A 56,475-nucleotide genomic window follows, 5' to 3' on the forward strand; every position below is an offset into this window, starting at 1 on the left:
GGACGTCACGGTTTCCACCGCCGAAAGGATTGCCACCCGCGGCGTCTTGCCGAATCCGGCCTCATTGTAGAGATCGATGGCGTTCTGGATGATGTCGCGCTTGGCATCGAGATCGGGAAAGATGTTGATCGCGGCATCCGTCACCAACAGGGTTTCGGCATAGACCGGCACGTCCATCACGAACACATGGCTGATGCGCCGGTCGGTGCGCAGACCGCCCACCTTCGCCGTCACCGCGCGCATCAACTCATCGGTGTGAAGGCTACCCTTCATGAGCATTTCGCCCTTGGCTGCGTGGATCAGCTCGACACCTTTGGCGGCGGCCTCCTCGCTATGCGCGGCGTTGACGATCTCGAAGCCGGAGATGTCGAGGCCGGAGCTGCGCGCGATATCGCCGATTCTGTTCGCGGGCCCGACCAGGATCGGCCGGATGATGCCGGCCTGCGCGCTGTCGACCGCGCCGCGCAACGAGGTTTCGTCGCAAGGATGCACCACGATTGTCGGAACCGGCGGCACCGCCTTTGCTGCCGCAATCAACCGGTCATACTTGCTGGGAGACTGCGTTTGCCTTGCTTCGGTTGACATGATGTCGCTCCCAATCCTTGCAGACAGCCTTACGACGCCTTCGCCTTTGGATCGAAAGGGGCGACGTTCGATTCTCCTTCACCTGTATCGACGCCGAACAACGCGGCGACGCGCCGGAGGCGACTTGCGCGCTCGCCCGTGATCTCGCCGCTTGCGGAGAGCACCTCGCGTATCGCCGCGAAGGCCGCACGCCGCTGGTTGACATCCTCGGGCAACAGCTTCTGAACGGCTGCCAAAGCACCTTCCCGATCGATCAGCAGCATGAAGAACTGCTCGCGGACCAGCATCTTGAACTCCGGAAGCGTCATTCGCTGTCCACTGTAGTCGCGACGGATCTGGCGCAACGCCTCAATGCTGCGTTCGTCGACCATTCCCCGCGCCGACCCGATGTAAAGCAGGCTTCGAATGGCCGCCTCGCGCAGGCCGCCCTCGCCGATCCCGGATTTCAGCTGCGCAACCCGCTTGTCCAGCATCGCGCGATGCTCGGCTGACATTTCGCGCCGGCGCGACAGCTCGGATTTCGGATCGATCCCAAGCGCGGCCTGCACCGCCGGCGAGCCGTAGAGGTTGAGAAAGATCGTTTCGCTCAATGCCTCCTGTGCGTCACGCCAGCTGTCGAGTGCGTGAACGATCTGCTTGGACACCTGCTCCTGAAATGCAAGGAACGGATTGTCCTTGGCGACCGGCTTGCGGTTGTCCTCGATCGCGTCAGCGGCCGACTTCACAGCCGTCATCCACGGATTTTGGCTGCTGAGCGCCTCATACTGAAGCCGCAGCGGGTGCAGGTGGCGCATCGTCTCTGCCATTTGCGGTGTGACCAGCTTCTTGATCCAGGGCTGGGCGAACTTCTGGTAGGAGGCGAGGTTGAGTTCCGAGACGCGTTTGGCGGCAGCGAAGCGCCGCTCGTCCTCGGGCGAATTGCCGCCCATGGCGCGGATGTCGTCGAGCGTCCGCGCCTCGCACCGCATCACCCACTGGCCGACCACGAGGTCGGAGCTCGTTGTCTCCTCGCCCTTGGCTTCGAACGTGGCTTCATAGAGACCGGGCGGCAGCACGTCGATCAGATCGATGTTGCTCGAGAACTCCGCGTGTTCTTTCTTGGCGACGCCGCCGGACACGAAGATACCGAGATGCCCAACGCTCTCGTGAACGGTGTAGACGATCGTCTGCCCATAGGCCCTGATCTCGTCGACGTCGGCGTAGCAATCGAGGATCCAGTCCAGCGCCTGTTGCGGCGGCGTGACGTTGTCGCCCTCGGAGCAGAACACCACGATCGGCGACCTGATGTTGCGCAGGTCCACCTTCTGGCCGTCGGACATCTCGATCTTGCCGGCAGCGAGATTGTTGCCGATGAAGAGCTCATCGACGATGAACTGGATTTCCTCGGCATTCAGGTTGACATGGCCGCCCCACCATCGCTCGAATTCGAGATAGCGGTTCGCCTCGGTATCGACCTTGGAATAGACGTTGTACTGCTTGGTCCACAGGGTGTTCGATGGATTCTGGTTCTCGAAGTTCTGCACCAGCCAGGCGCCGTCGAACTTTCCGGCGCCGAGATCGCTGGTCATCGCGGTGAGCCAACTTCCACCCAGAAGGCCGCCGGAATAACGCATCGGATACTTGCCGTGCACGCCGGCCCAATAGGCGAGCGGCGCACCCGCGATGATCAGCGGCCCGAACAGTTCCGGCCGCAGTGACGCCAGGATCATGACGGCCCAGCCGGCCTGGCAATTGCCGATCACGCAAGGCTTTCCGTCGGCGTCCGGATGACGGCTGATGACCTTTTCGATGAAAATGGCTTCGGCGCGCGCGATGCGTTCGATGGTCTGACCGGGCATCGGCTCCGGCAGGAAGCCGATGAAGTAACAGGGATGCCCGGCCTTCATCGCGACGCCGATCTCGCTATCGGCCTTGAAACCGCCGATGCCCGGGCCATGGCCCGCGCGCGGATCGATCACGACAAACGGCCGTCGCTTGAGATCAATCTCCACGTCCTTGGGCGGGATGATACGGACCAGCGCATAGTTGACCGGCTCGTCCAGCTGACGGCCGTCCATAATCAGTTCGGCGGCATACTGCAGGACATGCGGCGCCGTCTGTGCGACGTGCTCCCGGTATTGATCGCCGCGCTGACGCATGATGTCCAGGAACAGCACACTCCGCTGGCTCGCGTCGACCATGTATTCCACGGCCGAAGCGACAAGTCCGGACAAGGGGCCGCCTGGCAGGTTTGGCTTTTCCATCGACATACTCCGCCTCGTCGTCGCGCGACTTCATCCAAGGCGCTCCGAGGCGTCCGACATTGATTTAGGTCAACGGTCGATGGTCGCTTGCGGCGCCGCGCCGGCGCGATCGGTCCTGATCCAGGCCACGGCGAGCTCCCAGGACACCGACAGGATGATGGGTCCGATGAAAAGGCCGAGGATTCCGTGGCCGATCGTGCCGCCGATCACGCCGATCAGGATGACGAGCGTCGGCGTTGTCAGGCCGCGTCCCATCACCATTGGTTTCAGTATATTGTCGAGAATGCTGACGATTCCGAGGAACAACGTCAGCATTAATGCGGTAGTGACGTCCTTGTCGGTCCATATCCAGATGATCACGGGGAGCATGATGATGGCTCCGCCGATCTGCACGATGGAGAGCAACAGCACCAGGAGCGCGAGCAAGCCGGCGATCGGAATGCCCGCCAACTTGAAGCCGATACCGGCCAGCAGCGCCTGAATGACGGCGATGCCGATCACACCCTGGGCTACCGCGCGGATGGTCGCGCCTGCGAGATCCAGGAAGTGCTCGCTCTGCTCGGGCACGACCCGCGACAGGAAGCTCCTGCCCGCCGCCACGAGCTGCGGTCCATAGGGAAACAGGCAGCCGGCGGCGACGACCGACAGCAGGAATTTGACGGTGCCCACGCCGGCATCGCCCACAATGCCGAGGAGCGTACCGGCGAAAGGCTTCAGATACGGCGCAATCCGTTGCAGGACCGCGCGGAGATTGGTCGAGGCCTGATCCCAGAACTCGTAAAGCGGTGCGCCGATCAGCGGCCAGGTCTTGATCGCGGCCGGCGGCGAAGGAATCGCCAGATCGCCTGCGGCCAGCTCGTCGGCAAAGTCCTTGACCCCGTCCACCGCACCCAAGCCGAGCCACGCCGCCGGCCCAATGACAATGGCGAGGTTAACGGCCGTGAGAAGCACCGCGGCAAGCTTCGTCCGGCCACCGAGGATCTTGGCGAGGAGGACGAAAGCCGGATTGAGCGCGACAGCAAGCACGAGGGCCCAGACCAGAATCGTCACAAACGGGCGGATCAGATAGAAGGTCCAGACAATCAACAGAGCCAGCAATCCGAGTCGGATCACGAGCTGGATCACGTCCTCTCCGGTGAGAAGCTGGCGAAGTGTCTTCAAGGCGGCGTCCAGATCTGGTCTAAAGGGAGCGTAGCCGGCGCTTCGACGTTGCGATCTTGATCTGGATCAAGCACCCGAGCGGATACGGCGACCTTATCGGCTGACGTCGGGCATGATCAGAGCCCAACCTGCCTGCACGGGAGGCCGCGATGTCCGAGGTCGCCAGCTGCAGTGCGTCGGCCTGATAGCTCGGCCTGCATTATTGAAGCTTGACGCCAAGTGCGGAAAACCCCTGCCGGGCCTTCCCGGCAGGGGGCTGTCTTGCAGCGCGACCACGGAGGCCTCGGACGCACAACCATGCACCATCCGAGCGCCACCGACCGATACGTCCCCGCGAAAGATGCAGAATGGCTACTGCGACCGATCCGACGTCCACCCCTTGTACTCGGCGACATTGTCCCGGGTCACAAGCTTCGACGGCAGGAGTTCGACGGTCGAGGCCGGCTTCTGGCCACTGAGAATGCCGACTCCGACCTGCACGGCGCGCCGCGCCATGAAGAACGGGTCCTGTGACGCCGAAGCCTGGATCTGCGGCGATCCGGGATCCTTCAGTGCGGCCTCGATGTCGGGCGCACCGTCCACCGCGGTGATGACGATGCCGGTGCGATTTTGCTGGCGCGCCGCGAGGTCGGTGCCGATCGCCTGCGGATCGTTGATGGCGAAGATCGCGTCGATCTTGGGGAAGCGGGTCAGATAGCCTTGCGCGACGGTGAGGCCGCCTTCGCGCGAGCCCTTGCCGTCCTGGTCGCTGGACAACACCTTGATGCCCGGATTCTTCGAGAGGACGTTCTTGCAGCCGACGACGCGGTCGATCACGGCGGAGACCTGCGGCCCGTTCTCGATGACGACGTCCCCCTTGCCGCCCAGCTTGTCCACGATGTACTGGCAGGAAATCTCGCCGGCCTGGACGTTGTTCGTGGTCACGGTGGCATCGGCGCCTTCGGCCGCGGTGTCGACCGCGACGACGACGATACCCGCCGCCTGCGCCTTCTTGATCGCCGGCCCGATCGCCTTGGGGTCGCCGGGGTTCAACAGGATCAGATCGACGCCGGCGGCGATGAAATTGTCGATCTGGGTGACCTGCTTGCCGAGGTCGTATTCGAACCCAACCGTGGTGACCTTCACATTGGGATTGGCCTTCTTGGCCTCGAACTCGGCGCCCTTCGACAGTGCGACGAAGAACGGGTTGCCCAGCGAGCCGAGCGAGACACCGATCGACTTGAGCTCCTTGGCGAAGCACGGCGCGGTGCTTAGGGCAAGCGCCGTCGCGGCGCCGGCGAGCGTGATCGTCTTCAACATTGGCTTCCTCCCTGGTCTGTCTTCATCTCCGGCACGGCTGACCAGTTGCCGTACCGGAATCTCACATCGAAACGCCCGCGCTCAGGTGCGCGCCGAGCCTTTCAAGTCCTTGCGGAGCCTTGCAACCGGTAGCGGTCCAGCGCCACGGCGCCGATGATCACCAGGCCCTTGATCACATATTGCCAAATGTCAGAGACGCCGGTGAGGATGAGGCCGTTCGACAGGACCGCGATGATCAGCGCGCCGACCAGCGTGCCCCAGATCGAGCCGATACCGCCGACGAAGGAGGTGCCCCCGAGGATCACCGCGGTGATGGCGTCGAGTTCATAGGACTGGCCGAGTTGAAGACCGTTGGCCGCATAAAGCCGCGCCGCCTGCATGGCGCCGCCGAGCCCGGCCAGCAGCCCGGACACGCCGTAGACGAAGATCAGCACGGCCCAGACCTTGATGCCGGCAAGCCGCGCCGCGCTCTCATTGCCGCCCACCGCGTAGATGTGCACACCGAGCACGGTCCGGCGCAGCACCAGCCACGAGGCGAGGATGACGAGCAACGCGATCACCGAGAGCCACGGGATCGAAGCAACGCCGGGAACGAGCGTCAGCGAGCCGTTGCCGATGAAGGCGTAGGGAATGGAGGGATTGAACACCGTGGTGTCAGCGCCGAGCAGCCGCGCCAGACCGCGCACGGCGGTGAGCGAGCCCAGCGTGACGATGAACGGCGGCAGGCGCAAGAGCGCGATCAGCGCGCCATTGACGACACCGAAGCCGAGACCGGTGAGAACGGCGGCCGGCAGCCACAGCGCTCCGAGTTCCGGCAGTTTCGACATCGTCAGGCCGGCCATCGCGGACGCCGCCAGGATCGAGCCGACCGAGAGATCGATGCCGCCGGTCAGAATGACGAAGGTCATGCCCGCGGCAAGCACGGTGTTGACGGCGGCCTGCTGCAAGACGATGCCGAGATTCTGTCCGGTGAAGAAACGGCCGTCCGACAGGTAGTGAAAGCCGGCGCATAGCAGCAGCAGCACGGGCAGCATGCCGGCGGCGCGGATCAGCAGCCTGATGCGCTGGCGCCTGGTCTCCTGGGCGGCGGCGAGGCCATTTGCCGTGGCGGCCTTCGCCTGCGTCGATCCGTTATCAGGCATCCAGATGCTCCATCCCCGTGGCAAGTGCCATGATATCCTCCTGATTGAGCGGCGCCGTCTCGGTTCGGTTGACCTCGCCCGCGATGTGTCCCGACCGCATCACGATGACGCGGTCGCAGATGCCGATGATCTCAGGCAGATCGGACGAGATGACCAGGATCGCGGTGCCGGCCTTGGCGAGATTGTCGATGATCGAATAGATCTCCGACTTGGCGCCGACATCGACGCCGCGTGTCGGCTCGTCGAGGATCAGGATCTTTGGCGCGATGGCGAGAAGCCGCGACAAGAGCACCTTCTGCTGGTTGCCGCCGGACAGGCCCCCGGCCGGCACGCCGGCATTGGCGGCGCGGATGCTGAGCCCCGCAAAGGCCCTGTCGGCACGCTCGCGCGCCTTGTCACCATCCAGGAACCAGCCAAGCTTCGCATCGCGCCCGAGCACCGCGAGATTGATGTTGTCCAGGCATGACATGTCGAGAAACAGGCCGAGCGCCTTCCTGTCCTCCGTCAGATAGGCGATGCCGGCCTCGAGGGCCTCGCCGGGCGTGCGGATGTCGATCGGCTGGCCTTCGAGTTCGAGACGGCCCGACGTTTTTGCCGCCGCGCCGATGATGAGATGCGCAAGCTCCGTGCGGCCGGCGCCGATCAGGCCGGCAAGCCCCACCACCTCGCCCGCATGCACGGTGAGCGAGCAACCCTTGACGCGCAGGCCGTCGGACATGTCGATCGCACCGAGCACGGGGTGTCCCCGCCCCGCCTCCGGGTCATGGTCCTTCTTGTAGAAGGAGGAGACGTCGCGCCCCACCATCAGCCGCACGATGGTATCGGCGCGGATCTCCGGCTTGTCGAGCGAGCCGACCAGACGGCCATCGCGCAGGACGGTGACGCGGTCGCCGAGCGCATAGACCTCGTCCATGCGGTGCGAGATGTAGATGATGGCGAGCCCCTCGGCGCGAAGCTGACGGATCAGCATGAACAGCCGCTCGCTCTCGCCGGCCGAGAGCGCGGTGGTCGGTTCGTCCATGATCAGGATTTTCGACCGCGCGTGCAGCGCACGCGCGATCTCGACGAGCTGGCGCTGGCCCATCGACAGATGCGCGACCAATGTCGATGGCTGGAAGTCCGCGCCCAGCCGTTCCAGGATGGGGCCAACGCCCTGGCGCATGGTGCCACGCGCCAGCAAGCCCGAGCGCGAGATCTCGCGGCCGAGATAAATATTCTCCGCGACACTGAGATTGGGAGCCAAAGACAGCTCCTGATAGATGATGGAGATGCCCGCGGCGCGGCCGCCGAGCGGGCCTTCGATCCGCACCGGCTTGCCCTCGATGCGGATCTCTCCGCCCGGATCGGGCCGGTAGGCGCCGGACAATATCTTCATCAGCGTCGATTTGCCGGCGCCATTCTCGCCCATCAGGGCATGGATTTCGCCGGGATAGACGGTGAGATCGACGGCACGCAGCGCCTTGATACCGAAGAAGCTTTTCGAGACCCCGCGCATCTCGAGGATCGGATCGTTCATCGTGCCTCCCGACGCACAATGCGTTTCCCACCCGCGTCTCGTTTCGTCAGCGCGGTTCGCGCATTAAACAAAACGCCGCGGCACAGGGCAATACCGAACAGGCGGGAAAGCGAAATCGAAACGGCGCTATTGGCGTGGCCGATACAGTTCGCGCCAGGCGGGAAGCCGATCGGCATAGGCATCGACCAGCACGCGGTCGGGTTCGAATGTCTCGATGCGTCGCGGCGGCGTGCAGACGGTGTCGATTGCCTCGCCCGTGACAGCAAGACGCCCCAATCTCGCCGCACCGAACGCCGCTCCCGTTTCACCTTCGGCAAAGCGATGGATCGGAACATTCAGAACGCTTGCCAGCACCGCCAGCCAGAACCGGGACCGTGAACCGCCTCCGATGGCATCGGCTTCCGCGATCCCGATGCCGGCATCCGCGAGCACGTCCCGGCAATCTGCGAGCGCGAAGGCGACGCCCTCGAGCACGGCCTGCACGATCGCCTCGCGGTCGGTGCCGTGGCTCAAGCCATCGAGCATGCCACGCACGACGGGGTCGTCATGCGGGGTCCGCTCGCCCGCCAGATAGGGCAAGAAGCTCACCGGCGAGGGCAGCTGCGGGCGCGACCCAAGCGGTGCCAGCAATTCCGCCTCGGCAATGCCGAACAAGCGCGAGATCCAGGCGAGACAGGAGGCCGCGGAAAGGATCGCGCCGGCCTGAATCCACATGGCGGGGATGGCATGGCAGAACGTATGCACCCCGCGATCCGGGTTGGCGGCCATCCTGCTCGTCGGCGCCAGCAAGGCGCCCGAGGTTCCCAGCGAAATGAACGCGGTTCCCGCCCTGATCGCGCCAATGCCGACGGCACCCGCCGGATTGTCACCGGCACCGCCCGCGAAAATCGGCCGTCTGATCATGCCCCAGCGTTGCGCGAGCTCGCTGCGCAACGTTGCCGCGGGCGCGCAGCCCTCGACCAGACGTGGCATGTGATCGCGCGACAGGCCTGTCGCGGCCAGCGCTGCATCCGACCAATCCCTGCGCGCGGCGTCGAGCCACAGCGAGCCCGATGCGTCCGAGACATCCTCGACGGCTTCGCCCGTCAGGACCAGGCGCAAATAAGCCTTCGGAAGCAGGACAAGTTTCGTCGCTGCAAAAACCTCAGGCTCGTGCATCGCAATCCAGAGCAGCTTCGGCGCCGTGAATCCGGGCATCGCCTTGTTGCCCGTCGTCGCACGCAAGGCGGGCCAGCGTTGCTCCAGGATACGGCACTCAGCGACGGACCGTCCGTCGTTCCAGAGGATGCAGGGCCGCAACGGCCTTGCGCTCGCATCAAGCAGCGTGGCGCCATGCATCTGACCGGACAGTCCGATCCCTTCGACCACGGCCAACGCGCTGGCATGCGTCGCTTTCAAGGCATCCAGCGTGGCAAAGGTCGCATCGACCCACTGCGCGGGATCCTGCTCGCAATAGCCTGATAGCGGCGAGGCGGTGGTCAACGGCCGGCTTTCGCTCGCAATCACCCGCTGCGCGGAGTCGACGAGAACGGTCTTGACCGCCGAGGTGCCGAGATCGATGCCGAGATACATGGATACATACAATTGCCGACGTCGGATGGCCGACGGCGTGGCGAGGTCGGATGGCCCAATCAATCCAAGAAGCCTGATCGCGTCAAGGCAAGCCCTGCCATTCGTCGATCCACGGGCGCCCTGCTTACCTGCGAGGTAATCGAATTCGGCATCGCCGCGGCGCATCTTCCCGAGCACAGGAGATGACCATGATCGCGCTGCTGCTCTACCGGACCGTCGCAGACCACCTTCTTCCCTGGGCCATGGCGTTCGCAACCCGCATGCTGGCGCGCAGCCTCAACATGCCCGAGCCGCTGGTGCATTCGACCGGCGACTACGTGGTCGCGCAGGTGCTCGCCTTCGAGCACGGCGTCGGCAGGAGCCTCTGCCCGTTCCGCATCGCCCGCCTGCTCCGCGCCTGGTGGCGCGGAATACGCTGACTTCCACCCCAGGATTTCACCCCAAGTCCAACCCAAGCAAGGAGACCTCCGATGATTGACGCATCCACCTTCCTGCGCCGCGCCCTGCTCGCCGACGCGATCTTCAGCGGCGTGGCCGCCCTCGGCTTCACTTTCGGCGCAGGCGCCTTCGCAACGCTGTTCAACCTGCCCGAAGCGCTGCTGCGCGAAACCGGCCTGTTCCTGATCGCCTACACCGCGCTGGTCGGCTGGCTTGCCGCGCGCACCGCGGTGCCGAAGCCGCTCGTGCTGCTGGTCGTGATCGGCAACGCGGCCTGGACCGTCGGCAGCATCGCGCTGCTGCTCTCGGGCGCGGTCTCGCCGAACATCGCCGGCGAGTTCATGGTCGTGGCCCAGGCGATCGCCACCGGCGTGTTCGCCGAGCTGCAATATATGGGATTGCGGAAGAGCGGGCGTGTTGTGGCGGCGTGAGGCCACATCCGCTGCTGTCGTCGCCCGGTTTAGCCGGGCGACCCAGTATCCGAGACGTCAGCTGAATACGGAGAAGCTGCGGCCTACTGGATGCCCCGGTCAAGCCGGGGCATGACAGCGGGGCTGGAAGAGCGAGAGCTGGCTACGCCCGCGCGCTACCGTTCGCCTTGCCGACGGCGTGACCGTTGAGCTTCTTCTTGGCGCTCTTGGCGCCCGCCTTCTTGGCCTTGGCTTCCGTGCGCGCCTTCACCTTGGTGCGCTCGGCCCGCGCTTCGGCACGCAGCTTCTTGCGCTTCTTCTCGCAGGACTCGCACTTGCAGCCGATCGGCTTCAGATAGGCTTTGAAATAGTCGGTGCCGTAGTCGTAGTTGATCTCGTCGCCCGGCTCGATGTTCCGGATGGCGCGGATAAAGACCTTGCGCTCGCGCGGGCGAACGTCGGACTCGGCGTTGGGCCGGCAGGAATGGTTGATGTAGCGCGCGAGGTTCTTGCGCACCGAGCCGTCGATGGTCCAGCGGCCGTTGAGCTCGAACAGATATTTGTTCTCGATCTCGTCGTGCGCAGGAATCCGGGAGTCCAGGATCGGTCCGAAATAACGGATGATCCGGGTTCCCTTCTTGATCGGTTTGGTGGCGAAGAGGCCAAGCCCGGTCTTGGAGCGGGCGACGCGATAAGGTTTGTTCGACGATGTGGCTGGCATGATCTGAAGAACGAGGACGCGAACGAGGCCGGACGGGCCCAAGCGAAGCCGCTCTTCTAGAACGATTCCGCGCCGCTGTCAGGTCTTCGCTGCGCCTGTTTGAACCTTGCCCACAATCAAGACGTCCGATGGTACGGAGTTCCCGATGCATCAAGGCCTCATGATGACCCGCATCACCACAACGTGCCTCGCCATGTTGCTGATGTGCGCCGTCCTCGGTGGCGCGAACGCCCAATCCGTGGGCAGCACCTACACTTCGACGGCGCCCAAGGACTGCCGCCAGGTCGGAAAGCCCAGCGCGCTCGACGGCAGCACGACGCGCATCTGTCCCGGCAAAGACGGCCTGATGGTGCTGATCGCCGAGGACGATCTTCGCGAGATCGTCTCGGTCGGGCGCAATCGCAAGGAGGCGGCCGAGGAACCGGCGGCAAAGATCTGGTTCGCGCCGTTCAATTCATCCGAGACCACCGTCGAGTGGCGCGCCGCCGGCCCAAAACCGTTTGCGATCATCCAGCGCTGGCACATCGCCGACGGCAGCGATCCCGACAAGCAGGGACGGCCGAACACCAAGGCCATGCTGGTCGTGACGCGGCTGCCGCCGGGCCCGGTCTGCCATGTCGCCTATGTCGACGCGATCGCCAACCCCACCGCCAATGAACTTGCGCGCAAAGGCGCGGATGACTTTGCCCGCAGCTTCACTTGCGGCAAGGACGAGGTGAAGATCATCGGCACGCGCGGCCGCGCCGTCGAACTCGCGACGATGCGCTAGGTGCTGCGCCCGATCGACGGCACTATGCCGGCAGCTTCGCCGTAATCGGCGCCGTCAGCATCGCCTCGAGCAGCCGCTCGGTCGTCGTGCCCTCGGGCAGCCGCTCGAGGATGTCCGAGAGCCGCCCGTCGAGCAGCAGTGTGGTGAAGCCGTGCACCATCGACCAGGCCCGCGCGATCGCGGCGCCCTGGTCGAGCGTCAGGGCGTCGCCGCTGATCTGCTCCTGCCGCATCGCGCCGATGGCATTGGCAAGTCCGGCGAAGGAAGCCTCGGCCGCCTCGTGCAGCGAGGGCCTGGAATAGTCGAGCCGCTCGGTGCGGAACATGATGCCGTACATGCCGGGATGGGCCTGCGCATAGGCGACATAGGCTTTCGGCCGCGCCAATGCCCGCGCGAGCGGCGTGGTGGCGGTGTCGCAGGCCGACGCCATCGCCGCGTTGAACTGGCGGAAGCCGACGGCCGCAAGCTCGCTGAGAAGGCCGGTGAGATCGCCGAAATGATGGGTCGGCGCGGCATGCGAAACGCCCGCCTCGCGCGCCACCGCGCGCAATGTCAGGCCGGCAAGCCCGTCGCGCTCCAGCACCCGTTCGGCGGCCTGGAGCAGCGCTTCGCGCAGCGCGCCGTGATGATACGGCGTCTCCGTCTTCGCACTGGCCGGACGGCGTGCAGGACGCCCGCTCGTCGCCGACGATGCCTTCCTCGGGGCGCGCACGATGCGCGCCGCTTCGGACCTGGTTTCGCTCTTCGGATCGCTCTTGCCCATGAGCCAACCTATATGACGCAATATTGACAGTGTAAAGATTTCGCTTGACCGGCGCGGCGATCGGCCCTATTTGATCTTTACGATGTAAAGATAAGGAGGGATACGCCGTGCAGCAGAACGCCATCACTGAGCGCCACAACAATATCGCGCCGATTCCGTTCGAGGCCGACGCGCCCTTCCTCAAGATCGTCGGCGAATTGCCGCGCGAGCTGAACGGCACGCTCTATCGCAACGGCCCCAATCCGCAGTTCGATGCGCCCGGCGCGCACTGGTTCGTCGGCGACGGCATGCTGCACGCCTTTCACCTCGAGAATGGCCGCGCCAGCTACCGCAACCGCTGGGTCCGCACGCCGAAATGGCTCGCCGAGCACGACGCCGGCCGCGCCTTGTTCGGCGGCTTCGGCCGCAAGCTGCCGGATGCGCCGCAAAACCTCACCGACGGTGGCGTCGCCAATACCAACATCATCTTCCATGCCGGCAAGCTGCTGGCGCTGGAAGAAGCGCATTTGCCGACCGAGATCGAGCCGGGCACGCTGGCCACGCGCGGCTATCACAACTATCAGGGCCGCGTCGCCGGCAGTTTTACCGCGCATCCCAAGGTCGATCCCGTCACCGGCGAGATGCTGTTCTTTGGCTACAACGCCGCGGGGCCGCTGACGCCTGCCCTCTCCTTCGGATCGATCGATGCATCCGGCAAGGCGACGCGCTTCGAGCGTTTCGAGGCGCCCTATGCCAGCATGGTGCATGACTTCATCGTCACCGCGAACCATGTGCTGTTTCCGATCCTTCCCATCACCGGCAGCATGGAGCGCGCGATGAGCGGACGGCCGCCCTATGCCTGGGAGCCCGACAAGGGCGCCTATGTCGGCGTGATGAAGCGCAACGGCACGGCGAAAGACATCGTCTGGTTCCGTGCTGAGGCCTGCTACGTCTTCCACGTCATGAACGCGTGGGAGGACGATAACCGCATCATCGCCGACGTCATGCAGTTCGAGGAGGCGCCGCTGTTTTCGCATCCCGACGGCCGGCCGACCGATCCGGAGAAATCGCGCGCCCGCCATTGCCGCTGGACGTTCGATCTCTCAGGCAACACCGATCGTTTCCAGCAGACGTACCTGGACGATCTCACCGGCGAATTCCCGCGCATCGACGATCGTCGCGCCGGGCTGAAGAGCCGTCACGGCTGGTACGCCTGCGCCAATCCAAGACTGCCGATGTTCGGCGCACTCTCCGGCATCGTCCATGTCGACGGCAACGGCAAACGGCTCGGCCATTATCTGCTGCCCGCCGGCGACACCATCTCCGAGCCGGTGTTCGTCGAGCGATCGAGCGATGCAGCCGAAGGCGACGGCTGGCTGCTCGCGGTGGTCTGGCGCGCACGCGAGAACCGCAGCGACCTCGCCGTCTTCAATGCCACCGACATCGAGGCCGGCCCCGCCGCCTTGGTGCAACTCGGCCACCGCGTGCCGGACGGCTTTCACGGCAACTGGGTGGGAGCGGCGTAGCTCTCACCGCGTCATTCCGGGGCGCGACGACGTCGCGAGCTACGATGCGCAATTGCGCATCTGAGAATCCATTTCACCGTGTGTTCTGAAGCCGATGGGCTCCGGGCTCGACGCTTCGCGTGCTCCGGAATGACGGAAAGAGGAGTTTCCCATGCACATGCCCTCGATCACAGCCGCCTGCCTCGCCGTCCTCGCCCTGACCTGCGCCGCGCTCGCAGTCCAGACGATCCGGCTGCGGCGGAGCCGCCATACCGTCTTCAACGGCGGCATCTTGCTCTGCCTCGGCCTCTTGATCGTCTCCGCGCTGCCGATCCTGTCGCGCCTGCCCTGGGTGGAATTGGCCGAGGAGGCATCTGACCAAGTCGTTGCAGGCCTTCATCTTTTGGAGGTCACCTACGTCATTTTGACACTGTAAAGATTTTACTTGACGAGCACCGCCCCCTAAAGTAGAAATCTTTCCACTGTAAAGATTAGCCCGACCGAGGCGGTCCATGACGATTTTCCTGATCCTCGCGCCCTACGGCGCCTACACGCTCCTGATGCTGGTGACGTCGGCCACGGTCAGTGTGTTCGCGGCTTCCGCGATCTGTCTCGCCACCGTCGCGATCGATGTCGCGCAGGGCCGCTCGGTGAAGATCCTGGCTGTGGGCTCGGCGATCGTGTTCGCCGCAATCGGCCTCTACCTCGCGCTGCGCGACCCCGCGCTGGGCACGCTCGGCGTCAAGCTGTCGGTCGATGTCGGCATCTTCGTCATCTCGCTCGGCTCGATGTTGCTCCGCCGTCCCTTCACGCTGCAATATGCGGTTGAATCGGTCCCGGCCGAAACCGCGGCGATGCCCGGCTTTCTCTATGCCAATTACGTCATCACCGGCGCATGGACCGCGGCCGCGCTGCTGATGGCGGCCGCCAATCTCGTGCTGCTCTACGTCCCCGGCCTTCCCCTCTGGTCGAGCCTTGCGGTCGCCTTCGCCGCCCGCAACAGCGCGATCTACTTCACAAAATGGTATCCCGAGTATCGCCAGATCAAGTACGGTACGCCGGTCGCCGCACTGCCCAACGCTCGCTGAACAGGATCGACGATGAAGGACGTATTCGCCCGCCTCGCCTCCGACTTCCTCTCCGCCATCGTCTTCCTGGTCGTCTACCTCATCACCGACAACGTCGTCCTGGCAACGTCGGTGGCGATTGCCGGTGCGATCGCGCAGGTGATCTACGCCCGCGTCAAGGGGCAGCAGCTCAACTACATGACCTATGCAAGCCTCGCGCTCGTCATCGTGCTGGGGACGGTCACGCTGCTGACCAATGATCCCCGCTTCATGCTGGCAAAGCCCTCGATCGCGCATTTCGCGATCGGCGCCATCATGCTCAAGCGCGGCTGGATGCTGCGCTACATGCCGCCGATCGTCGCCGAGACCGTTCCGGAATATGTCACCGCTGCGGGCTATGCCTGGGCGGTGCTGATGTTCGTGATCGGCGCCGGCATGATCGCGGTCGCCTCCACAGGCGATCTGAAGCTGTGGGCGTTCTACATCACGGTGGTCGCGGGCGGCGCCAAGATCCTCGCCTTTGCCGTGCAGTATGTCGTTCTGCGGCTCATCGTCACCAGCCGCCGGCGCGCCGCCGCCCGCGCCTGAATGCCTCCAATGCAGCGTTAGGCAGGCGCGCCGAGTTGGGTTATAGGCTCGCTCAGGACTGGCCGCGGATCGTCGCGGCCCGCCGGGATTTGTTCGGGAGACGGGAATGGCCGTAGACGGCAACTGGAATCTGACCATGACGACGCCGATGGGCGAGCGCAACGCGACGCTGAGCCTGAAGGCCGCCGGCGGCGCGCTCACGGGCACGCAAGGCGCGGAAGGAAATACCGCCGAGATCTTCGACGGCACCGTCAGCGGCGACGCCGTCAACTGGAAAGTCTCGATCACCAATCCGATGCCGTTGACGCTCGAGTTCATCGGAACGGTGTCCGGCGACAGCATGAGCGGCGAGATGGGCATCGGCCCGATGGGCAGTTTTCCGTTCACGGGCGTGCGGGCGTAAGGCCGCGTTGCGAACCGTGCGCGTGCTCCGTCTCATCGCGGCATCGATCCTGTGCATCGCGACACAAGCGGCGCGCGCGGATGACACCGAACCGGCTTGGCGCGCAAGCGCGCTCGCCATGGTGCCGGCGGGCTATGTCGCCGGCACGGCCTACCGGACCGATGGCTCGACCGGTTATCTCGCCGTTTATCCGGCGACGTCGAATGATCCGAAGACACCCGCAAGCGTGTTCGCCGCGCGCCAGGCGCTCGTGGTCACGCTGACGCCGGATGCGACGCGCGCGGTCTCAGCCGAGTTGAAGCCGCGCACCGGGCCGGATCCTGGCAACGACGACACTGATTTCGCAAAGCTGCACGCCGATCTCGCCGGCAAGCGCGCAACGCTGCCCGACGGCACCGAGCCCTGCGATCTCGGCGCCTGGTCCGTCGACAAGGATCCGAACGGCCTCAATGTGCGCGCCGAGCCGTCAGTGAAGGCACGCGTGCTCGGCACGCTGCCGCCGCCCTACCGTCTGAAGCTTGGCGGCGCCGAGAACACGCCCGAGGGCGGCTGGCTCACCGAATTCCGCATCATCGGCTTCAAGGACGGCTGGTTTCTGATCGAAGGCGCCAAGCCGCCGGGCAAGGACTACGAGGACGACAAGAAATATCCGCGCAGCGCGCCAAAGCCCTATGCCGGACGCGGCTGGGTCGCCTCCAACAAGGTCGGCGCGTCCTACGCCAACGGCGCGACGCGAATGGGCGGCCTGTTTCAGGCCCCCTTCGTCGATGCCAAATGGATGCCGGCGCAGCGCGAGCTCGGCGGCCCCATCGACACAGACGGCGGCCCGAAGCGAATCTTTGCCTGCAGCGGCCTCTGGGGCCTCGTCGAGAGCCAGGACGGCGTCCGCGGCTGGTGGCGCGCGCTCTGCTCCAACCAGGTCACGAATTGCAGTTGAACTCTTCTCCCTCGCCCCGCAAGCGGGGAGAGGTGAAGAGCTAGCCCAAATTCAACTCCTTGAAGAAGTCATTGCCCTTGTCGTCGATGATGATGAAGGCGGGGAAGTCGACGACTTCGATGCGCCAGATCGCTTCCATGCCGAGCTCGGGATATTCGAGCACCTCGACCTTCTTGATGCAGTGCTCGGCGAGGTTCGCCGCCGCGCCGCCGATCGAGCCGAGATAGAAGCCGCCATACTTCTTGCAGGCCTCGCGCACGGCCGGCGCGCGGTTGCCCTTGGCCACCATCACCATCGAGCCGCCCGCGGCCTGGAACTGGTCGACGAAGGAATCCATGCGGCCCGCGGTGGTCGGACCGAACGCACCGGAGGCATAGCCCTCCGGCGTCTTGGCGGGGCCGGCGTAGTAGACCGGGTGGTTCTTGAAATAATCCGGCAGCGGCTCGCCCTTCTCCAGCCGCTCGCGCAGCTTGGCATGGGCGCTATCGCGCGCGACGATCATGGTGCCGGTCATCGAGACCCGGGTCTTGATCGGGTATTTCGAGAACGTCGCCAGAATGTCCTTCATCGGCTGGTTGAGGTCGATCTTGACGACCTCGCCGCCGAGCGACTGCTCGACCTGCGGCAGATACTGCGCCGGGTTGTGCTCGAGCTCCTCGAGATAGATGCCGTCCTTCGTGATCTTGCCGAGCACCTGGCGGTCGGCGGAGCAGGACACGCCAAGGCCGATCGGCAGCGAGGCGCCATGACGCGGCATGCGGATCACGCGCACGTCGTGGCAGAAATACTTGCCACCGAACTGCGCGCCGACGCCGAGCGACTGCGTCATCTTGTGGATTTCCTTCTCCATCTCGACGTCGCGGAAGGCGTTCCCGTCCGGCGAGCCGTGGGTCGGCAGTGCGTCGAGATAGCGGGCCGACGCCAGCTTCACCGTCTTCATGCAGAGCTCGGCCGAGGTGCCGCCGATCACGATGGCGAGGTGATAGGGCGGGCACGCCGCGGTGCCGAGGGTGAGGATCTTCTCCTTCAGGAAGGCGAGCAGCCGGTCCTTGGTCAGCACCGAGGGCGTCGCCTGGAACAGGAAGCTCTTGTTGGCGCTGCCGCCCCCCTTGGCCATGAACATGAACTTGTAGGCGTCGTCGCCCTCGGCGTAGATCTCGCACTGCGCCGGCATGTTGTTGGCGGTGTTCTTCTCCTCGTACATCGACAAGGGCGCGACCTGCGAGTAGCGCAGGTTGCGGCGGAGGTAAGCATCACGCGCGCCTTCCGACAGCGCCGCCTCGTCGTCACCGTCGGTGATGACGTTGCAGCCCTTCTTGCCCATGATGATCGCGGTGCCGGTGTCCTGGCACATCGGCAGCACGCCGCCGGCGGCGATGTTGGCGTTCTTCAGGAAGTCGAGCGCGACGAACTTGTCGTTGGGGCTCGCCTCGCCATCCTCCAGGATCGCACGGAGCTGCTTCAGATGGCCGGGGCGCAAATAATGATTGATGTCGCCGAAAGCCGCCTCCGACAGCGCCCGCAGCGCCTCGCGCGACACCACCAGCATGTCCTTCCCCAGGACCTTCTCGACCCTGATGCCCTCGGACGAAATCTTCTTGTAGGGCGTCTCGTCCTTGCCCAGTGGGAACAGCGGGGTGTGCTTGTAGGGCGGAACGGGCTTTGCGGGGTCAGGGAAGGCGGTGGGAGCGTTCATGGAGCGAATCTCGGGGTTTTGGAGCCCTCGCGCGGGCCCCTGGCATAGAAGCGTTCTAAGCTTTTTTGCCGTAAAGGGAAGGCGTTCCGGCGCGGTCGGGCCATCCCGATTCGACGTCATGACGGCCCTTTTTCGGTCACCGTCGGCCTGACGCAGGTGGTGATGATCGTGCCCGGCAGGCCTTGGGTCCACCCCTTGCGCTCGGCGCGCGACGAAGGTTGAATGCGCGCCCTAAGGGGCTTTTCATCATGATTTTCAAACTGAACTTCCGCGGCGCGATCCTGGTCGCCGCCGCCATCACCGGACTTGTGACCCTCGCCTCGCCTGCCCGCGCGGACCAGTGCGACGACATCGCAAAGCAGCTCGCGAGCGGCGTCGACAGGCTGAAGGTCAACTTCAAGGCCGCCAATATCATCTACCTCACCCACCCGGCGGCGAAGGAGCTGTCGCTCGGCTGCCGCGCGCAGGGACAGAACTATTCCAACGAGCTCTATGCCAAGGGCGACCGCAAGCCGACGCCGCAGTTCTATGACCTCGTCGCGTCCGCGGCCGCGATCATCTTCACGGTGCCGAAGGACGACACCGCGAAAGGCGCGACGCGCTGCCTGAAGCGCATGGGCCTGCTCCGCGGCGACAAGGTGTCGATGCGCTTCAAGCGCCTCAACATGGACTGCTCGCGCACCAAGACGGAAGCGTCGATCGCGATCACGCGGCCGAAGGACGAGTAGAGGCGTCTTACCGCAGGCGCCCTACACGCGTCGTAACATCGCCCGCCACACACACCGTCATTGCGAGCGCAGCGAAGCAATCCAGAGTCCCCCCGCGGAGACCGACTGGATTGCTTCGCTACGCTCGCAATGACGAGGAGAGATCGCGTCGTCTCTCAGACATAGTGCCGTGAAGCACAAGTCAGTGCCTCCACCGCACCAGATCCCTCGCATTTTAACAATTGGCTTGAAGGAAACTTCGCTCCTCGCAGGGCAGACTCAATTGTTTCCATGTGTGAGGATTTGTGGATGAGCGTTTCTACCGTTGCGCCGCCGCCGATCGCGATCGTGGTCCCGAGCTACGACACGACCAAGCAGCAGGACGCCCAGGCCAAGACAGAGGATACCGACCCGACCCACAAGCCGCAGCCGCCCGTGCCGCTGCCGCCGGGCCAGGGCACGCGGATCGATCAGCTCGCCTGATCGGCCTTTATCCCAGTGAAGCGCCCGATCCGGTTGATCGGGCTTTTCGCGTGTCCGGCGTGTGGTGAGCGCGCATCGCCCGAAACGGCCGGTCCGGAACGGGAGCTGCCGCCAGCCTCCGTCCGGGCCGGCTAATGATCGAGCTCCTTGTAGCGGCGGAAGATGCCCTGCTCGTTGAAGGCAATGCGGCGCTCGCTCGCAAGATAGGCCTTGATGTTCGGCCGCGCGGCAACGCGGTCGTGCAGGCCGACGAGGCCCGGGATGTCTGCCTCGTACGCCTTCATGCGCCTGGGGAACGCGTAGCGCAGCCCGGCGACGATCTGGAACAGCGAGAGGTCGACATAGGTCAGCCGGCGGCCGGTGACGTAGGTGCCGCCATTGCCGGCGAGCAGCTGTTCGAAATAGCCGAGATATTTCGGCACGCGCTCGCTCCAGAACTCGGCCGTGCGCTTCTTCGCCGCGGGCCGCGCGTCCTCGTAATAGAGCGAGGGCCCAAGTGGATGATGGGTGTCGTGGACCTCGACCACGAAGTCGGTGATGGTGAGCTGGAGCTGGTGCACCCAGAGTTTGCCTGCTTCCGTCTTCGGCGCAAGGGCGTGGCGGGCGCCGAGATAGAGCAGGATGTTGGCGGTCTGGCCGATGACGAGCTTGCCCGCTTTCAGGAACGGCGGCGCGAAGGGCGGCGTGCCCTCATGCGCATCCATCATCTTCATCATCGCACTGGTGCCGCGCGGTCCCCGGGCCACGTCGACATAAGCTGCGCCCGCCTCCTCCAGCGCCAGCCGCACATATTCGCCGCGGCCCTGGATCTCGGGCCAGTAGTAGAGCTCGTATTTCATGGAAACAGTCCGTGATTGCGTTGCGGCAAGTGTAGCACGCAACCACGAACTCGATGACGGTGAACGGTGTTCCGCGCCTCAATTCGCCGCGAAGCAATACAGCAGCCCGTCGCCACCCGTGCTCTTCAAGTCGGCCTGCGAGCAGCCGCCATCGGGACCGCGCGAGGGATGCGAGCTGTTCCACGATTTCGACGGCTCGTCGTCGCGCAGGCCCCGCCGGTCGGCATGGCCGACCACCGCAACACCTTGCGTGCTCGACGACCAGTTCTTGCAGGTCTTGTCGTCGCCGGCGGCGAATGCTGTGCCGTCGGGCTGCGATCCCGTGAGGATGTCGTGGCGGTTCGGCGTATCGCCGGCTCCGTTGTTGACCTCACCCTTCTCGCTGAGCGCCGTCTGCTTTGTCAGATTGTTGGCGGGGCCATGCAGGTCGGCAACGTCCTTGGCGATGACCGCGCCCTTCGCATTCTGCCACGGCCCCTTGCCGATGCGGTCGCGCGCGTTGATGGCCGGCTTGCCGTCGGCGGCCTGGGTCGAGAGATAGGCGCGCCAGGTTTTGGCGCCGGCGCCGGCCGATTGCGCGAGCTTCTGGCAGTGGGCGTCGGCACCGTCGAGACCGCCAAGATCGGCACCCTTGCCCGGCCCGCTCGAGGTCACGAAGAAGGTCATGTCGGCTGACTGCGCCCGCACCGATGGACTTGCGAAGACCGCGAGTGCAACGCCTGCTGGCGCGATGACCCTGGCTATAATGCTCATCCTATCCTCCCGATTGGTCCTGCGATTGCGCCTGGCAGGCCCGTTTTTGATCCTCTGACATGAACCCGTCACGACGGACATTATTCCGGCATTCCAGCGGCCATCCGCCGCACGCGCGTCACCTCGAGCGACGGCGCCCGACCGGTCGCCCCGAGGGCCGTGTCGATTAATTGCTTCCCGGGACCGTAGCGCCGGGTGAGCATGCCAGCACGGGCCGATCCTCAAGCGATCGCCCAGGGGAGGACGCGGGAGGCCGTTGCGGAGCCGTTCAGGGCGGCATCCGCGATCACATCGGGGCTGCCGCCGGGCGCGGCGCGAGGGGAGATCGTCATGCACTGGAACACCGTCCGCCCAATTGCGGCAATTGCCGGCTATGCCGCGCTTTGCTGCCTTGCCATCGGTCCGGGCTGCGCCTCGGCCGCGGAATTGCTCAAGGCCCGGCTTGCGCAAAACCTCGGACCGATCTCCGGCCTTGCGATCGTCGCCAAATCGAAGGGGATTTTCGAAAAGAACGGACTGGACATCACGGTCTCGAACTTCACGTCCGGCAAGCAGTGCCTGGACACCGTGATCGGGGGCGGCGCCGACATCGCGACGACGGCGGAGGCGCCGGTCACAGCTTCAGCGATGGCAAACCAGCCCATCGCCTTCGTCGCCGGCATGGAATATTCCGACCTCAAGACGGTCGTCGCGGCCAAGGCGGGCATCAAGACCAAGGCAGACCTGCGCGGCAAGCGAATCGGATTCACGGCCGGCACCGGCAGCGAGGTCTATACGGCGACGTTGCTGAAGTCGGCAGGATTGACTCCCAAGGATGTCACCCTCGTCAACCTGCGGCCGCAGGAGATGCTGCCCGCACTTGCAGCCGGCAGCATCGACGCGATCGACACTTGGGAACCCCACATCGCCAACGCGAAGAAGGCCCTGGGCGAAGCCGTCGCTGAGCTCGATACAACGGGCACTTACTCGGAAACGTTCAACATCGTCGTCATGAGGACCTATCTGGATGCCAACCCGGCGGTGGTCGAGAAGTTCATCGCCGCACTGATCGACGCCGAGGTCTGGATGAAGGCACACCAGGATGAAGCGATCACGGTCGTGGCGGACGCGGTCGGCATGAAGCGGGACGACCTCGCTCCCATCTGGGCCGACTATGTCTACCGGGTGCGTCTCGACGACCGGCTGATCGAGATTCTCAAGACCCATTCCGCATGGCGCCTCGAGAGCGGCAACCATCCTCCGGGAGCGGCGATGCCCGACTTCAGCAAGGTCGTCGTCGCCGAGCCGCTGAAGAAGGTCGACCCCGCACGCGTCACCCTCTCGTGGAAATAGGCACCCGCACAGCCATGCAGGATGGCACTTCAGCACGACAGGAGATCGCTCTCCGCACCGGCGGTCGCGGTCGGCGGCCGGATTCAGCCCGTCTTCGTCGTCTCAATATTCTGGTCGGGGCGCTTTCGCTTCCCCTGTTCGTCGGCCTCTGGGAACTGGTCTCTCGTTCCGGGGCCGTCAACATGGTGCTGTTTCCGCCGCCGACGGTGGTTGCCGCGGCGGTCCTTGAGTGGATACGAAGCGGACAGTTCCTGGGCGATCTGCTGGCCAGCCTCTTTCGCGTCACCACGGGATTCATCGTAGGCGGCGTGCTCGGCATCCTGCTCGGTATCCTCACCGGCCAATTCCCTGTTATGTCGAGCCTGCTGTCCCCGCTATTCCATATCCTCCGGCCAATTCCGCCGATTGCTTTCGTGCCGATCGTCATCCTCTGGTTCGGCCTGTCGGAGGCGGGAAAACTGTTCCTCGTCGTATGGGGCGTGTTCTTCACGGTTTGGCTGTCGACCCACATCGGCGTGCAGAAGGTCGACCGCGGCCTGATTCGGGCGGCGTTGATGCTCGGCACGCCCCGGCGGCAGATGCTCCAGGAGATCGTGCTGCTCGGCGCACTTCCCTACATCGTGGTCGGGTTGCGCACCGCCGTCAGCATCTCCTTTTACACGCTTGTCGCGGCCGAACTTGCAGGCACTTTCGCCGGCATCGTCTACAGGATCGAGATTGCGCAGCAGAATTTGCAAACCGGCCAGGTCATGGGCGGGCTCGCAGCGCTCGGGTTGGTTTCGTTCATCGCAGACCGGCTGTTTTCGGCTCTTGCGGAACGTACTGTCTGGTGGCGTTGATGTCGGGAGCTCGATCGATCATGAAACTCGCTCTGGCAAGTTCGCCCGCCTCGGTCGAATCGGCGCCGAAACAACCGGCCATTCAAGTCTCGAACCTGAGCATCGTTTTTGACTCCAACCGCGGGCAGACCATCGCGGTGGATCGCGTTTCCTTTGACGTGGCGCCTGGCGAGTTCGTTTGCATCGCCGGGCCGTCCGGCTGCGGCAAGTCGACGTTGCTCAACACGATCGCCGGACTGGAAGTGCCGTTTGAAGGCGACATCCTGGTCGAGGGCTCGCGTGTCTACAGCCCGCGACCCGATGTCGGCATGGTGTTCCAGCAGCCGCATCTTTTCCCCTGGAAGTCTGTCCGCAGGAACATCGCCCACGGCCCCAGAATGCTCGGGAAGTCCAGGACGGAAGCGAATGCCATCGCCGACGACCTGATCGCGATGGTCGGTCTCAAGCGTTTCGCCGACGCCTATCCGAACACGCTGTCGGGCGGCATGCAACAGCGCGTGGCGATCGCGCGAGCGTTGGCCAATCAGCCCCGCGTGCTGCTGATGGACGAGCCCTTCGGGGCCCTCGACGCGCAGACCCGGGCGGTGATGCAAGACAATCTGCTGGAGCTGCGCGACCGGATCAAGGCGACGATCGTGTTCGTCACGCACGACATCGATGAAGCCATCGTGCTGGCCGACCGCGTTCTCATCATGAGCGCGGGACCCGGCCGCATCCTGCGCGAAGTCGCGGTCAAGCTGCCGCGCCCGCGGTCGAGTTATGTCATGGTCGAGCCAACCTATCTCTCCCTCAAGAAGGATTGTCTCGACGTGATCCGCGCCGAAGGGCTGCGGGCGTTCAATCAGTCGGACGCGAGCTGATCGCCCGGAACTCGGACATCGCCCGCAGCGCGCTGGCATGGTTCTTGAATAATCGTTGCCGGGTCTCACCGTGGAGCCGGCGATGCACAGGGCGAATAGCGCGATAGCGGCAGGCGTGATGCTGGCCGAGTCGGACAATCTCGTCAGGCCGCTGCCCGGCTTGCTGGATGGTCTCAACCGGGCTGATTGCAATCGGTTGCGTGCGATCGGACGCGAGAAGGCCCTGGAAGCCGGCCAACTGGTTTGGTCTCAGGGCGACACACAGGCCGGGATCTACCTGATCAGCGAGGGACGCATCCGCAGCTACTATGCGGCGCCGTCGGGGCGCGAGGTCACGCTCGCCTACTGGTTTCCCGGCAACTTCGTCGGCGGCCCCGACATATTCGGAACGGGCCCGCACATGTGGACATCGGTTGCGGCCGAACGCAGCCGGTTGACGTTCATGCCCGGACCGGCGCTGCGGCGGCTTGCGCTGGAATCGCCGGCGATCGCCGTCGCCCTGCTGGATGCCCTGGCATTCAAGGCGCGATGCTATTCGGCGATGGCCCAGATGCTCGGGACGCGCTCGGTGACCGAGCGGCTGCATAGCCTGTTGATCTTCCTGTCGCACGTCTACGGCGTGAAGCGCGGCGATGAGATCGTCGTCGGAATGCCGTTTACCCACGGCGATCTCGCCAATCTCATCGGATCCACCCGCCAATGGGTGACGGTACAACTCGCGCGGCTTCAGGAGGAAGGCGTGATCAGGTACGACAGATCCGTGATTTCGATCCTGGATCTTTCGACGCTCGCACAGCAGGCGGAATAATTCAGCCGCCAGACTTCAATTCGAACGCCGCATTGCCTGCGTTGGCCTCGAACCGCCGCGCCAGTCCGATGAGCCCGCGATCATGCCACGCCGGCGCCAGCAGGGTCACGCCCATGGGCATGCCGTTCGGCAATGTCGCGTTCGGAACCGCCACGCCGCAGAGATCGAGAAGATTGGCAAAGTACGAGTAGTAGCCGAGGCGATTGTTGAGGGTGATCGGATCGCGATCCATCTCCTCCAGTGTGAACGGCCGCGGTGCGGTCGGGACCACCAGCGCATCGATACCAGCAAAGATCGCCTCGGCGTCGCGGCGAAGTCGGTGCAACCGGTGAATGGCACCAAACGTGTCGATCGCTGAATAGCCGGCGGCTGAGCCCAGCACGGTCCTCGTGACATCAAGCAGGGAGCCGGAATCGATGTCCATGAGCGAAGCGATGGCCGAGTGCCGCTCCGCGACCCAGGGTCCGCTGAACATCAACTCCCCGGCCTGGCGGAACGGGGCGAAGTCCACCTCGATCGCGGTCCCTCCGATCCGCGTGAAACGCTCGCAGGCGCGCTCATAGAGCTCGCCGCATTCCGGCATGCCGAAGCATTCGAGATCGGCGGACGCGATGCGGCCGAACCGGAACGATGGCGCCGTCCCTGTGGCGAAAGAAGCGGCCCTGGGCAAGCGGCTGTAGGGGTCTTCGAAATCGAACCCTTCGATGATGTCGATGATCGCCTCGCCGTCGCTGACGGTATTGCAGAACACCGAAACGCAATCGATCGTCGGGCAATTCGGCACCAGCCCGCGCGATGACACCAGCCCAACGGTCGGCTTGATTCCGACGATGTTGTTGAAGCCGGCAGGTATGCGGCCGGACCCGCCGGTATCGGTGCCGAGCGCGAACGCGACGTGCCCGGCCGCCACGGCGACCGCGGACCCGGAACTGGAGCCGCCCGAAACATAGCGCGCATCGGCAACCGACGCGCAGGGGCCATAGGGCGAACGCGCGCCGGACAGGCCCGTGGCGAACTGATCGAGATTGGTCTTTCCGAGGCAAATTGCGCCGGCCGCGGTGAGGCGTTCGACGCTGTGCGCGGAATGCCAGGGCGCGTAGCTGAACGCCGGGCATGCGGCCGTGGTCGGCATTCCCTCGACATCGATATTGTCCTTCACACCGAAGGGAATGCCGAGCAGCGGAAGATTTTCGCCCGTCCGCGCGCGTGCCACCAGCTTGCGGCATTCTTCGAGCGCCTCCTCCCGCGGGCGGAGATAGATCCAGCAATTGCGGTCGCGCTCGGCCTCGATCCGGTCGTACGCCGCTTCGATCGCCTCCAGCACCGAGGACGAATTCCTGGCGATGGTTTCGTGATTTGTCCTGGAGCGCGCGACAGACTGACTCACCGAATATCTCCTTCGCTAACCGGCAGGCGCGAAATTGCGGGAGCTCTGCATGGGCAACAAGCAATTAAGTGCTTCGCCCAAATGGTCGGCCGTATCAGGATATAGGCGGCTCAAAGAAAAAGGCGCCGTGCCAGAGGCACGACGCCCTTGTTGTTCAATTCGCTCGAGATCAGTTGGTCTGCTGGATCGCCGACAATTCCCACTGGCCGCCGGTGCGACGGGCGAACGTCCAGACCTCGGTCGCCTCACCCGGCTGCTCGCTGCCGGCAACCACCGCGCCGGTGTTGCGGTCGAGCGTCTTGTCGGTGAGCGCGAAGCGCAGCGCCACCGTGGCGTAGTCGGTCTCGCCCTCGCGCCAGGCTTCCGCGAGGTCGCCCTGCAACAGCTTCACGTTGGTGACCTTGTTGACGACGTTGCGGGCGCGGTTCTGGCCGAGGTCCTGCTCGAAATAGGAGACCATTTCCGGCGTCGCGAGCGTGTGCAGCTTGGCCACGTCCTCGTTCGACCATGCGGTCTGGACATCGCCGAGCAGGCGCTCGAACGCTTCATAGTCATCAGGCTTGATCTCGAGCGGCGCGTTGTTGGCGCCGAAACCGAAGCCGCCAAGTCCGCCGCCAAGACCACCACCAAGGCCGCTGCGATAGGTCGGCTGCGGTCCGGGACCGGCACCCGCATCAGCGTTGGCATAGGCCGCCTGCGGCGTGTGGCGGCGCTGCCACCACGACATCGCCAGCCGCACCACGAACACCACGAGCACGATCTGGATGATCAGGCCCAGGATGGACGACAGGCCGCCAAGGCCACCGAACAGGCCGCCGCCGAACAGCATGCCGAGCAGGCCGGCGCCGAGGAAGCCGGCCGCGAGGCCGCCCATGAAGCCGCCGGCACGGCCGAACAGGCCGCCACGCGCGGGCGCGGCCGCGGCCGAATTCATGCCTGCGCCCGGCTGGGTGTAGGTGCGGTTGAACTGCGAGGTCGAGCCCGGCGCGGTCGTGGTCGACGGCGGCGCCGAATAGGTGCGCGAGCCGCGCGAACCCGACGACATGCCGCCACCGACGCGCGCGTCGGCGGACGAGATCGCCAGCGCTGTCGGCAGCGCAAGCGCCAGCACGACGGCGATTGTCTTGAAGAAACTGCGGGAGCGTTGCGAGAAATTCATGTTCGTTTCCCAAATCCCCGGCATGGGGACGTGTCCCTAAGATGGGCAGCCAGCGCGAAAAGTGAAGCCGGTTTCGGAACTTGTAGCTGCGGCCCTCAGTCGCGGGGATGTGGCAAAAGCCCATATTTGGCGGGGGTTTGGCCGGGCGCGCGCGCGCGGGGGGCCATGGTCGCCGGGTACCGGTGGCTTTAGGGCCAGAATTCCGCTTTTTCCTCGTCATTGAGCCCTTGGGTCAAAGCAATCCAGTCTGGTTCCGCGAGACAGTCTGGATTGCTTCGCGGAGCCTGTCATCGGGCCGCGCTTTGCGCGGACCCGTTGGCTCGCAATGACGGTGTTGGGACAATTGCGCGCTGCCTCCTCGATGTCGTCCTGGCGAACGCCACCCATTACCCCAAGAGGCGGTTTGGCGAAGACTGGTCGTTCGGGATTGGCAGCGCGCGCAATCGATGGATCACGCGGTATGGGTCCTGGCGTTCGCCAGGACGACGGCGGAGATTGCCGCGCGGTGTGTGCATCCACGCGCAGCCCTCACCCCTGCTTCGTCATCGTCTCCTTCACCGCCGCCACGAGCTGGCTGAGCGTGAACGGCTTTGGCAGGAAGTCGAACTGTTGGCCTTCGGGCAGGCTCTTCTCGAACGCGTCCTCGGCGTAGCCGGAGACGAAGATGAACTTGATGTCGGGGTTCTTCTCGCGCATCGCCTTCAGCAGCGTCGGGCCGTCCATCTCCGGCATCACCACGTCGGAGACGACGAGATCGATCGCGCCGCTCTGCTCCTCCAGCATCTCCATGGCCTCGACGCCGTTCTCGGCCTCGACCACGGTGTAGCCGCGCGAGCGCAGGCCACGTGCGTTGAGCGCGCGCAGGCCCTCCTCGTCCTCGACCAGCAGGATGGTGCCCTGTCCCGTCAGATCGGTGCGCGGCTTCGCTTCGGCCGCCGCGGGCGCGGCTTCCTTCGCAGCGCCATTGGCCGCGCTGACCACTGCCGCGGGCTGCTCGACCTGCACCTCCGGCTCGGCGTGATGGCGCGGCAGGAAGATGTGGAACGAGGTGCCCTGCCCCGGCTCGGAATCGACGTAGATGAAGCCGCCGGTCTGCTTGACGATGCCGTAGACGGTGGAGAGGCCGAGGCCGGTGCCCTTGCCGACGTCCTTGGTCGAGAAGAACGGCTCGAAAATCTTGTCGCGGATGTCGGCGGGGATGCCGGTGCCGGTGTCGGCGACCTCGATGCGCACATAGTCCGCTGCCGGCATGCCCTTGTAGGCGAGCTTGCCCGCATCCTCGGTGGCGACATTGGCGGTGCGGATGATCAGCTTGCCGCCATCGGGCATGGCGTCGCGCGCGTTCACCGCGAGATTGACGATCACCTGCTCGAACTGGGAGACGTCGACCTTCACCGGCCAGAGGTCGCGGCCGTGGATCAGGTCGAGCTTGACCTTCTCGCCGATCAGGCGGCGCAGCAGCATGGTGAGGTCGGAAAGCGCATCGCCGAGATCGAGCACCTGCGGCCGCAGCGTCTGCCGCCGCGAGAACGCCAGCAACTGCCGCACCAGCGTCGCGGCGCGCGTCGCGTTCTGCTTGATCTGCATGATGTCCTGGAACGACGGGTCGGTCGGCTTGTGCGCGTTCAGCAGGAAGTCGTTCGCCATCATGATGGCGGAGAGCACGTTGTTGAAGTCGTGGGCGATGCCGCCGGCGAGCTGGCCGACCGTCTCCATCTTCTGCGACTGGTTGATCTGGTTCTCCAGCGCGCGCCGCTCGGTGGTCTCGAGCATGTGCACGATGGCGGCTTCCGCGTCGTTCTCGGCCGCGTCGACCGGCGTGACGAAGAACTGGCCCCAGCGCTCCTTGGTCCCTTCCAGTGCAACCTCGACCGGTGCGATGTCGGCCTTGCCTTCGGCGGCCTGGTTGATGGCCGTGATCACCAGGTGGCGGTCACGTGAATTGATGGCGCGGAAGATCGACTTGCCGGCGCTGTCGAGACCAAGGCCCTGCGCGAGCTTGGCGTAGCGCGCGTTTGCGCGCACGACGTTGCCGCCGCGGTCGACGGTCGCGATCGCCATCGGCGTGTGGTCGAAGAAGCGCATGAAACGCACTTCGGCGGCGCGGTCCGGATCGCTGCGCTCGTCGCGGGCGCGGCTGATCACGAGCGTGCGCGACGGCCCCGGCGCGCCGTCGGCGCCGAAGGCGAGCTTGTGATAGAGCCGCACCGGCATGGTCTTGCCGGTGCGCATGCGCAGGTCGATGTCGAAAACCTCGGTCTTCACCTCGCCCGGCACCGCCACGATCGAGCTGAGCAGCGAAGCGCCGTCGCCGGAGACGATGTCGGCGAGCTTCAGCCCGCCCGAGCCGATCTCGGCGAGGTCGTAGTCGAGCCAGTTCGCCAGCGTCGCGTTGACGTAGGCGAGCTCGCCGGCCGGATTGACCGAGAAGAAGCCGCAAGGCGCGTGATCGAGATATTCGATCGCGTGCTGGAGTTCCTGGAACACGTCCTCCTGGCGCTCGCGGTCGCGGGTGATGTCGGCGATCGACCACACCGCGTATTTCGCCTCGCGCTTGCCGGTGCCGAGCGGGCGCACCCGCATGCGCAGCCAGCGGCCCTGGCTGCCGTCATGGCCGGAGATGCGCACCTCTTCCTGCTGCCGCTTGCCTTCGCGGGCGGCTTTCAGCAGCCGGAACACGGCTTCGGAGACGTCGGGATTGCCGATGAAGACGCGCTCGACGGGGCGCACGTCCTGCGGGCCGGTGGCACCGGTCAGGGTCAGATAGGCCGCATTGGAATAGACCACATGGCCGCGCGGATCGGTGACCGCCAGGCCGTCGAAGGCGTGATCGGCGATCCGCCCCATCACGGGGTCGTCGAGACTACGGTCGACGAAGCGGATGATGCCGGCGGCGAAGGCGAACAGGTTGAACAGGCCGACCATCGCCAGCACGGCGAGGATGCCGAGGATATAGGGCTGCGCCTGCGCGCGGCCGAGCGTCATCAGCCCGACGGCGACAGCGACGAGGCCGGCGGCCACCAGCAGCACCAGCGCAATGCTGCCCGAGCGCGGCGACGGCTCGTGCGCCGCAACGGGCTCGCGTGTGAGGTCGTGGTCGGTCTCGGCGGTCATTTCAAGCTGGCACAGCCTGTCGGCAGAGAATCAACGCGCTATGGGGCGCGTGGGGTCCTCCCTGCCTGAATCGGACCCGCAGGCGCAAGGGCAGCAAGGGCGAAAGGTACGCTGATTCCCAGATTACGGCCATTTCCGGTACTTTTCGGGCATTTTATCCCCGCCCGGCGCCGAATCCGTGCTTCAGGCGCATGACGTAGCCGATGACCTCGGCGACCGCATGGTAGTGCTCGGTCGGGATTTCCTGGTCGATGTCGACGGTGGCGTAGAGCGCGCGGGCCAGCGGCACGTTCTCGACGATGGGGATGGCGTGCTCGCGCGCGATCTCCCTGATCTTGAAGGCGAGATTGTCGACGCCCTTGGCGACGCAGATCGGCGCCTGCATGCCGCGCTCGTAGGACAGCGCCACCGAATAGTGGGTCGGGTTGGTGATGATCACGGAGGCCTTGGGAACCGCCGCCATCATGCGCTTCTTGGCGCGCTGCTGCCGCAGCTGCCTGATCTTGCCCTTGATGTGCGGGTCGCCTTCGGACTGCTTGAACTCTTCCTTGATCTCCTGGAGCGACATCTTCTGCCGCTGGAACCAGCTTCGGTACTGGAAGAAGTAGTCGCCTATGGCGATGATCGCGAGCGCCGCGACCACCGCGCCGAGCAGATGAATGGTCAAGCTGGTGGTGGCGCCGAGCATGGCGGCCGGATCGAGCCTGACCATCGCCTCCATGCGATGCCGCTCCGGCCACAGGATCGTGGCCATGACCGCGCCGAGCACGATCAGCTTGCCGAGGCCCTTCAGGAAGTTCGCGGCCGCCTGCTTGCCGAAGATGCGCTTGAAACCGGCCGCGGGCGAGAGCTTGCTGAACTTGGGCTTGAGGGATTCGGCCGACCAGACCAGGCGGTGTTGGAGCATGTTGCCGGCGATGGCCGCCAGCACCAGCATCAGCAGGGGCACGCCGACCGCCGCGAGCACGGCGAGTTCGATCTGCTGCACCAGCGCGAGCAGGGCCCTGCCGTCGGTCTTGATCATCCAGGAATTGGCGAGCAGGTTGCGCATCGGCGTCACCAGCCCGCTGCCCACCGAGCCCGAGAAGGTCGAGACCACGAGCGTGCCGCCCGCGATCATGAACCAGGTGTTGATCTCCTGGCTCTTGGCGACGTCGCCGCGTTCGAGCGCCTCGTCGAGGCGTTTTTGCGTCGGGTCTTCTGTTTGACTGTCTGGATCGTTGTCTTCCGCCATCGATCCCCCGTTACCTGAGCGGCATCATCTGGTGCATGACACCGATGAAGTAATCCAGAAATGTGCCCATCATCGCCGTGAGCACCACGGCGAGCACCAGGAAGCCCACGAAGATCGACAGCGGCACGCCGACGAAATAGACCTGCATCTGCGGCATCAGCCGCGCCAGCACGCCGAGCCCGATGTTGAAGACGAGGCCGAACACCAGGAACGGCCCGGAGAGCTGCAAGCCGAGGCGGAACGCGGCGGCGAAGGCGCGCGTCGCCAGCGAGGCGACATCGCCGCTCGACACGGTCTCGCCGGGCGAGAAGATCGCATAGCTGTCGTTCAGCGCCGCGATCACCAAATGATGGCTGTCGGTGGCGAACAGCAGCGTCACCCCGAGCATGGTCAGGAAGTTGCCGACCAGCACGCCCTGCTGTCCCTGCGTCGGATCGACCGAGGTGACGAAGCCGAGCCCCATCTGCTGCGCGATCACGGAACCCGCGACCTGGAGCGCCGACAGCGTCACGCGCGCCGTTGCCCCCAGCACGATGCCGATCGCGATTTCATGCAGCATCAGCACCAGAAGCGGCGCTAGCGAGCCCATGTCGACCTGATAGGCGCTGCGATGCAGCGGCAGGATGATCAGCGTGAGCATGAGCGCGATCGACAGCTTCACCCGCGTCGGGATGTTGGTCTCGCCCAGGCCCGGCAGCAGCATCACCATCGCGCCGACCCGGGCGAAGACGAGCATGAAGGCCGCCGCAAGCGCCGGCAGCAGCGAGACGTCGATGCGCATAATCCACGCATCTTGCCTCAGCCGCCGATGATTCGCGACGAGATCCGCAGCATGTGGGCGTGGAGCGCGTCGGCCATGAACGGCAGCGCCAACAGCATTGTGGCGAAGATGGCCAGAATCTTCGGCACGTAGATCAGCGTCTGCTCCTGGATCTGCGTCAGCGCCTGGAGCAGCGACACGATCACGCCGACCACGAGGCCGACCACCATCAGGGGCGACGACACGATCACGATCGTCCAGATCGCATCGCGCGCGACGTCGAGGGTCTCGGGTCCGGTCATTGCAGAATTCCTTGTTCAAGCTTCATCCCCGCCACCGCGACGAGGAACCGATGCCCTCTTCCCCGTCATTGCGAGCGAAGCGACGCAATCCAGACTGCCGCTTGCGGAAAGATTCTGGATTGCTTCGCTACGCTCGCAATGACGATCGGGAGCGAGCAGGGCCGAAAATCAGATCGGCATCTTCATGATGTCTTCATACGCCGAGATCACGCGGTCGCGGACCGAGACCAGCGTGGAGACGGCAACGTCGGTGTCGGCGACCGCCGTCACCACGTCCATCACGTTGGCCTTGCCGGCGGCCATCGCCACCGTCTGCGCGTCGGACTTGCGGCCGGACTCCATGACGCTGCCGACGGCGTCTTTCAGGAGCGAGGCAAAGGACTGCCCGCTCGCTTCGCCGCCCTTGCCGGCGCCGCTGTTTTCCAGCACGCGGGCGAGATTGGCATAGGCGTTGGCTGCGATTGTCGGTGATGCCATGGCTCAAATGTCCTGTTCAGCTCTTGAGGATGTCGAGCGTGCGCTGGATCATCCGGCGCGTCGCACTGATGATGTTGAGATTGGCCTCGTACGACCGCTGCGCATCGCGCATGTCGGTCATCTCGACCACCGAGTTCACGTTGGGATATTTGACGTTGCCGGTCGCATCGGCGGCCGGATTGTTCGGTTCGTATTTGGTGCGGAAGTTCGACTGGTCGGGCTTGATCCTGCCGAGGGTGACGACCTGCGCATCGAGCGTGCGGTCGAGCGCGGAGGAGAAGGTCGGCACCTTGCGCCGGTAGGGCTCGCCGCCTGATGTCTGCGACGTCGAATCCGCGTTCGCGATGTTCTCCGAGATCACCCGCATGCGCCCGGCCTGCGCGCGCAGGCCGGAGGTCGCGATCGCCATCGAGCGGGCAAAGTCGCTGCTGTCATTCGCCATGATGCGCCTCCTCTAGCTCTTCCGTTCCAGGATCATGCTCTAGCCCTTGCCGATCGCGGTCTTGAGCAGATGCAGGCTCTTCGAATAGAGCGAGGTCGCCGCCGCGTAGTCCATCTGGTTGCTGGCGGCCTTCATCATCTCCTCTTCGAGATTGACGGCGTTGCCCGCAGGGCGTGTCTCGAAGCCCGCATTCTTGTTCTGGTCGAAACCCGAGGCCGCACCCGATGGCGTCATGTGAGACGCGCTGGTGACGGTCATTGCCAGCGGGCCCATCGACCCCGTGACCGCGCCAGCCTTGTCGAGCTTCGGCTCGACAAGGTCGCGCGGCCGGAATTTGGGCGTGTCGGAATTGGAGACGTTCTCGGACAGGACGCGCTGGCGTTCCTGATGCCACTGCATCTTGGTGCGAAGCGCCGACAGCACCGGGAGGTCGTTGATGGACATCGTCGCGGCTCCTTCCGCCTCCTCCGGATCCAGGGTCCGAAGCTAGGCAGAATTTGCCGCCTGTATGGTTAACAGGTGGTTAAGGATGCCACAGATGCATGTCCCGCGCCGGGACAGGAATTCGTTCCCCCGTGATTCTACGCCTCCAAAAATGGCATTAACCCAATCGCTTGGCGGCACATGCACAGCCCAAGAAGTCATTTTGGATCGAGCGATTCATAGGTTATTAAGAGTTGGGGACGGCAAAACTTGCCGTGGGACGTTAGGAAATCGCAGTTTGGGGCATCGTAGGCCGGTGGTTGGCGCGTCTGACCATGGGCACGAGAAGAGCGCCATTTCTCGGGGACAAGTATGCAAGGCAGCCCTATCACCTTCATCGTCGCGTTCATCGTCGTTCTGGCGTTGATCGGCGTCGCTGCATGGCTGGTTCGCCGATTCGCCAGCAGCCGGCTCGGCGCCAACACCCAGCGCGGCCGGATGCCCCGGCTCGCCGTGATCGATGCCGCCGCCGTCGACGGCCGGCGCCGCCTGGTGCTGGTCCGACGCGACAATGTCGAACATCTCCTGATGATCGGTGGCCCGACCGACATCGTCGTCGAGCCCAACATCGTGCGCGCCGCGCCCGGCCGCGACCAGCTTCCGCAGCGTCCCAACTCCGCCGAACCGCCGCGCCTCGCCCCGATGCCGGATGCCGGCGGCTGGGCCGACGAGACGCCGCGGCCCGAAATGCTCGATCATCCCGAGCCGCAAATGCCCGAGCCGCCGCCGCGGCCCGCACGCCCGTCCTTCGCCGACGAAGTACGCCGGCCCGCGCCCGCACTGGCCGAACGCCGCAGCGAGCCGCCACTGGCCGGCTTCCCGCCCGAGCCGATCGCGCGCCCCGAGCGCGAGCCGCGGCCTGAGCCGCTGCCGCTACCGCCGCGCGTTGCCCGCAACGAGCCGCCGCTGATGCCGCGTCCGCCGCGCCAGAGCGAGCCGGCGAAGGTGCCGCCGGTGCGCGCCGAGCGCGCGGTTGCGCCGCCTCCGCCGCCTCCGCCGGTGCCGCAGGCGCCGCCCGTTGCGCCGCCGGCCCCCACTCCTGCCGCGCCCTCGAGCGCCGAGCAGAATCTGGCCGAAATGGCGCAGCGGTTAGAGGCTGCGCTGCGCCGTCCGGCCGGCGAGACGGTCGCGCCGCCGGTTGCGCCGGAGCCGCCGGCCGCTCCTCCGCGTGCGGCGCGCAGCGAGCCGCCGGCACCACCGGCCCCGCCGCCGAAGCCTGCCCCGGAAAAGACCAGCTTTGAGAATCTCGAAGACGAGATGGCCTCCCTGCTCGGCCGTCCGAAGCCGTCTTCGTGAGGCTGCCGGCCCTCCCGCGTAGAGTTCTTTTTCTTTCTGTCCTGTTCAGTGCGGCTTCGCTCGCAAGCCTCGCGCATGCGCAGGACATCAGCATCAATCTCGGCGGTCAGGGTGGCGGCGGCGTCACCGAGCGCGCGATCCAGCTCATCGCGCTGCTCACGGTGCTGTCGATCGCGCCGTCGATCCTGATCATGATGACGTCGTTCACGCGCATCGTGGTCGTGCTGTCGCTCCTGCGCACCGCGATGGGCACGGCGACCGCGCCGCCGAACTCGGTGATCATCGCGCTCGCGATGTTCCTCACCTTCTTCGTGATGGGGCCGGTGCTGCAAAAATCCTACGACGAAGGCATCCGCCCGCTCGTCGCCAACCAGATCGGCGTCGAGGATGCGCTCCAGCGCGCCTCGGTCCCGTTGCGCGGCTTCATGCAGAAGAACGTGCGCGAGAAGGACCTCAAGCTGTTCCTGGATCTCTCCGGCGAACCGGCGCCGGCCACCCCCGACGAGCTCGCGCTCCGTATCCTCGTCCCCGCCTTCATGATCTCCGAGCTGAAGCGCGCCTTCGAGATCGGCTTTCTGCTGTTCCTGCCCTTCCTGATCATCGACCTCGTCGTCGCCTCCGTGCTGATGTCGATGGGCATGATGATGCTGCCGCCGGCAACCATATCGCTGCCGTTCAAGCTGATCTTCTTCGTCCTCGTCGACGGCTGGTCGCTGGTGGCGGGAAGCCTTGTGCAGAGCTACGGGGGATGAGGCGGACGTGGGTGATGCCAGCGACGCATCCCCACCGCCCCCAATGATAGCCTCCGGCCCCTCCCCGTCATTGCGAGGAGCCCTTGCGACGAAGCAATCCAGACTGTCCCCGCGGAAAGATTCTGGATTGCTTCGCTGCGTTCGCAATGACGGAGGATGCGGCGCCGTTCCCGGCCGCGCTCCACGCGGCGGCAGGGTCCCTACCGCGTCATCTTGATCTGCCGCACGGCGGGGATCTTCGGCAGCGAGCCGGTGTGGTCGGTCTCTTCCTTGGCCTGCGGCCCGGATGGCGCGCGGGCGGTGGCGTCGGGGAAGCGCTGCTTCATCTCGCGCAGGAAGCCGTCGAGCGTGTCGACGCTCGCAGCCAGCTTCGCGATCTCGGCGAATTCGGCACTGGAAGCCGCGGCCGGCTTGCTGGCGATGTTGAAGGCGAGACGGTCGGCGCTCTCGCTCATCAGCGGCGCGTACTTCTCGCGGAAGCGCGACAGGCCGATCGAATCGTCGGCGAGCGCGTAGCCGACGGCGGCGCGGATGATGTCGCTCTTCTCCACCGCATTGAGCGGCTTGAAGTCGCGGAAGCGCTCGCCGTAATAGAGCTCGATCTGCTCGGCGGACTCGCGCCAGCGCCGCGCCGCCCAGAAGATGTCGGAACGCAGGCGGAGCACCTCGCGCCCGGAGACGTTGGAGACGATGTCGAGCGCGAGATCGTGCCGGCCGACGTCGCTCTGCGCCCGGGCCTCGAGCAGCAGACGCTGCTGCCTGAGCTCGCCGGAGAGATCGCTGATGCGGCTCGCGCGCAGCGCCGAGATCGCCATGTCCGGCCTGCGGTTGGCGAGATAGATCATGGAAAGACGCGCGGCGACCTGGGCACGCGCGGCGCCTTCGAGGCGGTGGTCGACCTGGTACTGCAGGAGCTCGGCGGCCTGGTCGAGCAGGTCGATCGAGGCGAGACGGTCGGCAAGACGCCGGATCAGCTCGTCGCCGCGGCGGCCGATCGGCGTCAGCTCGCGGAACTCGTAGAACATCCCGAGCGCCTCGACCGGCGGCAGTTCGTCACCCTTGGGCCCCAGGAAGATCTGCGTGAACAGGTCGGAGGCGAGATCCTGCGCCTGGCGCGAGGGCTCGGCATTCGGCTGCAGCTTCGTCGCGGTGCGCGCCGCTGTGAGCGCGTCCCGGTAGCGCCCGTTCTCGGCATAGATCTGCGACAGCATCTGCAGCGTCTTGACCTCGATCGCGTCGCCGCGCCAGGTCATCGACAGCGTCTCGAGCTCGCGAAGCGCGTCTTCCTTGCTGATCTCGTCGCGCTTCTGCCGCAACGCGACCTCGAGCTGCTTGGCCTCGGCCGCGGCCGGCCGGTCGCTCGAGCCGACCGCGAACCTGTAGTCGTCGAGCGCATCCCTGTCGTGGCCGAGCGCCTCGGCGAGCCGGCCGCGCAGCACGGCGAAGCCGGGCGCAGCCTCGGGCGATACGCCGACGATCTCGAGCTCGCTGCGCCGCTTGGAGGCGCCGGCATAGTCCTTCACTTCGAGCGAGGCGCGCATCGCGTCCATCGTCACGATGCGCTGGATGTCGAGCGGCAGCGAGGCGATGGCGAATTCGACGTTCTTGAACTTCTCGCGCGCGTCCGCCCATTTGCCCTGGCGCGCGTAGGCGAGCGCCTTCCAGAGCTGGGAGTCGTGGCTGTTGCCGATCACGGGATTGGCGAGGTCCTTCAGGCCCTGCGCCGGCCGGCCGATCAGGATGCTCGCGATCGCATGCATGATCAGCGTGCCGCTCTCCTCCTTGTTGAGCGGATCGCTCAGCATCAATTCGGTCACGGCCTTGGCCTCGTGATACATCGCGCGCGACATGTAGAACTGCGCGAGGTCGAGCCGCGGCAGCGAGCGCAGCGCCGGCTCGACGGCCGAGATCGCCGTGATGAGGTCGCTCTGGCGCGTCATGAAGTTTTCCGACTGTCCCTTGCGCCAGCCTTCGGGGCTGAAGATCGGGCGCACCGCGGTCGGGGCGCGCTCGGCAGAGATGTCGACCGGCGACAGCGTCAGTCCGCCCTTCTTGCCGAGAATGACCTTGTCGGATCCGACCTCGACGCCGACCTCGTCGGAGTTCGGCCGGATCGCGATGCCGTGGGCGGATTCCAGCAGCGAGAGATCGACGAGGTCCTGACGCTTGATGAAGCCGCGCACCGGCCGCTGCGCGGTGACGACATAGAGCATGTCGCCGGCATCGGGATCGGTGAACTTGTGCAGCACGCCCGGATTGGCGAAGGGAATAGCGATGTTGGCGAGCGCGGGGTCGGTGATGTTGCGCGACATCATCAGCGGCAGCGGCGTCGCCTGGATCTTGTCGGCAAGCGTCAGCAGCCAGTTGGTCTCCTTGCCGACCTCCTCGCTCGTCAGCGAATAGACCAGCGGCCGGGTGAGACGGATGCGCACCGCCTGTCCCTTGTCGAGGGGGATGCGGCCGACCTCGCCGATCATCGCGCCGCCCTTGGCGCGGATCGCCTCGACGTCGATCGGCTTCGGCGTGTCGAACACCAGCCAGATGGTGTCGCCGCGGCGGAACGCCGCCGCGGGCGTTGCGACCTGAAGCGGGAACGTCACCCGCAAGCCGTCGCTGTCGCGGCGCGCATCAACGCTCGGTGCGGCCGGCTGCGGCGCGGCCGGCGCCTCGGCGGGCGCAGCTTTGGCTGCTTCCTTGACCGGATCCCTCGCCGCTTCCTTCACGACCTCCTTGGGCGCCTCGGCCATTGCGGGCTTGGCAGGCGCGGCCGGAGCTTCGGCAACAGGCGGGGTGGGCCTCGAGGCTTCCTTGGACGTTTCTTTGGGCGCTTCCGCAGCTTCGGCCGCAGGAGGCTGCGCCGGTTTCGGCGCTTCGGCGGCGGGCATCGCGGCAGGCGCGTCCGGCTTCGCCTCGGGCTTGATATCGATCCTGGCGTCGCGCGCGATCGTCTCGGAGGTCGGCGGCACGACCTCGCGATGGGCGTCATTCTTCTCGGCCGCCGGCTTTTCCGCGGCCGGTGCCGGTCCATGGCCCTGGCTGGCAGGCTTGGCCTGCGCAATCGCAGCCTCGGGCGTCGCGGCCGCCTTACCCTTGTCCGGCTGGAAGGAGACGTCGACGACGTAGTTCTTCTCGTCGCGGAAGGAGTGCACGTCGGAATCGCCGATCAGCGCGATCTCGACATTGGTCTGGTCGATGTCGGCCTTCTGCTTGATCGAGGCGACGTTCGGCGGCGCCGCGACGACCGCGTCCGCGAGGTCGAAACTGAGGTTGGCGTTGAAGGCCAGCGTGAGCTTCTGCTCGTTGAGCACGGAGGACACGCCGACGCCGTCGGGCATCTCGAACACGAAGCGCACGAAGGTCGGCTGCACCGAGGCGCGCACACGGATCTGCGGACGCTTCTTGGTCTCGGCTGCGGCGCGCTGCGCACGCAGCGCCCGTTCGGCGACGCGCGCGCGCTCGGCGAGTTCCTTGACCACATCCATGGGCAGGCTCGGCGGCGGTCCCTTCCAGCCTTCCGGCAACAGGTCGATGAAGGTGCGCTCGCCGGCATTCATGGTGTTGACGGTGACGCGCCGCGCCAGCGACAGGCGGATGGCGCCGCCGTCGGGATCGCGGCGGGCGGAGTTGACGTAGTCGGGCGCGCCCTCCGGAACCCGGTCGACGGGAACGTCGACCGGCCGGTCGAAGCGGATGATGAGAATGGAGCCGGCCGTCGTCACCTCGGAGGGAACATCCTCGCCGAGCTTGATCACCAGACGGGCAAAGCCGCCACCAGCCGAAAAACTGGCCTCGCCCCGGATCGGGTCCGCCCGCGCCGGGCTTGTGGCGATCAGGCCGACCAGGAGGATGGTTGCCAGCGCAGGTGCCTTACGGACATGACGCGACAGCCCCCACGCCAGGGCGCGGGCTCGCGACACAAATCCAGCGGCAGCCTTCTGCGCCATTGGCGGCACTTCTTCCGGTTCGACGACCCATACCGGCACATGGCGCCGGCCCATGGCGTCGAATGTAGGTTTTGCCAATTAAGGACTTGTTAATGCTGTATTGGCGAATTGATCCCGCGCAGTGCGTCGCGACGCCTTGCGTGCGGGCTGAGGCGTTCGCGCTCCGAATTTGGAGAGCAAGTGGTTAAGGAGATGTTAACGCCCCGACGTCACCGGCGCCGGGCGGGACCGGCGCGGCGTGCACCGCGGCCGCCGTCTCAGCAAATTCCTCTGCGATGATCGACGAGCCAGAGCCGGTCGTGAACTCAGTCGTGACCGACGCCATAATGCGCGAACTCGTCGCCGATATTGCCCTGAATTGTCTTTGCAGCCGAAATGTCAGCATCTCCGCCAATCGCGTCGCCCTGCTTCAGCTTGGCAAGCCCGCGGCCAAAAAGCGCGCTCGCCAATTCCGGGGCGGCTCGCAAGGCAGAATTGTAGTCGGCGATCGCCGCACCGAACTCGCCCATCCTCAGGTGAATCAGCCCGCGCGTGTCGTACACGGCAGCGCTGGTCGATCCGGATTGAAGCGCTCTGTCACAGTCCTCCAGCGCGGCCTGCCAAGCACCGAGTAGCGCCCGGGTCCAGCATCGTCCGCTCCATGCGGCCTGCGAATCGGGCTGGAGACGAACGGCCTCGTCGTAGTCATGCGCCGCGCGCCGGTGGTCATTTTTCTTCAGGTAGGCTCCGGCGCGGTTGACGAAGGCGGCGCCATAGTCGGGATCGAGCTTGATCGCATCGTCAAAGGCCTCGATCGCGAGCTGATATTCGCCTTTCCTCAAGTAAGCCACACCGCGGTTGTTGAAGGCCTTTGTGTACGTCGGCTTGAGCGCGATCGACTGATCAAAATCGCGGATGGCTTTGTCGAAGTCGCCCTTTGCGGTGTAGGCATTGCCGCGATTGTTATAGGCGATAGCCAGAGCTGCCGTCGTCCCCTGACGCGCCTCGATGAAAGCCGTGCAGGCAGCGATCCGGGCATCAAGCGAGATGGTACCTACCCCGTTGCAGGGTTCAATATGACTGAGATAGCTGCTGTTCACCTTGGAATTCTGGGCTGCGACTGGCAAGCCAACCAACAGCAGGACGCCAATCGCCACTCCGCTTTTGACGACGGACGATCTTGATTCCATGTCAGGCCCCGTCCTCTGAGATCTGGCGATTGCGCGGAGGCTAGAACCAGCGTCAGCACCCGCGGCAGATGTTCAGATTGAGCTTGTGCTCCGCCCTTTGCTCGGGTCGCGGTGCCCCCGTTACGCCGGACTTCTTCGAATATTTGTTCTTGCCCTCTTCGATAAGAGTGGAGAACCTGGTGGTTCCGTCATCCGAGATTTCGACGTGAGGTGTGGTGCCTCGAACGCCCATCGTCGCGACCGGCGTTTCGATCTTCATGTCACCGGTCTTCGCAACCTGGCCGGCAACAAAAACGAACGTCCCCTTGGTCAGGCTGAAGATCGTCGAATTGGACTTCCCGGCTGGTTCGTAGACATATTCGTCCAACGTCATGCGGGTGTTGCTCGACAAGTTGAACGACGTCCCATCCACGAAGTTGATGCCGACCCGACTGTCGGCACCGGTTCGAACCACATCGCCCAAATAGACCGGATCGCCAATCTTCGTCGGGATGGATTCGCCCGGGACGTTGGCCTGGACAATGACGGCTCCCACATGCTCGATGATGACCGAGCCATCGGCTGCCACAACTTTCCCGATTGGCTTCGACGACGAGTCCAGAACGGCTCGCCGCGGAGAATCGTTCTGCGCCTGGACTGGGTTGAGTGACAAGCCGGCCAGCGCAAGGACGATACCTGCCACGAGAACAGTCGCTGCGTGAGTGCCCATGGCTCAACCCTTTTTTGAAGACGTTGTTTTGAGCATCGGAACGGCTCCGACGGCGTCGGCGAGACCATCGCGCATTATGGCAGAGCAGCGGCAACAAGCCACGACGGCCAAACCGACTATTCCGGAGTAATCCGAATGGCTGATCGCCGTGCCCGAAAGAGCCACTATCCCTGCCAGGTAATTTCAACCAGCTTTTCGCCCGTGCCGTCGGGTGAAACGACAGCAATTCTGCCGTGACATGCCTGGGCGGAATTCTCGGAAAACCACGACCTTCAGCGGGCCTGACTGAGGTTGCCGGCGCAAAATTGCTCCCGATCACGTGACGCGGCAAGCCAGCAAAGATACGGCGACGTCTGAGGTCGACCGCTTGTCAATCGAGGTCGAACAATGTCCGTCACGCCCGCTGGAAGGCCCGGGGACGAGTCTGAAACCGCTGCGGTCAGGCATCACCGCGTGAAGGCGGCCACAAGCGGCTCTCTCGATGGACCCGTCGCGCAGACTCGCGAGCGGGCCTCTGCCGGCCGCTTCGGGATGCTGTCGCTCACGGCATTGTTCTTCTCGATGATCAAACAGGCCCAGGCCGCAGACCCGAACGTGACGTTCCTGGATGACGACGCCATCACTTACAAGGATCTCGCGCACGGTGCATTCGAGCTTGTGACCAAGGAGCCGATCCCGCGGCACATCATCGTCGAGGATCCCGGCGAGACAATCGTCCTCAAAAAGGTAGGATCCACGATCAGTGTGAACCAGGTCACGAACTCTCTCGCCCGAATGGAGGAGTTGCAGACCGCACAACAGGACGCGCTCGCCAATCTTCAAGGGCCCCACGGCTCGGGCACGCCTCCCTTCGTCAAATCCCTGCCGCTGCAGCCGATCAATTTCATTCCGCCCGACGCACCCGCGCCGCAAGATTTGCTGAAGCCTTTGGTTTTCACCCCTGAGCCTCTCATCGTACTACCACCGCCGACGCTGAACACCGGAGCCGGGCCGGCCGAACTCGATACCGTGGTGTTTGACTCATTCACTGCGACGAGCGGAACGTTCGCCGCAAGCAGCACCAACAGCGGCAAGCTGACCTTCGGCGTCGTCGGGGCGAGCGCCGGCAACACGGTCCTGGACGGAGTGACATACGATCTGTCGAAGACGAGCCCCTACGGGACGCTCTACGTCAACAGCACGAGCGGCGCCTATACGTTCGTGCCCGACAGCGCCGCAATCAACGCGCTGACAGCGCCTACGACCGACGGCTTCGTTGTGACTGTTTCCGACGGTTCCACCTCTGCCAGTCAGACCTTCACAATCACCCTTAACGGCGTCAACGACGCTGCATTCATCTCCGGAACCACGACCGGCTCGGTTGTCGAGGCTGGCGGCACCGCCAACGGAACACCCGGCACGCCGAATGCGACCGGCACGCTCACCGACACCGACGTCGACAATCCGCCCAACACCTTCACGGCAGTGAGCTCGCCAAGAGCGAGCGCCGGCGGCTACGGCGCCTTCACGATGACGGCGGCCGGCGTGTGGACCTACATCCTGGATGACACCAACGCCGCGGTGCAGGCGCTCAATGCGGGCGATACGCTGATCGACAACTTTACGGTGACCGCCATAGACGGCACCCCCCAAGTGGTGACGATCACCATCCATGGGGCCAGCGACGCGGCCATTATCTCCGGCTCGTCGGCCGGCTCGGTGATCGAGGCCGGCGGCGTTGCCAATGCAAGCCCCGGAACACCCACTGCAAGCGGCACGCTCACCGACGCCGACGTCGACACGACCTCAAATGCCTTCACGGCGGTCGGCCCAACGGCAAGCGCGGGCGGCTACGGCACCTTCACAATGACGGCAGCCGGCGTGTGGACCTACACGCTCGACAATACCAACGGTGCGGTGCAGGCGCTCAATGCCGGCGAGGCGCTGACCGACACGTTCACAGTGACCACTCTGGACGGCACCCCCCAAGTGGTCACCATCACCATCCACGGCACCAACGACGCCGCCATTGTTTCCGGCACCACGACCGGTTCAGTGACCGAGGCGGGCGGCGTCGCCAACGGGACGCCCGGCACGCCGGCTGCGACGGGCACACTCGTCGCCGTTGACGTCGACAATACGTCCAACATCTTCACGGCGGTAAGTTCGCCAAAGACAAGCGCGAACGGCTACGGCACCTTCACGATGACCGCCGCCGGCGTGTGGGCCTACACCCTCGACAACGCCAACGCCGCGGTGCAGGCGCTCAATGTCGGCGACACGCTCGCCGACAGTTTCACTGTGACTGCCATCGACGGCACCCCGCAACTGGTGACGATCGCCATCCACGGCACCAACGACGCCGCCATCATTTCCGGCACCACGACCGGCTCAGTGATCGAGGCAGGCACCGCTGCGTCCGGCATTCCCGTCGCGACCGGCACGCTCACCGACACAGACGTCGACAATACGCCGAACACTTTCACGGCAGTCGCCTCACCAACTGCGAGCGACGGCGGGTACGGCACCTTCACCATGACGGCAGCCGGCGTATGGACCTACACACTCGACAACAACAACAGCGTGGTTCAGGCGCTGGACCCGGGCGATGCGTTAACCGACACTTTCACGGTGACTGCGATCGACGGCACGACGCAATCCGTGACCGTCACCATCCATGGTGCCAGCGACGCAGACCCCAACGATTTTGACAACCTCGCCACGGGGTCCGTCGTGATATCCGATCCCCCCAACGTGTTTGGAACGCCGGGGAGCGAAACTATCGCGGGAGGCGGCAACGAAGGTCAGATTATCTACGCGGGAGCCGGCAGTGATACCGTCAACGGTACGGGCAAAGCCGACATTCTCTATGGCGGCTCCGGCAATGACACGATCAAGGGCAACGACGGGGATGACACGATTTACGGTGGTTCGGGCAACGACACCATCAATGGCAACAACGGCAGCGACACCATAACCGGTGGATTTGGTGCCGACCACCTCACGGGTAGCAATGGGAGCGACCGTTTCGTCTATCTATCCGTGGCCGATTCCAACGCCGGCCAGTTCGACACCATTACCGATTTCGCGTCGGGGTCCGACAAGATCGACTTGACGGCTCTCGGCGGGCTTGGCTTCGTTCTCCTGGCCTTGAGCTCATCAAGCACGACTGTGCCGGCTCATACGATCGCCTGGCTCTACGACAGCGCGGCCAATGAGACGATCGTGTATGTCAACCCGAGCGACCAGACCCTGCACATTGGCGATTCCAGCCTGATCGAAATCCATTTGCAGGGAATTGCGACCATCGACGCGTCGGATTTCATCGTGACGCCGGCGGCGGCCGCTGTGCTGGCGGCCGACAGTGGGCCGCTCGATCTCAGCGCAACGACACAAAGCGACGCCACCGCCGTGACGATCACCGATTCGTCCGACACCGCTCTCAGCGACGGCACGCTCCTCGCTGACTGGAACGCGACGGACAGATCAACCGCCCAGGCCTCCGGCGTTTTTGCCAGTTCGGACCAGTTTGGATGGACCGAATATCCGAGGTTCGCCAGCTCGGACGGCGTGCAGCTGCGCACGACCGAGATCACCGACAGTGCCGCGGTAACGACCTCACCGACCGGGCTGTCCGCGATCTTGCACGATGTGGCCGCACCGACGGCGACCAGCTTCGTCTTCGATCATCTAACGGTGCCCGACAGCACCGATACGACGATCGGAAAAAATGACGTGATCGCCGGAAGTGCCCCCACGCCTGACGTTGCTTTCGCGGCGCTCCACGATGCGGCCGAACAGCTCGCCCGGCGCGGGCATACGCTGGAGAGCGGCGACAAGGACCATGGTGCGTCGGCTCCCGAAAGCGCCCACAATGCTGCTCATGCCCACGGCGGCCCCAATCATTCGCTTTCAAGCGAGGCAGCCGGACAGCACGACGTGCCCGGACACGGCCCGGCGGGTGTCGATCCGCCCTCTACTGCTCATGCGGCGCCCGCCGGTCCGCACCAGTTCGGCGACTCCTTTGACTTCAAGGATGGCGCTTCGCATGGCCAGGGTTCAGAGCACAGCGTAGAATTGGATGATCCCCCGGACCCGTCCGGTCATCACGAACACGCCGGGAAAGTCCACGGATCCGCGGCGGCGTCAATGCCTGAACTGCCCCCGCCGCACATTGACCAGGCTCACGGGGCAGGCGCAGCTGGCGTTCTTGTGCTGCACGATCTGATCGTGTGACGTCCGCACGGCGACCGTATCTTCAGTGTTGTTTTCCCGCGCAATCCGGCGCGGAGGAATCCTCTCGCTCGAGACCCGCGTCATCATCAGCGTCGCCGTCTTCCCCTTGCGGCGGCAACACATGTTGATGGCTAAGTGCGGATGTCCAGGCGAGCGTCATCGCCGCGATGAGTAGCCGATTGACGGCTTCGATTGCGCGTTCTGCTGCGGACGAGTAGTTCATGGCTTCTCTCCCCGCTGCGGATCTACGGATGGCAGAAGCCTAGGACGAATGCTTCGGCGCCACTGTACTCCACTTCACATTCGTACGCGTCAACTCATCGCATCCTCAGAAGATGCCGCTTGCTCCGGCTGCATCCGCAACGCGAGTCGGACTTGGTTGCCGGACACGCGCGCACAACCTTAGGGGTGTTGCGGTCCATCGACGACTCTGAATCAGATGCGATCATGGCGATGCGAATTCGATTGGTCAGCCTTTGGGGGGCAATCAATGAGCGGAGAAGCCAACTGCATTGTATGTAGCCGGGCAAGAGCAGTCGTAGCCGTCTTTCCAATCGCGCGGGGCTATGCACTGAAGGTGTACGAGTGCTCCTGCTGCCACAGCACCCTGCATCTCGTGACTCGAATGACGAAGGCTGCGCTGATCAGGCAGCACTGCGAGACCCTCCTTCCCGTCGAGAAACAGCTGAGCTCGACCGGTCGCGGGGTTCAGCAGCGGATCGCAAATTAGGCACGCAAGGCATCTGGCCGCGTGCCGGCCGAGGGGCCGCGCAACTGCGCGCAAGCTGCCGCAGCGCGCCACGGCTCTCGCGCGCTCAATTCGGCTTTTGCGTCGGCTTGCCGTCGATCTTGGGCAGGTCGCCGGCGGAAGCCGATTGATCGCCGCCGCCATTGGCGCGACGGGCCATCTCGACGGTCAGCCGCTCGGCGGCCTCCGGCGACATCAGTCCCAGGATGTCCGACATCTTTCGCGGCGCGATGGCGGAGGCGATCTCGATCAGCACGCCCATCTCGAGCCGGTCGAACACCCGCGCGGCGTCCTTCGGCTTCATGCCCTCATACATGGTGACGAGGCCCTTCATGCGTTGGGCTTCGGCGGCCTTCTGCTCGGCCTGGGTCGTGGAGATGCGGGATTCCACCGCCTTCATCTCCTCGACCTTGTTCTCGATGCGCTTTTCGGCCGATTTCAGCAGGCTCTCGCGGATGTCGATCTCGCGCTGGCGGGCCTCGATCTCCTGGCGGCGCGACTGCAACCGCTCCAGGATCGCGCGCTCGGAGGCCGAGACCTGCGGCTGGGCTTCCTCCACCTTGACCACGGTGCCCTCGGGCTTGGTCTCGGGCGCGGCCGGCTTCGGCGCCTCCTTCGGCGCGCCATGGGTCGAGCCGGTGATGTCGGGGTCTTCCCGTCCGGTCGGAAAGTTCAGATTCTCCTGCGCCCAGGACTTCTTGGCTTGTTTCGGCTGGTAGTCGAAGACATAGCCGCCATTGATCGCGAGGCCCGCGACCTTGAGCGTGGCGAGACCTGCGACGGCAACCAGGACGACCGGAATGACGCGGATGTTACGAAAGGATTTCATACCCTGACTTCATGCGGCAAGGCCGTTGGACCGTCTTCGCTCGGAGAAGGCTTCGGCCGCAGCCGCCACCGCCTTGGCCGACGAGGGCTTGGCCGCGGGCGCGGCAACCGTTTCCGGATTGGTCACGGGGCGCGCGGCGATCGCGATCTTGGACAGGCGCCGCACCACGTTGTCGGCTTCGCCCAGCTGCTTGTAGAGCTGGTCCGACATCTGGGTCGCCGCCGCGAGCTGGCTGCCGAGGTTCTCGTTGACGTCGCGCACGGCGAGCTTCAGCCCGCCGATCGCGCGCTCGGCGATCTCGGTCGCGGTGATCAGCTCGGCGATGACCGCCTTCAGCGAATGCTCGTCCGCCTTCAGCCGCGTCAGCCGCTTGTTCAGCAGGATGCAGTAGCCGATCGTGAGCATCAGCAAGATAGCCACCAGCGTCTCGATCGCCATTCCAAGGGAGTGGTTCATGGGGCCTCCATCATCTTGTTCTGCTCGTCCACCTTCTCGAACATCGCAAGTGTCGTATTTGGCTTGCGCAAGGGTTTCGTCACCCTGATAGCGACGCGGTCGCCGACCCGTCCCATGCGTCCTTCGGTGATTGTGACGTCGCCGCAGCGCACGGTGACGTTGGCATCCGCGCGCATGTCCAGCGGCAGCGTGTCGCCGACCTTCAGCCGCATCAGCTGCTTGAGCGGGATGTCGGCCTCGTAGAGCACGGCGTCGACGGCGATCTCGGCCTGGCCGATCTCGGTCGCGAAATGGCCTTCCCAGACCGGATCGCGGCCGAACTTTTCGCCCATGAACATCTGGAGCAGGACGCCCCGGATCGGTTCGATGGTCGCGTAAGGCAGCAGGAGCTCGATATTGCCGCCGCGGTCTTCCATGTCGATGCGCAGGCGCACCAGGATCGCGGCGTTGGCGGGACGGCTGATCGCGGCGAAACGCGGGTTGGTCTCGAGCCGGTCGATCGTGAAGGTCACCGGCGACAGCGGCCGGAACGCCTGCTCGGCGTCGGTCAGCACCACCTCGACCAGCCGCTTGACCAGCTCGGTCTCGATCGTGGTGTAGGGCCGGCCCTCGATGCGGAGCTGGCTGGTGCCGCGGCGGCCGCCGAGCAGCACGTCGATCATCGAGTAGATCAGGTTGGAATCGACCGTCGCCATGCCGAAATTGTCCCACTCCTCGGCCTTGAACACCGAGAGCACGGCCGGCAGCGGGATCGAGTTCATGTAGTCGCCGAAGCGCACCGAGGTGATGCGGTCGAGCGAGACTTCGACGTTGTCCGAGGTGAAATTGCGTAGGGAAGTCGTCAGGAGCCGCACCAGGCGGTCGAAGACGATTTCGAGCATCGGCAGACGCTCGTAGGAGACCATCGCCGAATCGATGATCGCGCGAATGCCGGAATGGTCGTCGAGCGTGACGTCGCCGACGGCGAAGCCGAGGAGGTTGTCGATCTCCTCCTGCGACAGCACCCGCTCGCCGGAGTTCTTGCCGGTGCCGAGGTCGCGGCTGCCGTCCTCGACCATGGCCGCCCATTGCAGGGCCATGGTCTCGGAGAGTTCGTTTTCGGCAGCGGCCTTCGCGGCCTCCGCGGGATCCTCGGAATCGAGCGAAGCCTCCCATTGGGCGGCAATCGCATCCTGGTCCATCTGCTCGTTGCCGGCCATGGCGCTAGCCCGTTACCTTCCCTGTGCCGTCACTGGATCACGACTTCCTTGAACAGCACCGCGCTGACCTGGACCGGCGCGACCGCCGCATTGACGCGCTTGGTCAGCTCTTCCTTGAGGCGGAAGATGCCGGCGGAGCCGTTGAGGTCGGAGGAGCGCAGCTCGCGCACGTAGGTCTGGAAGATGTCAGTGACGCGCGGCATCGCCGGCTTGATCGCCTCGATCTGCTTCTCTTCCTTCAGCTCCAGCACGATCTTCAGCTTCAGATATTGCACGCGCTCGCCCGGAGCACCGGCGAGGTTGACCATCATGTCGGGCACCTCGACGAAGGCCGGCGGCTTCGGCGGGGGCGCCGCCTCGGCATGATGCTCGTCGTCGCCGTGACGGAAGAAGAAGAACCAGGTCGCCGCACCGCCGCCGAGGACGGCGAGCAGGCCGACGGCCATGATGATGAGCTTGAGCTTGTTCTTCGGGGGAGCGGCTTCCGCGCCTTCGGCGGCTGTGCCGCCTTCCGCTTCGTTTTCTGCCATGGTCGCCCGGCTCGCTCATCTCTTATAGGAATCGAAAGAGCGAAGCCCCCTGGCAGACAATGACGCGATACAAATGCCCCAGCGCAATGCGCTCCCTTGCACGCAAACGCTACGGTAATAATGGTTAACGGAATCTTTCGATTGAGCCTCCACTAGGAAAAATCTGCCGGGCAAACATGGCTAACAGAACCTTTCTGCCGCCCTTCCGCGCCCTCGAAAAACAATCAAGATATTGATGTTAAACAATTTTCTGCGTTGGCACGGCTTTCGCTGAGAGAGGACCGAGACCGACGGGTTTGGGAGAACCTGACGGTCTCGTTCACGGGGTCCGCCAAGGCGCTTGGGAGAGCGAGGTGGCAGATCTCACTCAGGGGAGATCTTCCGATGCAGAACGCGCTTCTGATCGGCTTGTCACGGCAGATGACGTTGGAACGGCAGATGGATGTCATCGCCAACAACGTCGCCAATGCCAACACCAACGGCTTCAAGGCCGACCATTCGCTGTTCGAGGAGTATCTCAACTCGAACGCGCGGGAGGACAATTTCGTCGGTTCCGACCGCCGGGTCTCCTATGTGCAGGACCGCGGCACCTTCCGCGACGTCGGCCAGGGGCCGATGGAGGCGACCAACAACCCGCTCGACATGGCGATCGACGGCAACGCCTTCTTCGCGGTGCAGGCCAACGGCGCCGAGCGCTACACCCGCGACGGCAAATTCTCGCTCAGCAGCACCGGCCAGCTCGTCACCTCCGAGGGCAACCTCGTGCTCGGCACCGGCGGCCCGATCACCTTCCAGCCGACCGACCACGACATCAATATCGCCCCCGACGGCACCGTCACGGTGCTCGAGGGCACGGCCAAGACCGACTCGATCCGCGGCAAGATCCGCATGGCCTCGTTCGACGATCCGGCCCGGCTGACCAAGTTCGGCGCCAACCTCTACAGCGCCGGCTCCGCGACCCAGCAGGCCGACACCAAGTCCACCGTGCGCCAGGGCTACATCGAGAAGTCGAACGTGAACTCGGTCGGCGAGATGAGCCGCATGGTCGAAGTCATGCGCAGCTACACCGCCATCGCCAATCTGCTCCAGCAGCAGAGCGACCTCCACAAATCGGCGATCGAGAAGCTCGCCGACGTTCCGGCCTGATTAGGGGACCTCTGACATGCAAGCGCTCCACACCGCTGCGACCGGAATGGCGGCCCAGGAACTCAACGTCCAGGTCATCTCCAACAACATCGCGAACCTGCGCACCACCGGCTTCAAGAAGCAGACCGCGGCGTTCCAGGACCTGATCTACGAGCACGTCCGCCGCGTCGGCGCGCAGGCCTCGGACCAGGGCACCATCCTGCCCGTCGGTGTCGACATCGGCGGCGGCGTCAAGACCGTCGGCACGCCGCGCAGCATGACGCAGGGCACGCTGTCGCAGACCGGCAACGATCTCGACCTCGCGATGTCGGGTGAAGGCTTCTTCAAGATCCTGATGCCCGACGGGACCTACCAGTACACCCGCGACGGCACCTTCCAGATGGACAATCAGGGTCGCGTCGTCACCGCGCAGGGCAACCCGGTGCAGCCGACCATCACCATCCCGAACAACGCCTCCGGCATCTCCGTCAGCGAGCAGGGCCAGGTCTCGGTGACGCTGCCGGGCTCGTCGACCTCCTCGATCATCGGCCAGATCGGCGTGACCCGGTTCATCAACAAGGCGGGTTTGCAGCCCGTCGGAAGCAACCAGTTCACCGAAACGCCCTCCTCCGGCCCGCCGCAGGACGGCACCGCGAATGCCGAAGGCTACGGCAAGATCACGCAGGGCAGCCTGGAACAGGCCAATGTCGACGTCGTCTCGGAAATGAGCGACCTGATCGCCGCCCAGCGCGCCTACGAGATGAACGCCAAGGTCATCAGCGCCGCCGACCAGATGATGCAATCGACCACGGCGCTGTTCCGCTGAGGCAATGACGATGATTCGCACCACCCTCGCCACGATCTCCGCTCTCCTGCTGCTGGCGCTGCCGGCGCAGGCCGCCGACGACGTCATCGCGGCGCCGACGCTGCGCGCGAGCGTCACCGTGACCTCCGACGTGGTGCGGGTCGGCGATCTCATCGACAATGCCGGCTCGGCCGCGCTGATCCCGGTCTACCGCTCGCCCGATCTCGGCACCACCGGCGCGCTGCCGGTCGCGCAAGTCCTGTCGGTGTTGCGCGCAAAGCAGGTGATCGGCGTGATGACCGGCGACGTCAGGGAAGTCCAGGTCACCCGCCTCGCCCGCACCCTCGCCAACAAGGACCTCGAAAACGCGGTCGCCTCGGCGCTCGAGCGCCGCTTCGGCCTTGGCGATGTCGCCAACATCACCGTCACCTTCGACCGCGGCGTCGCCGACATGCGGCTGGACGCCTCCAACACCGGCGCGCTCCAGCCGGTGGCAACCCGTTACGACGCCCGCAGCGGCCGTTTCGACATCGCCTTCGAGATCAACAACGACAACAATCCGGCGCCGACCAAGCTGCGCTTCACCGGCTCCGCGATCGAGACCGTGGAAGTGGCCGTGCTGACGCGCGACATCGACCGCGCCGACCTCCTGAAATCCTCCGACGTCACGCTGGAGCGCCGGCCCAAGGCCGAGGTCACCGGCGAGGCCGCCTCGCGCGACCGCACCATCGGCATGCAGCTGCGCCGGCCGATGCGGGCGGGCACGCCGATCCGGGTCGCCGACATCGTCAAGCCCGACTTCGTGCAGCGCGACCAGAACGTCACCATCATCTACCAGGTGCCCGGCCTCTACCTCACCACGCGCGGCAAGGCGATCGAGAGCGGCGCCGAGGGCGACACCGTCAGCGTGCTCAACCTGCAATCCAAGCGCACGCTGACCGGCGTCGTCACCGGCCGCGGCCAGATCACGGTCCAAGGCGCGAGCCAGTCCGCGCCGATGCCGCCCGCGGTCGAGCAGACCTCCTCGCTCAAGCGCGACGAAACGCCCGCCCCCGCGGCCGCTGCTGCTGCTGCGCTCGCCCAAAGCCTGGTCCAGGCCCCCGCGTCTCCGGCCCAGATCGCCCAAGCCCAGATCCCGCAAGCCCGCATCTCGCAAGCTCCAGCCAAGTCAGAGTAAGTCATGTCCAGTTTCAGTTCGGCTTCCCGTCTTCGTCGCATCGCGATCTCTGCCCTGCTGCTGGCCTCTTGCGCGCTGGGCGGCTGTTCCTCGATCGACCGCCTGTCGCAGATCGGCGAGCAACCGAAATTGTCGGCGATCGACAATCCGACGACGCAGCCCGGCTACAAGCCGGTGCAGATGCCGATGCCGAAGCCGGAAGTCGCCTCCTACAATCCGAACTCGCTGTGGCGGAACGGCAGCCGCGCCTTCTTCAAGGACCAGCGCGCTCACCAGATCGGCGACCTCCTCACCGTGACCGTGAACATCACCGACAAGGCGAACCTCTCCAACGAAACCCAGCGCAGCCGCACCGCCAAGGAAGACTCGGGAATTACCGATTTTATCGGCAGCCAAACGGTCACGCAGCCACTCAAGGTCCTGCCCGGCCGCCTTCTCACCACCGACTCGACATCCTCCGCCGATGGCAAGGGCTCGGTCAATCGCACGGAAGCCTTGCAGACCAACGTCGCCGCGGTGGTGACGCAAGTGCTGCCGAACGGCAACCTCGTGGTCGAAGGCAAGCAGGAGATCCGCGTCAACTACGAAATCCGCGAGCTCGTGGTCGCCGGCATCGTCCGCCCCGAGGACATCCAGAGCGACAACACCATCGATTCCAGCAAGATCGCGCAGGCCCGCATCGCCTATGGCGGCCGCGGCCAGATCACGGACGTGCAGCAGCCGCGCTACGGCCAGCAGGTCATGGACGTGCTGCTGCCCTTCTAAGCCTCTCCCGAGCTCCCACATCGTGTTCGCGAACCTAGGCGCGAACGACGATGTACTACGCGGCCTCCGGTAGCTCCCCTGCCGGAGGCCGCATGTATTTTGGCGCGCGGTTGCGAGCCGCCGCCTACGCGGTCGGTTGGCGCAATCAAACGCCGCCCCAGCTTCCGTCATTGCGAGCGCAGCGAAGCAATCCAGAAATGCGACCACGGAAAGATTCTGGATTGCTTCGTCGCATCAGCGCAAAATTGCTTCGCAATTTTGTCGCGGGCTCCTCGCAATGACGGAGAATGTTGGGGCGCTATGCGCCCCTCACGTAAACTTCGCCTCCACCACGCCCAGCCCGTCCAGCTCCATCCGCACCTTGTCGCCGGCCTTCAGCCATAGCGTCTTGACAAGGCTTCCCGTCAGCACGAGCTGTCCCGCATGCAAACTCTTGCCGTCGGCGGCGAGATGATTGGCGAGCCAGGCGAGCGCGTTGTGGGGGTGGCCGAGCACGTCGGCACCGGTGCCGTGGCTGACCTCCTCGCCGTTGACGATGGCGCGGCCCTTGACCGCCGCCAGGTCCGGCACCGACGAGCGCGGCACGGACGGCCCCAGCACGCAGCCGGCGGCGAAGAAATCGTCGGCGATCAGCGTCGGCGCGCCCATCGTCTCCCACTTCACATAGCGGTCGTCGACGATCTCGATCGCGGGATGATAGGCCTCGACGGCCTCGCCGACCCATTCGGCCGTGAACGGCGCCTCGCCGGCGGCAAGGTCACGCTGCAGCCGCACCGCGATCTCGCATTCGACGCCGACACGGACATATTTGGAGGTCGCGAGCTTCACCCCGCTGTCGTGCACGCCTTTCTGGAACACGCCGCCGCCGCAGGGATGCGGGATGCCGATATAGTCCTGCATCACCTGGCTGGTGCAGCCGATCTTGTAGCCGACGAGCGGCCCGGCATGCGGCAGCAGGAGGTCGTGCAGCGCGCGCTGGACCTGGTAACCCTCGGCCTCGTCGGCAGGTGGAACCTCGAGCGCTGCAAGCGGCGCATGGTTGCGGCGCGCCAGTGCGATCGCCTTTGCGGCTTCGAGAATGTTGTCCATCGGCGCCGCCTCCCACGCTACGCAATCGAGGGCGGCACTTCAGCACCCCCGCTCCGGCCTGACAAGCGCGGTCCAAAGGACGATCCAAGGGCGGCTTCACGCCTTGACGAGGGCAAGCCGGATCAGGCTCTCGGCCGTCGCGAGGATCGCCTCATCGTTGGAACGCGCCTGCCAGCCGAGCAGCGACTGCGCCTTGGCGCTGGTGGAATGCCGCACCCTTCCGAGCATCGGCACGACCGCACGCAGAAGCGGAATCCGGTTTGCGGCCAGGCGCACCAGCCAGTCGGGCGCCTGAAGCCGCGGAACCCGGCGCGCCCTCGGTCCGAGTTCCCGCCGCAGCACCCTGGCGATGTCCAGGATCGACATCGTCTCGCCGGAGACCGCGATGAAACGCTCGCCTTTCGCCTCAGGCGCCGTCATCGCCCGCAAATGCAGGTCGGCCACATCGCGCACGTCGACCACGCCGAAATAGACCCGCGGTACCGCCGGCATGGCGCCGTCGAGCAGCGATTTGACGATCTCGATCGACCCGGAGAAGTCCGGCCCGAGCACGGGACCGAAAATGGCGGCGGGGTTCACGACCGAGAGTTCGAGCCCGCCGCCTTCGCGCGCGACGAAATCCCAGGCCGCCCGTTCGGCCAGCGTCTTGGATTTGATGTAGGGCTGCACGTCGGCGCCTTCGAGATTGGTCCAGTCGGTCTCGTCGAACGGCTTTTCCCGCGGCTTGTGGCCATACCCGATCGCACCCAGCGACGAGGTGATCACCACGCGCCTCACGCCGGCCTCGCGGGCGGCCCGGAGCACTCGCAGCGTGCCGTCGCGGGCCGGGATGATCATCTCGTTCTCATCCTTGGGAACACTGGTCGAGAGCGGCGAGGCAACATGGAGAACGTA

General features: G+C 65.1%; 53 protein-coding genes (2 of these 53 only partly in view). 22 read left to right on the forward strand and 31 right to left on the reverse strand.

All coding sequences use genetic code 11. The annotated features are described in order from the left end of the window. From E4K65_RS37635 to xylB, 7 genes are all read right to left on the reverse strand, one after another. On the reverse strand, positions 1–585 hold the 5' portion of the coding sequence (locus E4K65_RS37635) for a phosphate acetyltransferase (RefSeq protein WP_135178392.1). Its footprint begins 378 nt before the window's first position; the window shows 585 of its 963 coding nt (coding positions 1–585); the start codon lies at positions 583–585; its stop codon lies beyond the left edge, outside the window. 29 nt (positions 586–614) lie between these two features. After that, on the reverse strand, positions 615–2,834 hold the full coding sequence (locus E4K65_RS37640) for a TerB family tellurite resistance protein (RefSeq protein WP_135178393.1): 2,220 nt from the start codon (positions 2,832–2,834) through the stop codon (positions 615–617). Positions 2,835–2,897: 63 nt separating this feature from the next. Further along, on the reverse strand, positions 2,898–3,989 hold the full coding sequence (locus tag E4K65_RS37645) for an AI-2E family transporter (protein ID WP_167771467.1): 1,092 nt from the start codon (positions 3,987–3,989) through the stop codon (positions 2,898–2,900). A 351-nt stretch (positions 3,990–4,340) separates the two neighbouring features. Further along, on the reverse strand, positions 4,341–5,288 hold the full coding sequence (locus E4K65_RS37650; protein WP_135178394.1) for an ABC transporter substrate-binding protein: 948 nt from the start codon (positions 5,286–5,288) through the stop codon (positions 4,341–4,343). 101 nt (positions 5,289–5,389) lie between these two features. Next, entirely contained in the window at positions 5,390–6,430 is a 1,041-nt protein-coding gene (locus E4K65_RS37655) for an ABC transporter permease subunit (protein ID WP_027548554.1), read from the reverse strand. Next, positions 6,423–7,946, reverse strand: coding sequence for a sugar ABC transporter ATP-binding protein (locus tag E4K65_RS37660; RefSeq protein ID WP_135178395.1), 1,524 nt, complete (start codon positions 7,944–7,946; stop codon positions 6,423–6,425). The genes E4K65_RS37655 and E4K65_RS37660 overlap by 8 nt, the downstream gene beginning before the upstream one ends. 126 nt (positions 7,947–8,072) lie before the next feature. Continuing rightward, positions 8,073–9,518, reverse strand: a complete 1,446-nt coding sequence (xylB, locus tag E4K65_RS37665) for a xylulokinase (protein WP_135178443.1) — start codon at positions 9,516–9,518, stop codon at positions 8,073–8,075. A gap of 188 nt (positions 9,519–9,706) precedes the next feature. Between xylB and E4K65_RS37670 the strand changes: the two genes are divergently transcribed. Together E4K65_RS37670 and E4K65_RS37675 are read left to right on the forward strand one after the other, a co-directional pair. After that, complete coding sequence (locus tag E4K65_RS37670; protein WP_135178396.1) at positions 9,707–9,937, forward strand: hypothetical protein; 231 nt, start codon at positions 9,707–9,709, stop codon at positions 9,935–9,937. A 51-nt stretch (positions 9,938–9,988) separates the two neighbouring features. Continuing rightward, positions 9,989–10,387, forward strand: coding sequence for a hypothetical protein (locus tag E4K65_RS37675; RefSeq protein WP_135178397.1), 399 nt, complete (start codon positions 9,989–9,991; stop codon positions 10,385–10,387). Positions 10,388–10,529: 142 nt separating this feature from the next. On the opposite strand, the gene E4K65_RS37680 is transcribed toward E4K65_RS37675, so the two are convergent. Then, on the reverse strand, positions 10,530–11,087 hold the full coding sequence (locus tag E4K65_RS37680) for an SET domain-containing protein (RefSeq protein ID WP_135178398.1): 558 nt from the start codon (positions 11,085–11,087) through the stop codon (positions 10,530–10,532). A 163-nt stretch (positions 11,088–11,250) separates the two neighbouring features. On the opposite strand from E4K65_RS37680, the gene E4K65_RS37685 reads away from it, so the two are divergent. Then, entirely contained in the window at positions 11,251–11,856 is a 606-nt protein-coding gene (locus E4K65_RS37685; protein WP_167771476.1) for a hypothetical protein, read from the forward strand. Between the two features lie 22 nt (positions 11,857–11,878). Here the strand turns inward: E4K65_RS37685 and E4K65_RS37690 are convergent, their stop codons facing one another. Next, positions 11,879–12,619 (reverse strand): TetR/AcrR family transcriptional regulator, encoded by a 741-nt coding sequence (locus tag E4K65_RS37690; RefSeq protein WP_135178400.1) that lies wholly within the window; start codon positions 12,617–12,619, stop codon positions 11,879–11,881. A 107-nt stretch (positions 12,620–12,726) separates the two neighbouring features. Here E4K65_RS37690 and E4K65_RS37695 point away from each other — a divergent pair, with 107 nt between their 5' ends. The 6 genes from E4K65_RS37695 to E4K65_RS37720 all read left to right on the forward strand — a co-directional run bounded on the left by E4K65_RS37695 (position 12,727) and on the right by E4K65_RS37720 (position 17,098). Continuing rightward, complete coding sequence (locus E4K65_RS37695) at positions 12,727–14,124, forward strand: carotenoid oxygenase family protein (protein ID WP_135178401.1); 1,398 nt, start codon at positions 12,727–12,729, stop codon at positions 14,122–14,124. A gap of 151 nt (positions 14,125–14,275) precedes the next feature. Continuing rightward, positions 14,276–14,539, forward strand: coding sequence for a hypothetical protein (locus tag E4K65_RS37700; RefSeq protein ID WP_135178402.1), 264 nt, complete (start codon positions 14,276–14,278; stop codon positions 14,537–14,539). A 76-nt stretch (positions 14,540–14,615) separates the two neighbouring features. Next, positions 14,616–15,191 carry a hypothetical protein gene (locus tag E4K65_RS37705; RefSeq protein ID WP_135178403.1) on the forward strand — a complete coding sequence of 192 codons (576 nt, stop codon included), beginning with the start codon at positions 14,616–14,618 and terminating at the stop codon, positions 15,189–15,191. A gap of 12 nt (positions 15,192–15,203) precedes the next feature. Then, positions 15,204–15,758, forward strand: coding sequence for an inner membrane-spanning protein YciB (locus tag E4K65_RS37710; RefSeq protein ID WP_027548543.1), 555 nt, complete (start codon positions 15,204–15,206; stop codon positions 15,756–15,758). Between the two features lie 106 nt (positions 15,759–15,864). Then, positions 15,865–16,161, forward strand: coding sequence for a hypothetical protein (locus E4K65_RS37715; RefSeq protein ID WP_027548542.1), 297 nt, complete (start codon positions 15,865–15,867; stop codon positions 16,159–16,161). A gap of 16 nt (positions 16,162–16,177) precedes the next feature. Next, positions 16,178–17,098: an SH3 domain-containing protein gene (locus E4K65_RS37720; RefSeq protein ID WP_135178404.1), complete on the forward strand. Its 921-nt coding sequence runs from the start codon at positions 16,178–16,180 to the stop codon at positions 17,096–17,098. Between the two features lie 40 nt (positions 17,099–17,138). Here the strand turns inward: E4K65_RS37720 and E4K65_RS37725 are convergent, their stop codons facing one another. Beyond that, on the reverse strand, positions 17,139–18,794 hold the full coding sequence (locus E4K65_RS37725) for a fumarate hydratase (protein WP_135178405.1): 1,656 nt from the start codon (positions 18,792–18,794) through the stop codon (positions 17,139–17,141). A gap of 248 nt (positions 18,795–19,042) precedes the next feature. On the opposite strand from E4K65_RS37725, the gene E4K65_RS37730 reads away from it, so the two are divergent. Both E4K65_RS37730 and E4K65_RS47880 read left to right on the forward strand, forming a co-directional pair. Then, entirely contained in the window at positions 19,043–19,522 is a 480-nt protein-coding gene (locus E4K65_RS37730) for a hypothetical protein (RefSeq protein WP_135178406.1), read from the forward strand. 288 nt (positions 19,523–19,810) lie between these two features. Beyond that, complete coding sequence (locus tag E4K65_RS47880; RefSeq protein WP_167771469.1) at positions 19,811–19,984, forward strand: hypothetical protein; 174 nt, start codon at positions 19,811–19,813, stop codon at positions 19,982–19,984. Positions 19,985–20,115: 131 nt separating this feature from the next. Here E4K65_RS47880 and E4K65_RS37735 read toward each other — a convergent pair whose 3' ends face one another. After that, complete coding sequence (locus tag E4K65_RS37735) at positions 20,116–20,823, reverse strand: glutathione S-transferase (protein WP_135178407.1); 708 nt, start codon at positions 20,821–20,823, stop codon at positions 20,116–20,118. Positions 20,824–20,901: 78 nt separating this feature from the next. Next, positions 20,902–21,576 (reverse strand): lectin, encoded by a 675-nt coding sequence (locus tag E4K65_RS37740; protein WP_135178408.1) that lies wholly within the window; start codon positions 21,574–21,576, stop codon positions 20,902–20,904. A gap of 330 nt (positions 21,577–21,906) precedes the next feature. Here E4K65_RS37740 and E4K65_RS37745 point away from each other — a divergent pair, with 330 nt between their 5' ends. From E4K65_RS37745 to E4K65_RS37760, 4 genes are all read left to right on the forward strand, one after another. Next, the gene (locus E4K65_RS37745; RefSeq protein ID WP_167771470.1) at positions 21,907–22,908 is read left to right on the forward strand and encodes an NrtA/SsuA/CpmA family ABC transporter substrate-binding protein; all 1,002 of its coding nucleotides are present in this window, start codon (positions 21,907–21,909) and stop codon (positions 22,906–22,908) included. Positions 22,909–22,922: 14 nt separating this feature from the next. Beyond that, positions 22,923–23,747: an ABC transporter permease gene (locus tag E4K65_RS37750; RefSeq protein WP_235885912.1), complete on the forward strand. Its 825-nt coding sequence runs from the start codon at positions 22,923–22,925 to the stop codon at positions 23,745–23,747. A 20-nt stretch (positions 23,748–23,767) separates the two neighbouring features. Further along, positions 23,768–24,607 (forward strand): ABC transporter ATP-binding protein, encoded by an 840-nt coding sequence (locus tag E4K65_RS37755; RefSeq protein WP_209312131.1) that lies wholly within the window; start codon positions 23,768–23,770, stop codon positions 24,605–24,607. 82 nt (positions 24,608–24,689) lie between these two features. Continuing rightward, positions 24,690–25,415 (forward strand): Crp/Fnr family transcriptional regulator, encoded by a 726-nt coding sequence (locus tag E4K65_RS37760; protein WP_167771471.1) that lies wholly within the window; start codon positions 24,690–24,692, stop codon positions 25,413–25,415. A gap of 1 nt (position 25,416) precedes the next feature. Here the strand turns inward: E4K65_RS37760 and atzF are convergent, their stop codons facing one another. The 9 genes from atzF to flgB all read right to left on the reverse strand — a co-directional run bounded on the left by atzF (position 25,417) and on the right by flgB (position 34,734). Next, the gene (gene atzF / locus E4K65_RS37765; protein WP_135178413.1) at positions 25,417–26,802 is read right to left on the reverse strand and encodes an allophanate hydrolase; all 1,386 of its coding nucleotides are present in this window, start codon (positions 26,800–26,802) and stop codon (positions 25,417–25,419) included. 169 nt (positions 26,803–26,971) lie between these two features. Further along, positions 26,972–27,985, reverse strand: coding sequence for a Tim44 domain-containing protein (locus E4K65_RS37770; RefSeq protein ID WP_135178414.1), 1,014 nt, complete (start codon positions 27,983–27,985; stop codon positions 26,972–26,974). Between the two features lie 504 nt (positions 27,986–28,489). Continuing rightward, positions 28,490–31,075 (reverse strand): cell cycle histidine kinase CckA, encoded by a 2,586-nt coding sequence (gene cckA / locus E4K65_RS37775; protein ID WP_135178415.1) that lies wholly within the window; start codon positions 31,073–31,075, stop codon positions 28,490–28,492. A 154-nt stretch (positions 31,076–31,229) separates the two neighbouring features. Further along, positions 31,230–32,309, reverse strand: coding sequence for a flagellar biosynthesis protein FlhB (gene flhB / locus E4K65_RS37780; protein ID WP_135178416.1), 1,080 nt, complete (start codon positions 32,307–32,309; stop codon positions 31,230–31,232). 10 nt (positions 32,310–32,319) lie between these two features. Continuing rightward, entirely contained in the window at positions 32,320–33,090 is a 771-nt protein-coding gene (gene fliR / locus E4K65_RS37785; protein WP_135178417.1) for a flagellar biosynthetic protein FliR, read from the reverse strand. 17 nt (positions 33,091–33,107) lie between these two features. Continuing rightward, on the reverse strand, positions 33,108–33,371 hold the full coding sequence (gene fliQ, locus E4K65_RS37790) for a flagellar biosynthesis protein FliQ (RefSeq protein WP_135178418.1): 264 nt from the start codon (positions 33,369–33,371) through the stop codon (positions 33,108–33,110). 168 nt (positions 33,372–33,539) lie between these two features. Then, positions 33,540–33,848 (reverse strand): flagellar hook-basal body complex protein FliE, encoded by a 309-nt coding sequence (fliE, locus tag E4K65_RS37795; RefSeq protein ID WP_027548527.1) that lies wholly within the window; start codon positions 33,846–33,848, stop codon positions 33,540–33,542. 16 nt (positions 33,849–33,864) lie between these two features. Next, on the reverse strand, positions 33,865–34,290 hold the full coding sequence (gene flgC / locus E4K65_RS37800; RefSeq protein WP_135178419.1) for a flagellar basal body rod protein FlgC: 426 nt from the start codon (positions 34,288–34,290) through the stop codon (positions 33,865–33,867). 39 nt (positions 34,291–34,329) lie between these two features. Then, positions 34,330–34,734 (reverse strand): flagellar basal body rod protein FlgB, encoded by a 405-nt coding sequence (gene flgB / locus E4K65_RS37805; RefSeq protein WP_027548526.1) that lies wholly within the window; start codon positions 34,732–34,734, stop codon positions 34,330–34,332. 351 nt (positions 34,735–35,085) lie between these two features. On the opposite strand from flgB, the gene E4K65_RS37810 reads away from it, so the two are divergent. Continuing rightward, positions 35,086–36,069 carry a flagellar biosynthetic protein FliO gene (locus tag E4K65_RS37810; protein WP_135178420.1) on the forward strand — a complete coding sequence of 328 codons (984 nt, stop codon included), beginning with the start codon at positions 35,086–35,088 and terminating at the stop codon, positions 36,067–36,069. Then, positions 36,066–36,821: a flagellar type III secretion system pore protein FliP gene (gene fliP, locus E4K65_RS37815; RefSeq protein WP_027548524.1), complete on the forward strand. Its 756-nt coding sequence runs from the start codon at positions 36,066–36,068 to the stop codon at positions 36,819–36,821. Before E4K65_RS37810 ends, fliP begins: the two co-directional genes overlap by 4 nt. A gap of 200 nt (positions 36,822–37,021) precedes the next feature. Here the strand turns inward: fliP and E4K65_RS37820 are convergent, their stop codons facing one another. The 3 genes from E4K65_RS37820 to E4K65_RS37830 all read right to left on the reverse strand — a co-directional run bounded on the left by E4K65_RS37820 (position 37,022) and on the right by E4K65_RS37830 (position 42,616). Then, the gene (locus E4K65_RS37820; protein ID WP_167771478.1) at positions 37,022–40,765 is read right to left on the reverse strand and encodes a tetratricopeptide repeat protein; all 3,744 of its coding nucleotides are present in this window, start codon (positions 40,763–40,765) and stop codon (positions 37,022–37,024) included. A 305-nt stretch (positions 40,766–41,070) separates the two neighbouring features. Then, entirely contained in the window at positions 41,071–41,934 is an 864-nt protein-coding gene (locus tag E4K65_RS37825) for a tetratricopeptide repeat protein (RefSeq protein WP_135178421.1), read from the reverse strand. Positions 41,935–41,986: 52 nt separating this feature from the next. Beyond that, positions 41,987–42,616 carry a FecR family protein gene (locus E4K65_RS37830; protein ID WP_235885913.1) on the reverse strand — a complete coding sequence of 210 codons (630 nt, stop codon included), beginning with the start codon at positions 42,614–42,616 and terminating at the stop codon, positions 41,987–41,989. Positions 42,617–43,174: 558 nt separating this feature from the next. On the opposite strand from E4K65_RS37830, the gene E4K65_RS37840 reads away from it, so the two are divergent. Next, the gene (locus E4K65_RS37840; RefSeq protein ID WP_235885915.1) at positions 43,175–46,858 is read left to right on the forward strand and encodes a VCBS domain-containing protein; all 3,684 of its coding nucleotides are present in this window, start codon (positions 43,175–43,177) and stop codon (positions 46,856–46,858) included. A gap of 22 nt (positions 46,859–46,880) precedes the next feature. Here the strand turns inward: E4K65_RS37840 and E4K65_RS37845 are convergent, their stop codons facing one another. The 5 genes from E4K65_RS37845 to fliL all read right to left on the reverse strand — a co-directional run bounded on the left by E4K65_RS37845 (position 46,881) and on the right by fliL (position 50,620). Beyond that, positions 46,881–47,081 (reverse strand): hypothetical protein, encoded by a 201-nt coding sequence (locus tag E4K65_RS37845; protein WP_135178424.1) that lies wholly within the window; start codon positions 47,079–47,081, stop codon positions 46,881–46,883. A 592-nt stretch (positions 47,082–47,673) separates the two neighbouring features. Further along, complete coding sequence (locus tag E4K65_RS37855) at positions 47,674–48,435, reverse strand: MotE family protein (RefSeq protein ID WP_027548520.1); 762 nt, start codon at positions 48,433–48,435, stop codon at positions 47,674–47,676. A gap of 9 nt (positions 48,436–48,444) precedes the next feature. Beyond that, positions 48,445–48,891, reverse strand: coding sequence for a DUF6468 domain-containing protein (locus E4K65_RS37860; RefSeq protein ID WP_135178426.1), 447 nt, complete (start codon positions 48,889–48,891; stop codon positions 48,445–48,447). Next, on the reverse strand, positions 48,888–50,090 hold the full coding sequence (fliM, locus tag E4K65_RS37865) for a flagellar motor switch protein FliM (protein ID WP_135178427.1): 1,203 nt from the start codon (positions 50,088–50,090) through the stop codon (positions 48,888–48,890). The genes E4K65_RS37860 and fliM overlap by 4 nt, the downstream gene beginning before the upstream one ends. A gap of 29 nt (positions 50,091–50,119) precedes the next feature. Then, entirely contained in the window at positions 50,120–50,620 is a 501-nt protein-coding gene (gene fliL / locus E4K65_RS37870) for a flagellar basal body-associated protein FliL (protein ID WP_135178428.1), read from the reverse strand. Between the two features lie 384 nt (positions 50,621–51,004). Here fliL and flgF point away from each other — a divergent pair, with 384 nt between their 5' ends. From flgF to flgH, 4 genes are read left to right on the forward strand one after another with little or no spacing between them, the layout of a single operon-like run. Next, the gene (gene flgF, locus E4K65_RS37875) at positions 51,005–51,766 is read left to right on the forward strand and encodes a flagellar basal-body rod protein FlgF (protein ID WP_135178429.1); all 762 of its coding nucleotides are present in this window, start codon (positions 51,005–51,007) and stop codon (positions 51,764–51,766) included. Between the two features lie 16 nt (positions 51,767–51,782). Beyond that, positions 51,783–52,571 carry a flagellar basal-body rod protein FlgG gene (flgG, locus tag E4K65_RS37880; RefSeq protein WP_018642817.1) on the forward strand — a complete coding sequence of 263 codons (789 nt, stop codon included), beginning with the start codon at positions 51,783–51,785 and terminating at the stop codon, positions 52,569–52,571. 10 nt (positions 52,572–52,581) lie between these two features. Continuing rightward, positions 52,582–53,727: a flagellar basal body P-ring formation chaperone FlgA gene (flgA, locus tag E4K65_RS37885; RefSeq protein WP_167771472.1), complete on the forward strand. Its 1,146-nt coding sequence runs from the start codon at positions 52,582–52,584 to the stop codon at positions 53,725–53,727. A gap of 3 nt (positions 53,728–53,730) precedes the next feature. Beyond that, on the forward strand, positions 53,731–54,492 hold the full coding sequence (gene flgH / locus E4K65_RS37890; protein ID WP_135178431.1) for a flagellar basal body L-ring protein FlgH: 762 nt from the start codon (positions 53,731–53,733) through the stop codon (positions 54,490–54,492). 309 nt (positions 54,493–54,801) lie between these two features. Here flgH and E4K65_RS37895 read toward each other — a convergent pair whose 3' ends face one another. After that, a complete protein-coding gene (locus tag E4K65_RS37895) occupies positions 54,802–55,581 on the reverse strand; it encodes a 2-keto-4-pentenoate hydratase (protein WP_135178432.1) in 780 nt (259 codons plus the stop codon). Positions 55,582–55,677: 96 nt separating this feature from the next. After that, positions 55,678–56,475, reverse strand: the 3' portion of a protein-coding gene (locus tag E4K65_RS37900; RefSeq protein WP_135178433.1) for an SDR family oxidoreductase. 231 nt of this gene lie beyond the right edge of the window; the window shows 798 of its 1,029 coding nt (coding positions 232–1,029); its start codon lies off the right edge, out of view; the stop codon is at positions 55,678–55,680.

It is taken from the genome of Bradyrhizobium niftali (genome assembly GCF_004571025.1).
In the GTDB taxonomy this organism is placed as follows: Bacteria; Pseudomonadota; Alphaproteobacteria; order Rhizobiales; family Xanthobacteraceae; genus Bradyrhizobium; species Bradyrhizobium niftali.

What these genes read in the sequence shown, in the direction of transcription:
- E4K65_RS37640 (WP_135178393.1), bottom strand. Translation starts at nt 2,834, where the DNA reads ATGTCGATGGAAAAGCCAAACCTGCCAGGCGGCCCCTTGTCCGGACTT.
- E4K65_RS37650 (WP_135178394.1), bottom strand. Translation starts at nt 5,288, where the DNA reads ATGTTGAAGACGATCACGCTCGCCGGCGCCGCGACGGCGCTTGCCCTA.
- E4K65_RS37655 (WP_027548554.1), bottom strand. Translation starts at nt 6,430, where the DNA reads ATGCCTGATAACGGATCGACGCAGGCGAAGGCCGCCACGGCAAATGGC.
- E4K65_RS37660 (WP_135178395.1), bottom strand. Translation starts at nt 7,946, where the DNA reads ATGAACGATCCGATCCTCGAGATGCGCGGGGTCTCGAAAAGCTTCTTC.
- xylB (WP_135178443.1), bottom strand. Translation starts at nt 9,518, where the DNA reads ATGTATCTCGGCATCGATCTCGGCACCTCGGCGGTCAAGACCGTTCTC.
- E4K65_RS37670 (WP_135178396.1), top strand. Translation starts at nt 9,707, where the DNA reads ATGATCGCGCTGCTGCTCTACCGGACCGTCGCAGACCACCTTCTTCCC.
- E4K65_RS37675 (WP_135178397.1), top strand. Translation starts at nt 9,989, where the DNA reads ATGATTGACGCATCCACCTTCCTGCGCCGCGCCCTGCTCGCCGACGCG.
- E4K65_RS37680 (WP_135178398.1), bottom strand. Translation starts at nt 11,087, where the DNA reads ATGCCAGCCACATCGTCGAACAAACCTTATCGCGTCGCCCGCTCCAAG.
- E4K65_RS37685 (WP_167771476.1), top strand. Translation starts at nt 11,251, where the DNA reads ATGACCCGCATCACCACAACGTGCCTCGCCATGTTGCTGATGTGCGCC.
- E4K65_RS37690 (WP_135178400.1), bottom strand. Translation starts at nt 12,619, where the DNA reads ATGGGCAAGAGCGATCCGAAGAGCGAAACCAGGTCCGAAGCGGCGCGC.
- E4K65_RS37700 (WP_135178402.1), top strand. Translation starts at nt 14,276, where the DNA reads ATGCACATGCCCTCGATCACAGCCGCCTGCCTCGCCGTCCTCGCCCTG.
- E4K65_RS37705 (WP_135178403.1), top strand. Translation starts at nt 14,616, where the DNA reads ATGACGATTTTCCTGATCCTCGCGCCCTACGGCGCCTACACGCTCCTG.
- E4K65_RS37710 (WP_027548543.1), top strand. Translation starts at nt 15,204, where the DNA reads ATGAAGGACGTATTCGCCCGCCTCGCCTCCGACTTCCTCTCCGCCATC.
- E4K65_RS37715 (WP_027548542.1), top strand. Translation starts at nt 15,865, where the DNA reads ATGGCCGTAGACGGCAACTGGAATCTGACCATGACGACGCCGATGGGC.
- E4K65_RS37725 (WP_135178405.1), bottom strand. Translation starts at nt 18,794, where the DNA reads ATGAACGCTCCCACCGCCTTCCCTGACCCCGCAAAGCCCGTTCCGCCC.
- E4K65_RS37730 (WP_135178406.1), top strand. Translation starts at nt 19,043, where the DNA reads ATGATTTTCAAACTGAACTTCCGCGGCGCGATCCTGGTCGCCGCCGCC.
- E4K65_RS47880 (WP_167771469.1), top strand. Translation starts at nt 19,811, where the DNA reads ATGAGCGTTTCTACCGTTGCGCCGCCGCCGATCGCGATCGTGGTCCCG.
- E4K65_RS37735 (WP_135178407.1), bottom strand. Translation starts at nt 20,823, where the DNA reads ATGAAATACGAGCTCTACTACTGGCCCGAGATCCAGGGCCGCGGCGAA.
- E4K65_RS37740 (WP_135178408.1), bottom strand. Translation starts at nt 21,576, where the DNA reads ATGAGCATTATAGCCAGGGTCATCGCGCCAGCAGGCGTTGCACTCGCG.
- E4K65_RS37745 (WP_167771470.1), top strand. Translation starts at nt 21,907, where the DNA reads ATGCACTGGAACACCGTCCGCCCAATTGCGGCAATTGCCGGCTATGCC.
- E4K65_RS37750 (WP_235885912.1), top strand. Translation starts at nt 22,923, where the DNA reads ATGCAGGATGGCACTTCAGCACGACAGGAGATCGCTCTCCGCACCGGC.
- E4K65_RS37755 (WP_209312131.1), top strand. Translation starts at nt 23,768, where the DNA reads ATGAAACTCGCTCTGGCAAGTTCGCCCGCCTCGGTCGAATCGGCGCCG.
- E4K65_RS37760 (WP_167771471.1), top strand. Translation starts at nt 24,690, where the DNA reads ATGCACAGGGCGAATAGCGCGATAGCGGCAGGCGTGATGCTGGCCGAG.
- E4K65_RS37770 (WP_135178414.1), bottom strand. Translation starts at nt 27,985, where the DNA reads ATGCCGGGGATTTGGGAAACGAACATGAATTTCTCGCAACGCTCCCGC.
- cckA (WP_135178415.1), bottom strand. Translation starts at nt 31,075, where the DNA reads ATGACCGCCGAGACCGACCACGACCTCACACGCGAGCCCGTTGCGGCG.
- flhB (WP_135178416.1), bottom strand. Translation starts at nt 32,309, where the DNA reads ATGGCGGAAGACAACGATCCAGACAGTCAAACAGAAGACCCGACGCAA.
- fliR (WP_135178417.1), bottom strand. Translation starts at nt 33,090, where the DNA reads ATGCGCATCGACGTCTCGCTGCTGCCGGCGCTTGCGGCGGCCTTCATG.
- fliQ (WP_135178418.1), bottom strand. Translation starts at nt 33,371, where the DNA reads ATGACCGGACCCGAGACCCTCGACGTCGCGCGCGATGCGATCTGGACG.
- fliE (WP_027548527.1), bottom strand. Translation starts at nt 33,848, where the DNA reads ATGGCATCACCGACAATCGCAGCCAACGCCTATGCCAATCTCGCCCGC.
- flgC (WP_135178419.1), bottom strand. Translation starts at nt 34,290, where the DNA reads ATGGCGAATGACAGCAGCGACTTTGCCCGCTCGATGGCGATCGCGACC.
- flgB (WP_027548526.1), bottom strand. Translation starts at nt 34,734, where the DNA reads ATGTCCATCAACGACCTCCCGGTGCTGTCGGCGCTTCGCACCAAGATG.
- E4K65_RS37810 (WP_135178420.1), top strand. Translation starts at nt 35,086, where the DNA reads ATGCAAGGCAGCCCTATCACCTTCATCGTCGCGTTCATCGTCGTTCTG.
- E4K65_RS37820 (WP_167771478.1), bottom strand. Translation starts at nt 40,765, where the DNA reads ATGGCGCAGAAGGCTGCCGCTGGATTTGTGTCGCGAGCCCGCGCCCTG.
- E4K65_RS37825 (WP_135178421.1), bottom strand. Translation starts at nt 41,934, where the DNA reads ATGGAATCAAGATCGTCCGTCGTCAAAAGCGGAGTGGCGATTGGCGTC.
- E4K65_RS37840 (WP_235885915.1), top strand. Translation starts at nt 43,175, where the DNA reads ATGCTGTCGCTCACGGCATTGTTCTTCTCGATGATCAAACAGGCCCAG.
- E4K65_RS37845 (WP_135178424.1), bottom strand. Translation starts at nt 47,081, where the DNA reads ATGAACTACTCGTCCGCAGCAGAACGCGCAATCGAAGCCGTCAATCGG.
- E4K65_RS37855 (WP_027548520.1), bottom strand. Translation starts at nt 48,435, where the DNA reads ATGAAATCCTTTCGTAACATCCGCGTCATTCCGGTCGTCCTGGTTGCC.
- E4K65_RS37860 (WP_135178426.1), bottom strand. Translation starts at nt 48,891, where the DNA reads ATGAACCACTCCCTTGGAATGGCGATCGAGACGCTGGTGGCTATCTTG.
- fliM (WP_135178427.1), bottom strand. Translation starts at nt 50,090, where the DNA reads ATGGCCGGCAACGAGCAGATGGACCAGGATGCGATTGCCGCCCAATGG.
- fliL (WP_135178428.1), bottom strand. Translation starts at nt 50,620, where the DNA reads ATGGCAGAAAACGAAGCGGAAGGCGGCACAGCCGCCGAAGGCGCGGAA.
- flgF (WP_135178429.1), top strand. Translation starts at nt 51,005, where the DNA reads ATGCAGAACGCGCTTCTGATCGGCTTGTCACGGCAGATGACGTTGGAA.
- flgG (WP_018642817.1), top strand. Translation starts at nt 51,783, where the DNA reads ATGCAAGCGCTCCACACCGCTGCGACCGGAATGGCGGCCCAGGAACTC.
- flgA (WP_167771472.1), top strand. Translation starts at nt 52,582, where the DNA reads ATGATTCGCACCACCCTCGCCACGATCTCCGCTCTCCTGCTGCTGGCG.
- flgH (WP_135178431.1), top strand. Translation starts at nt 53,731, where the DNA reads ATGTCCAGTTTCAGTTCGGCTTCCCGTCTTCGTCGCATCGCGATCTCT.
- E4K65_RS37895 (WP_135178432.1), bottom strand. Translation starts at nt 55,581, where the DNA reads ATGGACAACATTCTCGAAGCCGCAAAGGCGATCGCACTGGCGCGCCGC.